Genomic DNA, 57,671 nt, shown 5'->3' with positions numbered 1-57,671 from the left:
CATGCCAGCCTTCTCAAAATGTCCTGGTTCTCCCTCGTAGCGCACACACCACAGTCCCCGGTAATGCATCCGCTTGCAAAGACCGTATTCATACTCGTATTTTACTGTTTTTTCTCCCATATTCTATGTGTCTCCTTCTACTTTAGTCCGTCCCACAAAATGTTCTTTCCATTCTTATATTTGCAATTCATTGCCAGTCGTACCTGGGGTCTGTCAGTCATAGGATCTTCGATTCCTACAGACAGGCGGTAACCTTCCCTCAGAAGATTTGTCACCTTTTCTGTGGCGAACAAGATGGCTGTCTTCACCTGTTCTCCGGGCAAAATCTGTGACAGCGTAATGTCTGCCTGTGGATTCTCCACAATTTTGCCTTCTGGATTTTCCAGATACAGATACACCTTCCAGTCTCCATAAAAAGGAGCCACCCCGTCATTTTCCCAGGTCAGTTCCAGAAGGTTTCTTTTCCATCTGGCTTTCGAAATCCAGAGCCGGTATCCCATGTTTCCCAGAAGCTGGTCGTAACCCTCTTTATAAGTCTTATCTGCAATATTCGGTCCCAGAAATGTAGTGTGGGACGAACGAATCAGCTCCATTGTCTCCTCAAGATCTATCTGCAGCATTTTTTCCATAGACAGGGCACTGGTCAGTTCCCCTCCGGAAGGTGCCTTTTTCCAGAAATCCAGCATAGCACACAGAGCGTTTTCCTCCATGGTCTGGCTGTAGGTGCCGCCCTCCCGGATCCACTGAAGCCACTCCTCGGTATCCTCTTTTTTCCCGGCAACGTCATTGTACAGGCCCATACTGCACGCTTCTGCAATGGCAAAGGGCCTTCTCATAAGGAAAAATGCTTCTGGAAAAGCTTCCAGCCAGGGCGTTACATACTGGTTTCTCACCGACTCCTTTGGCATCCGTCTGATGCCCTGTCCATAGTTCACATGCCACTCACCCCAGTGTCCCAGGCTTCCAAGCTCAACAAAGGCAATGAGTCCGTCTTTGCCCAGATGCTCTCCCATCGCCTGTACCGCAAGGCTGTGATACCGAATCAGAAGTTCATTGTTATAGTCCGGGGCAAAGCCTTTTCCGTAAGCACCCTCATACCAGGTTCCGTCTCCCCCGGTCTTTTCGTACAGCCACTTGGGAATGTCCATATGAGGCTTGTCCCCTGGAAGATCACAGACAAAGCGCAGCACCAGATGCCTGCCCTCGCTTCGCCATCTTGCCAGCTGGTTTTCCCTCTCGATGGTTTCCCAATCAAAAACGCCTTCCTCTGGCTCAAGCTTTGCCCAGGTAATGTCCATATAGAGAAGGGAAATATCCTGGCTGATTTCCAGGTTCCACGCACCGGGCGCATATCCCATAAGAGGATTGCCGAACGCTTCCTCTGATTTTTTAAATTGTTTTATGTTTTCCCTTCCAAACTGCCACATAGTTTCTCCTGCTGCCAGAGCGTTTCTGCACTTTTTTTCCTGTCAGAATGTGCAGTCACTGCTTCAAGCTTACCTGGGTTCTCATGTCCATTGTGATCCTTTGCATCATTGCCATGCTCCTCTACGGCATCCTGGCTTTCATTGAAAAATACTATCAGAAAAAGCTGTAAAACGTACTGCTTTTCCTTTCTGAATGCTCAAAGGCAGGGAATGCGTTTTTATGGAACATTCTCTGCCTTCTATACAACTTAGATTATAGTTTCTGCTGCATCCAAACTCGCCATGGATGCAAAACCGTTAACTTTCCTTCCTGACGATGCCACACATATTCCTTTCCTCAATCCGCCATCTCAGCCAGTGCGCTGATCCAGGTTACTGCGTTTTCTGTGTGTTCGGAGTTTACCAGGATGCTGATCTTGATTGGTTCGTATGCTACCTCAAGCTCAGATGCCAGTTCCTGGGAGGTAATGGAAATGCTGTAGGGATCTTCCGGGTCACCTAACTTCTCGAAAACATCTTCCGGAAGAAGATCTCTTAAATTGGCGAAATACTCTTCCTTGTTCTCAAAGCTGTCGATATAGATCTCGGAACCTACCAGCACATCTATGGCCCTTGCCGCCACCTTGGTGGTAAAGGACATCTGGCTGTAGGATTCCAGGGCTGCCCCGTCTCCTTCTGTGCGAAGGCTCTCATCTACTGTAACGATCTGGTAAGGGTCATCCTGGATTCCCAGAATATTTTCAACCGCTTCCTCTGCACCGGCCTGTTTCATGCCATAGGAATCAATGACCATCATCGTAAGGGCAGTTTCAATCTGGGCATTGTCATAAATATCCTTCGCCGCAAAAATAAGTACGATCACGCCTACGATGGCTGCCATCTGCGGCTTATAATAAGCCCAGATATAGCCAAGCTTGGCGCCAAGGCCCATGCCTGCCAGCTTCTCTTTTTCTAACTGGCGCTTCTCCTTTTTCGTCAGATCAGATTCGTGTTTGTTGTGGATATCATTCTCATCGATCTGCTTTGGTTCTTCCTGATTCTCATCCTTTAATTCGATTCTCATTTGTTCTCCTGCGTTCTGTGATCTTAATGTTACTATTCTAACACCATTTTAAAGTTTTGAACAGTCTCACATGAGAAATCACAGTTCTTTCACACTTTTTCACAAAACGGGCATGTCGCCTGCCGGCATCACTTCTCATGCCCGCAGCCAGCTTGTATCCAGTCTTGCCAGCAGCCTTGCGTTGTGGTACGCCATGCGAAGGGTCAGGCATGTCCTGCCAAGATATTTGGTACCGTCCGGAGTTTTCATGCAGGCGAGGGCAAGGTCCGGGACGCCGGGATTTTGCAGGCAGATGGGAATCAGGAGCTGGATGGAATGATTATAATACTGAGGGATTGCCGCCTTGTAGTCCGACTCCAAGATTCGCCTTGTCTGCTGCAGCGCCCCGTCAAAAAGCTGCACCCGCATGCCGCTTTCCCGCACAGCCGCAGGCAGGCGCTGCACATTTTCCTCATCATCAAAAATATGCTCATACTGGGGCACCACAGGCAGCTTGGTGTCGAACACCAGATCCGAAGGATTTTCCACGTAGCTGGCACGCGGAGGCAGGTCCTTTATTTTGATTTTCAAAAGCGAATAGTCCGTGTAGAATCCTTCCAGAAACCATTTCTGTCTGTCCGGCACAACATTGGGAACAAAGTAAGCATAAATAGGCTGATAATACTGATTAAAGAGTCCTGTATGAAAAAGGGCGTATTCTTTTTCCTCTGTCACCTTGCCCTCCTCATACAGTCTGCGAAAGGTGTTTTCCAGATACCCTTTCAGGATCCCGTTGTCCCCGGAGTCTCCGAAACTCCACTTTTCCGGGGCGATCCTGGCCAGGTTCTGAATCTGACGGTTATAATTTCCGCAGTAGGTGAAATCGAATAGATTCATATTGACCTCCTGTCCGTTTTTCTTCTCTTCTTTACATTTTATTGTGGAAAATAGCTGGCAGAACTGCCAGTTTCAGGAAAAGGTCCCGCGTTTGCGGCCTTGGATAAAGGGTAGCATATTCGGTGGAAAAGCTCAAGAAAAAACGTTCGACTCATTGTGACAACATAAGCCGACAACACTCATAATCGTGCAAAATCAGCGAAAAAGACGGCATTAGACTGCATACGGTTGTCTGCAGCTATCCTTCCCCCTTGCGCATCGAACTTATATTTCTTATAATACTGCTATAGAAAAAGGGTCGGGCAGCTTTCCCGGCCCGGGAGGTATCCTTTGAAAAAAGACGGCTACTATTCTTCCGGTCAGTTCGCGCGGATGGCAGGGGTGACCCTTCGCACCATCCGGTACTATGACCAGCACGACATTCTCAAACCATCCCTTGTCACAGAGGCAGGGGCAAGATTTTATACAGACGGGGATTTTGCAAGGCTGCAGCAGATCCTGCTTCTGAAGTACCTTGGCTTTTCCCTGGAGGATATCCAGGAAATGACCATCGAAGACCCGGACAGCCATTTTATGCTGAATGCCTTAAATATCCAGCTGAAACTGGTCCAGGACCGGATCGAGCAGATGCAGCTGGTGGAAAAAACCTTAAAGGACACGGCACAGGCCATTTCCGAGGAACACACCGTGGACTGGAGCCGCATGCTGGACCTGATCCACCTGACCGTTATGGAAAAAAGCCTGAAAAACCAGTATCAGAATGCATCCAACATCTCCTCCAGAATCAACCTGCACAGCCTTTATTCCGTAAATAAGGAAGGCTGGTTTCCCTGGATCTTTACCCGTTGCCAGATTCAGCCGGGCATGCGCATTCTGGAGCTTGGCTGTGGAGACGGCGCCCTTTGGACCCAGAATCTTTCCCGGCTTCCAAAGGATGTGCACATTACTTTGTCGGATATTTCAGAAGGCATGCTCCGTGATGCCAGACGTGCCATCGGAGGAAAAGATCCCCGCTTTTCCTTCAAGGCATTTGACTGCCACAATATTCCATCCAAGCTTGGCACCTTTGATCTGGTGATCGCCAACCATGTGCTTTTCTACTGTGAGGATGTGGGAAAAGTGTGCCAAGGCGTCAGCAAAATCCTAAATCCAGGGGGAAGGTTCCTTTGCAGCACCTACGGCTCCGGCCACATGCGGGAAGTCAGCCTGCTGGTCCAGTCCTTTGACGAGCGCATTGTCCTTTCCGCGGACAGCTTGTACGAGCGCTTCGGCCGGGAAAACGGCGCAGATATCCTTTCCCCGTATTTCGGAAAAATCACCTGGCAGTCCTATGAGGATGAGCTGATCGTCACAGATGCGGAGCCTTTGATTTCCTATATTCTGTCCTGCCACGGCAACCAGAACCAGTATCTGCCCGACCGCTACAAGGATTTTCGCGCCCATGTGAAGAAAAAAACCGAGCATGGCTTCCACATTACCAAAGACGCAGGGGTGTTTCTTTGTGAAAAAGTAACAAATTTGAAATAATTGTAAAAAAGCCCTTGAAGGTAACGTAAGGTCACCTTTTATAATGTAGTTACACAGCAAGGGTCAGGATCTGCGTAAATTTTGTCCTGACTGTAGAAATCATGCAAAGGAGAATGTTTTATGAAGGGAATTATTTTAGCCGGAGGATCCGGTACCAGACTTTACCCGTTAACCATGGTTACTTCCAAGCAGCTTCTTCCAATTTATGATAAACCAATGATCTACTATCCAATGTCCGTTCTCATGAACGCAGGGATCCGTGACATCCTGATCATTTCCACACCGCAGGATACCCCTCGTTTTGAGGAGCTTCTTGGCGATGGTCACCAGTTCGGCGTTCAACTTACCTATGCGGTACAGCCAAGCCCGGACGGACTTGCGCAGGCATTTATCATCGGCGAAGATTTCATCGGGGATGACTCTGTTGCCATGGTTCTTGGCGACAATATTTTCGCAGGACACGGCCTGAAAAAACGTCTGAAAGCAGCGGTTGAGAATGCAAGCACAGGCAGAGGCGCTACTGTATTTGGCTACTATGTAGACGATCCGGAGCGTTTCGGTATTGTGGAATTCGACCAGAACGGCAAGGCCGTTTCCATTGAAGAGAAACCGGCTCATCCAAAGAGCAACTACTGCGTAACCGGACTTTACTTCTACGACAACAAGGTAGTAGAATATGCAAAGAACTTAAAGCCAAGCGCAAGAGGCGAGCTTGAGATCACAGACCTGAACCGCATTTACCTGGAAAAAGGCCAGTTAAATGTAGAACTTCTTGGTCAGGGCTTCACCTGGCTGGATACTGGTACACACGAGAGCCTTGTAGATGCTACCAACTTTGTAAAAACCGTAGAGACTCACCAGCATCGTAAAATCGCATGCCTGGAGGAAATCGCTTACTTAAACGGATGGATTTCCAAAGAAGAGGTTATGGAAGTTTACAATATTCTCAAGAAAAACCAGTACGGCCAGTACTTAAAGGACGTTCTTGACGGCAAGTACATGGATGTACTTCACTAAGCACCTCAAATTAGGGGCAAAATATCTTTTGCTCCTAACTTTATAATGACACGAAAAGGAGAATTCACAATGAACATTATCGTTACCGGCGGCGCCGGATTCATCGGAAGCAACTTTATTTTCCACATGTTAAAAAAATACCCGGACTACCGCATCATCTGCCTGGACTGCCTGACCTATGCAGGCAACCTTTCCACTTTAGCTCCGGTTATGGACAACCCCAATTTCCGTTTTGTAAAAGAGAGCATCACAGACCGTGAGGCCGTTTACAAGCTTTTTGAGGAAGAGCATCCGGATATGGTTGTAAACTTCGCAGCAGAAAGCCATGTTGACCGTTCCATCGAAAACCCGGAGGTTTTCCTGAACACCAACATTATCGGTACCGCAGTGCTGATGGACGCATGCCGCAAATACGGCATCAAACGTTATCATCAGGTTTCCACTGACGAGGTTTACGGTGACCTGCCTCTTGACAGACCGGACCTGTTCTTCACAGAGGAGACCCCGATCCATACAAGCAGCCCGTACAGCTCCTCCAAGGCATCCGCTGACCTTCTGGTACTTGCTTACCACAGAACCTACGGCCTGCCGGTTTCCATCAGCCGCTGCTCCAACAACTACGGACCATATCATTTCCCGGAAAAACTGATTCCGCTTATGATCGCAAACGCATTAAATGACAAGCCTCTTCCAGTTTACGGAAAAGGTGAGAATGTCCGCGACTGGCTGTATGTTGAGGACCACTGCCGTGCCATCGACCTGATCATCCACAAGGGCCGTGTCGGTGAGGTTTACAACGTAGGCGGACACAACGAGATGAAAAACATCGACATTGTCAAGATCATCTGCAAGGAGCTTGGCAAACCGGAAAGCCTGATCACTTACGTAACAGACCGTAAAGGACATGACATGCGCTACGCCATCGACCCGACCAAGATCCACAACGAGCTTGGCTGGCTGCCGGAGACCAAATTCGCTGACGGCATCAAAAAGACCATCCAGTGGTACCTGGACAACAAGGAGTGGTGGGAGACCATTATTTCCGGCGAATATCAGAATTACTACGAAAAAATGTACGGCAACCGCTAAGGAGGGCTGACAGATATGAAACTGTTTGTAACAGGTGTGGCAGGTCAGCTTGGCCACGATGTAATGAACGAGCTTGATAAGCGCGGATACGAAGGGGTAGGCTCTGACCTTGCCCCCCAGTACAGCGGAATCCAGGACGGATCTTCTGTTACCAGAATGCCTTACGTTTCCGTGGATATTACAGATGCAGCTGCTGTAGAAAAAGCCATCACAGAGGCTGGCGTGGACGGCGTGGTCCACTGCGCGGCATGGACAGCTGTAGATGCAGCTGAGGATGAGGACAAGCAGGAAATCGTCCGCCGCGTCAACGTTCTTGGCACAGAGAACATTGCAAAGGTCTGCAAAAAGCTTGGCATCAAAATGATGTATCTTTCCACAGACTATGTGTTTGACGGTCAGGGCACCACTCCGTGGGAGCCGGACTGCAAGGCATACAAGCCGCTGAACGTTTATGGCCAGACCAAGCTGGACGGCGAGCTTGCCGTTTATCACAATGTTGACAAATTCTTCATCATCCGTATTGCATGGGTATTCGGCAAAAACGGCAAAAACTTTATCAAAACTATGTTAAACGTGGCAAAAACTCACGATACCTTAAAGGTTGTCAACGACCAGATCGGTACCCCTACTTATACCTATGATCTCGCCCGTCTCATGGTGGACATGATCCAGACAGACAAATACGGCTATTATCACGCAACTAACGAGGGCGGTTACATCAGCTGGTATGATTTCACAAAAGAAATCTTCCGTCAGGCTGTAGAGCTTGGACATACAGAGTATGCAGAAGACAAAGTTACAGTTCTTCCGGTAACCACTGCAGAGTACGGCATTTCCAAGGCTGCACGCCCATTTAACAGCCGCCTGGATAAGAAAAAGCTGGTGGAAAACGGATTCACTCCTCTTCCCACCTGGCAGGATGCACTTTCCAGATATCTGAAAGAGATTGAGTTCTAAAGCACAGCGGAGCCGCGACAGTTCACACTTGCTTGATATACGAAATTCAACATAATAAAGAAAGCAGCCAGTTCTTTCAGGTTCTGAACACAGAACTTATATATTAAAAGAATTGGCTGCTTTTTTATCTGCATTTTCGCCAGCATCAGAAGCTGCGAAACCGCCTTTTATTTTCTTGTTTTTCTCTGGTACGGACTGGCGCTGTTTTTCTTCTTTTTCTTTTTGTTTTCGCCGTAGTAGTCCTCTAAGTACTCTTCAATTACCTCGTCCTCATCCACCGAATATTCATCCAGAATCTCTTCCATAGCATCCGGGTCATCCTCCGGAAGCTCATCATTTTCCAGATCAAAACCGTTCACTCCATAGTCCAGATCATCCTCCTGGTCATATTCCTCGTAGGTGTCCCGGCGCTTTCTTCCTGACTGGCGAACTTTCCTTGGTGCTTCGTCCTCTTCCTGGAAATCGGTGTCCGGTTCTTCTTCGTATACTGCAGGTCTTCTCTTTTGGAAAGTTCTTCTGGAATTCTCAGCTTCTCCCTCGTCCTCATCCTCGTATTTCAGCCTGTTGATTGCAAACTGAATCAGCATTCCCACCAGGGCAAAGCCGATGGAAAAGATGATTCCAAAAGGAATTTCCTCCATATTTGTCAGCTTGGCAGTGGCAAAGCCGCTTAAAATTCCGCCGAGGATACTGGTTCCCACAATGATCACTTCCCGCTCATAGCGAAGGGCAAGAAAACCAAGCCCCACACCGGTCAGCAGGCACAGGAAAAAGGTAAAGGATGTGGTAGGATGGATCAGGTAAATGGTTACTGTCAGCCCAATTCCGGCACCGATGATAAAAATACCAGCCTTAAAGATGGCAAAGGATATTACCGCAAGGACTACGCCTGCGATCAGCATAACCACCACATAAATGGTTTTGTCGCTGGCTCCCGCCTCATATACGCCGAAGAAGCCAGCCCCGGCGCCCATCAGAAAGCCAAAGATCATCATCCAGAACCGAAGAAGCCGGTAGCCCAGAATACAGTTGACCAGACCAAATACAAGCACGATTCCAAAGAACGCCATTGCCAGCGTCCCGGCTGCCTGCATGTCATGGATTCTGGCGGCAATATTTAAAACATTTTTCAGAATATCTGTCATAAGTAACGCCTCCTCCCACAATTGATTCTATGATGTTAGGGGCAAAAGGTCTTTTGCCCCTAACTTGATATCCACGAATTGCTCCACTGCAAAGCAGCTTCCGCAATCCTCATTATATACTATTTTTTTCAAAACACTGTAATCAGAACATATAATAAATAGTTTTCATATTTTCCAGAATGCCATAGTGATATTCCACCTGATTCATTCCATATAGGGTCATATAATATCTGGCAGTTTCCTGAATGGAGTCCCCGTTGATCCACTCTGCCTTGGCCGCATCAAAAGCTTCCTGAGTGGAAAACTTAAATCTCACTACCGCCGCCCCGTTATTCAGCCGCATCTGACAGTACGCCAGGATCTCCTGGTAATCATAGGTGTCAAAGCACCCCTGGTTCAGCACATAGAAATTCTTAGCAGTAGCCGTACATTCCGGTAAAGTAAATTCACTGGACGGCGTGTAAGTCATCTCATATTCCTTTGGGAAGGGACACAGATAATCATACAGGATCGTCTTGTGTTCTGCAAGCTGAACCGCATCTCCTTCCAGAAATTCCGGCTGATCCCCGTTGGTGGCATCAAAATAATAGTAATCCCCATCCAGCAAGATGATGTTCCAGGCATGCCCCTCTGTGCTTCCCGCCGTGCTGCCCTCCACATAGATGCAGGGAACTCCCAAATATTCCAGAAGATACTGGGCAGCGCCTGCGTACCCGGCACACACCGCCTGTTTTTTCCAGAAGATGCCTGCCATGCTCTGGTCATCCTCAGACTCCTGGTACTCTGCGGTATTGATCAGATAGGTATACACTGTTTTGGCTTTTTCGTAGTCATCTGCCCCCTCTGGAAGCAGCGCACTTACCTCCTGACAGGCATTTTCCGCCGCCTTTTGGATTTCTTCGATCTCTTCCTCTGTGTAGCTGTATCCCGGGGAAAAGGTACAGTAATTGCCGTCTGAGAATGTGGTTTTGTAAACCGACTTCCGGTTATGGACCCAGAACAGTTCCGGGTGATCCATAAGAACCGCATGATAGACCCGGTTTACCGTGTCATCTTCATAGACCGTAAGGTAAAATTCCTTCTCCCGGTTCTGGATCCCGGTAAGCATTTCCCGGTATCCCCGCTGCTCCTCCTCTGTCAAAAGCCCGAAATAATATTCCTGGCGGCCGGACTGTTCATCCGTCCCGGCAATCTTCTGCTTTCTTAGCTCCCGCACTTCTTTGGGCTCTCCCGAAAAAATCTCAGGAGCATTTTCAAAAAGCTTTTCTCCCGCCTTTTCCAGAAGGCTTCCAGGCTCATACTGCTGCTGATACATATAAATTCCCACCAGAACCGCCGCTGCAAACAGAATGATAAAAATAAGCTTCCAGGGATTTCTTTTTCGCATTTGGCCTCCTTATCCCAGCTGCCGGATCCGCTCCAGAATGTCTCTGGTATTTTCCCGGAACAAAAGTTCCTTGTTGTAACGGTAATATCTCTCGCAGGAGTACTCCTGAAGGAAGGAAACTGCCGGGCTGCTGGTATTCAGCTCTGTGATAAACACCACCAGCTCCTGTCCTCCTGCAAAAGCGCTTTCCATAAAATCAAAGGCATATTCCAGCTGTCTGGCTGCCTGGTCAAAATCTTCGTCATACTTTTCCTTAGACTCATTAAACCACTGGCGAAGAAAAGCGAAGGCTGCTTCCCCGTCCTGGACATTTTCTTTTTTCAGGTTCATCACGTAGCGCTCCAAAGTGTCCAGCACCTGCTGGTCGTGATGAATGTCTTCCCTGGACAAAAGCCCTGCCTTCTTTCGGGCGGCGGACTCTGCCTGATAACGGTTCTTCACATCCTCAAGATAAACCACAGGCTGCTCCCTCTGGCCTTCCATAAGAGGCTCCTTGCTTTCCTTTAAAATATCAAAAACAGCGGCAAGCACATCTTCTTCCTCGCGGACCATTTCAAACCCCTTGTTCAGCCTGGAAAGAAGAAGCCCGGTGACGCTCAGCTTCTCGTCAAAGGATGCGTGAGCTGCCTTTTTCACCAGAATATCGTCGATGCGGCCATTTAATACCTCATCGATCTGATAATCTGTGCGGTACTTATAAAACAGCTCCAGATAATTGGCAAAATCCCTGGCGATCTGAGGATGCTGGATGTACTGGCCAGCCACCTCCCGATCCACCGTTTTATCCAGCTTCTCATAAACCTGGATCAGACGGGAAAGATCCTCCCAGCCTCTTGGTGTGGCGAAATTTTTGCCGTCCACAGTACTTTCCATCTTGTAGAAATTGGCAGGCCTTGTGTTCAGATAGGAAATCACGGCAGGGTGCACACCAGCTGTATAGGCATACTCTCTCCACGCATCAAAATCCGGCTCCACCTGGATCTTTTTCACACGGTCCATGGTCACCACATCAAATTCCCGGACGGATTTGTTGTATTCCGGCGGATTTCCTGCAGCCACAATCAGCCAGCCCTCCGGAATCTTATGGCTTCCGAAGGTTTTGCACTGGAGAAACTGCAGCATGGCAGGGGCCAGCGTCTCGGAAACGCAGTTGATCTCATCAATAAAAAGGATTCCTTCCCTTAGTCCGGATTCCTGGATTTTTTCATAAATGGAAGCCACGATCTCACTCATGGTATACTCTGTAACCGCCATTTCCCTGCCGTCAAATTCCTTTTTGGAAATAAAGGGCAGGCCGATGGCGCTCTGTCTGGTGTGATGGGTGATGGTGTAGGATACCAGGCCCACCTTGCATTCCCTGGAAATCTGCTCCATGATCTGGGTCTTGCCGATTCCAGGTGCCCCGATGAGAAAAATGGGACGCTGTGCCATCACCGGGATCTCGTACTCCCTGTACTCATTTTTCAGAAGGTAAGCTTCTATTGTATTTCGAATCTCTTCTTTCGCTCGCTTAATATTCATAATCTCTCTCCTCGTATTGCCAAAATCCACATCCACGTCTGGATCATCTTACTTCTCCAGATCCTCACTGTCCAGAATCAGTTTAATAGCCCAGGGCGGCACATCAATGTCCTGGTAATCCTCCTTCATGAAAACGAAAGCCGTCTCGTAAGGAGGCATTTTGGCAGGATAGATTCCACAGCCGTCTGTAAAATAGATCAGTCCCCGAAGCTTTGTAAATTTCTTCGCCCGCATCAGCTGCTCCACATAGGCAAAGGCCGGTCTAAAATCCGTACCCCCTCCCCCTTTCACAGTAAAATGGGACATATATTCCTTTAACTGCATGGCATTCTCAATGACCACATCGGACTGGATCTTCTCATCGCACTGGAGAATATGCACATGGATCCGCCTGAAATAGCTCTCCGATTCACTGAGCACGCTGTAGGTCTCCTCCAGAAACTTCTGTACCAGTTCACCCTTACAGGACATGGAAGTGTCGATGACGATGACGAAATCCTCCACCTTCCGTTCTTCCTTGGTCTCCAACGGCTCGATCAGGGGCATGTTGCCATACAGATTCATTCCATAATTGTAAAATATATAATCGAAAGTGTCCATATCCACTTTCATTTCTTCTTTCAAAACAGAGAACTTCCGCAGAAATTCCCTGTAATCATAGCGGTTCCGGTTCTGCGCCCGAAGCTGGTCCGCAAGGGTCTCCCCGCCCTGTCCAGCTTCTTTGGAAAAGGTCTCCATCTCGGTCTGCATGCGATTCCTGATGTCATCCCAGTTCTTTTTCCTCTGGGACATCTGAGGGCTGTTTGGATGGTTCTCGTACCATTTACTATGGTCATCCTGGGAAAATTCCCTTCGCAGCTCCTGCATTTTGTTCTCCGGCAGATGCAGGGTCTGAAGCCGTCTGTAAATCCGCTGAGCGGTAGGCACTTTGCCCTCTTCTAAGATCAGGGAAAGTGCCTGGCGCTTCACCATGGAGGCTGGCTGATGGACGCATTTCAGATAAAGGCCGTCAATCATGTTCTCCACCGCAATGTCGCAGGCAAGATTCCAGTACTGGACATCCACTGCCGGATTCCCCTCACTGTCCCGCTCTGGAAACACATGGAGAAAAATACAGTGCAGCAGGCTGTGCAGATAAACACGGTTCACCTTCTCCGTCCCTTTTTTGAACAGCTCCATCAATTCTTCCGGCTGATAATACAGCACGTTTCCATCCGTTCCCACAGGATGTATGCCCATCTCCCCTACAAAAGGAAGGGCCGCCAGCGCACTGTCCAGAAACCGCATGTTCAGATACAGCTGGTTCCTTGCTCCGGTCAGGATATCCTGGCAAATGGCCTCTGCCGCAAGGGCCCGCTGCTGGGCATCGTGAATGGGATTTACCTTAAATGTTCCTGAATCACTCATAAGTCAAAGCTTCTCCTTCTGGATGGAAAATGGACTCTCTGGTATTCCATCAGCATACTGAGGATTTCTGAGGCGTGGGAAGCATTTGCCTGATCCATAAGACCGGCAAACAGCTCTCTTTGGTCCGGCGTTAAAGGGTAAGTATGAAGAAGCCATTCCAGCTCTTTGCCCCGCTTCTGCCGGATAAACGCTGAAGCGATCTGTGCCATATGCTCCTGCAGATACTGTTCATACTGGGCTTTGGCCTTGGCGGTAAGCCCTACTGGCCAGTACAGCCTTCCGTACACCATTTCCCGGAGAAAATCCGGAGATTCCTGGGCCCTGGCAAGCTCAAAGCGCTTGTCGTATTCCAGGAAGTGGAACACTTTTCCCTGAAAACAGTTCCGGTAATAAAGGCCGCTTCCGTGTACCTCAGTCATTAAAATCCTGGCGGGGGTATTCTCCACGCCCTCCTCGTAATATTCCGGGAACCAGAGCATGGCCTCCACCTCCCCGTAAAGGTGCACCTGCAGTTCTTCTCCCACCTCGGAAAGAATCTCCTTCAGACCGGATTCCTGGCTGTTCATCTGCACTTCCATCCTGCGGATCTTGTGACAGCCTGTGAAGGCTCCGCTTCCAAGATCTGTGAAATCACTGGAAAACCACAGTTCTTCCAGCTCCCGGCAATTGTAAAAGCCGTATCTGCCGATCTTCCATACGCCGGAAGGAATGCGGATCACCTGGCAGCTTTTGCCGGAAAACAGATATTCCGCCAGCTCGGTAACCGGAACTCCATCAATTTCACCGGGAATTTCCACGATCTGCGGATTCCCGTCTATTTCCATGACCACAGCGTGATCCCCCTGAATGTCAAAGGTAAATCCGCTGTCTGTATGCTTTTTCATGTTGGATAAGCTCCTTTAATATGGTAATGTAAAAAAGACGTAACTGTTCAGTACCTTCACAGTTACACGCTTCGCGATGCACAGAAAGCATGCTTTGCATGATTTCGCGCCGCAATTCTCGGGTTTTCTGTGAACTACGTTCACAAAAAACACCTCGCGGAATGCTACCTTCTGAATAGTTACAAAAATACTTGCTATTTTTTCTCATTAAGATTAAACTCTATAACATGATGTTAGGGTCAAAAGGTCTTTTGCCCCTAACTTGATATCCACGAATTGCTCCGCTGCAAAGCAGCTCCCGCAATTCTCATCATAACATATAACGATTTCAGTGAATCAAAAAACGTCACTTCGGAGGAATTTTTCATGAGTACCAAAATCCCTATTGAAACTTCAGCCAGGCATATCCATGTCTCCCAGGAGGATTTCCGTTTCCTTTTCGGGGAGGATGCCCAGCTTCATTATACGAAGGAACTAAGCCAGCCCGGACAATACCTCTGCCAGGAACGCCTTACCGTAAAAGGTCCCAAAGGCGAATACCAGAATATGGCTCTTCTTGGTCCTTTCCGTAAAGAGACCCAGGTGGAGCTTTCCCTTACCGATACCCGGAAGATCGGGCTTCCCGGCGTGATCCGCCAGTCTGGCGACACTACTGGCTCCCCAGGCTGCACTCTGATCGGCCCCAAGGGTGAACTGACCATCGACCACGGCGTGATCGTTGCCAAGCGGCACATCCACATGACCCCGGCCGATGCCGTCACTCTTAAGGTAAAAGACAATGACGAGGTCTTCGTCCTTACCAAAAGCTACGGCCGCGCCTTGATCTATGCAGATGTGGTAGTCCGTGTGGACTGGAGCTACCGCCTTGCCATGCATGTGGATACCGACGAGGCAAATGCTTTCTCCAACCAGACGGAGCCTTACGGCGTGATTGTAAAGTTCTTCGACGGTAATTATAATACGGACAAATGGATCGAGGATGTATTATCCGGTATCAACCGATAAGGGAACCTCCCCGATTGCTATTGTTCTTTGCCTGCACAGTAACTTTTCAAACGCACATTCCTACGATAGCAAAAGTGCTTCCTGCCCGCCATCGGGTATGGAAGCACTTTTTTCATCACTGAACAATTGTCGCTAAAAGCATCTCCTGGAGACGGTTGGCAACCATAATGCCTGTAAAGTCTCCCTCCTGCAGCATCTCCGCTGATACGCTGCCATCGGAGCCGACACTCTGGACTTCCATCTCTGCCGCATCTCCATATGTCACCTGATTGAATACGCTTACCTGCTTGCCGGCGTCAAACAGCTCCTGAAGGCTGTTGGCCACATACAGACTGCTAGGTGAAATCGTTCCGTTTCCGGAAGGATCTATGGTAACGGTATCCAGGTCTCCTGTATTGGACAGATTTGCATTGATCAGACTCTGAAGGTTATTGGATACGTCAATTCCTGTAATATACTGTGCACTGGTGATTGCCTGGCCGCTCTTTCTCATCTCCTCTACCTGCTGTGCATTCGGATAGAAGGAGGGCTGACGAATATAACGGAAGCTTGCACTGTATGCCTCTCCTACAGTAACGCCATTCTTACCGGAAGAACAGTGGACTACGATCCAGTCTCCCGCATCTGTCTTGCCGCAGATAATACCCACGTGGTTGGAGCTGCCGGCTTCCGGACCTCTCTGGAAAACCAGGTCTCCAGGCTGGGCGTCTGCCTCGCTTACCACATTGGCTCTCTCCCACTGGTCTGAGGTTCCGTTTCCCACCGCTGCGATCATGGCCTGGTCCCTGTAACCGTTGATCACAGACCAGGTAACAAAGCCGCTGCAGTCAAGTCCGTAGGCACGAAGAGATCCGGTACTCTGACTTCCCTCTGCAGTCACCTGCTCCACACTTCCCCAGTATGGGTCCATGCCGATGGTGGTGGATTTGCCGCCCCAGAAATAGCCAACCTTGCCCACCAGGGAATAGGCAGCTGTGATTACATTCACACGCTCCTCTGAAACGTCATCTCCCACGCTCTGTCTTACAAACCCCCTGGCAGCTGTGACAGTGGCGCAAAGAAGCTTGCAGTCTGTCTCCAGGTACTTCTTGAGCACACCTCGCTCTTCCTTGGGAATCTTGTTCTTCTTGATGTAATCATTAATATGGTAGCAGCCATATGTAACCCTACGGGAATCATTCTCATCCCGCACAACCGGATTCATCTCTTCAAAAATCCGGGCAAGAGCTTCCTTACAAGACCCATCCAGTGTGTAGGAGGTAACGCCCTGAAGGCTCTGCTCATAGATATACACGGCAAGAATGTCCTGCCAGTTGCGTACCAGAAGAGAATCTGCGGAGGTGGTCACACCCCCTGTGGTATCGGATACATCTGTAAGCAGTTTCTTCACCTTGTATTCAGACTCGATCTGATCCATGATATCTGCAAAATCATCGGAAAAGGTCAGCTGATAATTATCCTTAAGACTGTTCAGATAAAACTCCTTGCCGGCATGAAGATTGGTGGCATAATAAACAGGGGTTCCCTGGATTGCCTGGACATCTTCCGGAGTCACGGTAGGCGTAGGTGTGGGCGTAAGATTGATGGTCGCCTCCATCTCGGTCAGCAGCTGGTAATTGGTAACCGCTGCCTTCTCCTGATCTGTAAAGCTGTCGTAGGTCGCCCGAAGCTGCTTTACCTCTTCGATCTTCCCTTCGCTGAGTTCTTCCTGGAAGGTCTTATCAATGGATTCGATAAGGGCCTTTACTTTCTTCTGGCTCTCCTCAGATAATTCCGGGAGAATGGTGGGGGTTACACTGGGTTCCGGGGTCACGCTTGGTTCTGGTGTTATGCTAGGTTCCGGAGTAACCGTAGGTGTCACATCCGGGTCTTCCCCGGGTTCCGGCGTCACGGTAGGTGTTATATCCGGAGTCTCGCTGGGCTCTGGTGTCACGGTAGGCGTCACATCCGGCTCCTCCCCCGGCTCTGGTGTCACGGTAGGCGTCACATCCGGGGTCTCCCCTGGCTCTGGTGTCACGGTTGGTGTGTCATCCGGGGTCTCACTGGGCTCTGCTGATTCAGAAGGCTGCGGCGTCTGAGTAGGATCTGCCGGTACCTGGGCAGATGCTTCTGCTGCTTCTGCGGGCTGCGCTGCAGGCATCTGAGTAGGTGCCGCTGTAGGAGTCTGGGTAGGTGCTGCTGTCGGCACCTGTGTAGGCACCGTAGCCTTAGCTGCAGCTGTTTCCTGTGCTGTCTCATCTGATTGTATCGCTGCTTCTGTTACTGACAAGGATGTCCCGTCTGCTGCCAGGACACCAGCCGGACCTGCCAGAGACAGGGCTGCTGCCATGGTGACACATAAACATTTTGTCAGGTATTTATTCTTCATATTTAAAAGATGCTCCCTTCTATCTATGAACATCCCTTTACTCCCCTAATATAAAGGTATGCATTTTTACTGCAAAAACAGTTCGTCTTAAATATTAACACGAATTATTGTAGCATACTAGCCCTTCTAAATCAACCGTCCTCAAAATATCCGGCTGGATTTTCGTAAATTTTCATTTTTTGTTCACAGAATAAGGACAGAGCAAAAAGGTATTTCCCCCATCCCTTCTTTCCATAGAACAGACCTGTACGCAGGCAAAAAGAGCCGTCAGGATCGGTCTTCCGCAGAACAGATTCTGTGGATTCCCGGTACCTGACGGCTCAAAATGACTTCGATGCGATCAGCACGCAACCGGAAACAGAATATTCTCGCTGCCCAGCCGGACTGCTGCCAGCTGCAGGATTCCATGAATGACCTGTGAACAGATTCTGAGAATATACTGAATATCTTCTACAATATTTCTTTCCTTGAGAAGATACCCTTCATGCGCTTTCTTAATGTATGCCACAAGCTCCTGGAAACTTCCGAAGTAAACCGGAATGATGGTCAGCTGTGCTGCCGCTCCGCTGTTTATGTAGCGCTTCAGATAGTTCTTAAGGTGCTTCTCGTATTTATTATGTTCATACAGATTGCCAGTGAAGTTCTTATTATGGGGAAAAGTGAAATAATCCGCCATATAATGCATGACTTCTCCGGCTCTGCGCCAGTAAACGCGTTCCTTGCACTCCTGGGGACTACTGTTGACAAGAGCCTCCATCTTCCTCTGCACCTCATCAAAGGTACCGAAATACTCATGCTTCTTCGTCAGAAAAGACGGCTTGATGTCTGGAAGGATACTTCCCAGGCAGAACGCCTTTCTGTGGGACTGCAGGCTCTTTGTAGCAGGCATCTGGTCTGCCAGATATCTGGCTACCAGTATATGGGATTTCTTACGCAATCGTTTCCTCTTCTTTCCTGTTCTTATCCATTGTACCAGATAAGAATCATCAAACTGTAAAAAGCGTTTGTATGTGCTTTTTCGGTTAACGTCATCAATATCTAATATAGCAGAAACTTATGTAAATTTCAAAATAAATTTTCATGATTTTCTGTGAATTTTTTTCCTTCTGCACGAACAGGTTGCACAAGAATTAGTCTTGGCTTACCACCTGAACGATAACCGGAATTTTGCAGCTGCAACCTGCTCTTGTTTTTTCATGTCATATATTGTATGATTAGAAAGAATGATGCCAGGCGGCAGACACTTCTGGCATCCTACTATAATGAGTTTCATAAAGGAGGAATTTTATGTCAGGCCATAAACCGCATACGAACAAGGGGCTGGCAGTTGCAGCTGTTCTTATGTGTCTTGGCTGCGGAATTGCCTTTACACAGTCTTCCGCAGCGCCCTCTCCCATTGAGGACACCAAGGCGCCGGATATGTTCGTAGCAGGGAATGCGGATGATTCCGCACTCCAGTCTGGTGGCGGGACAGCTTTGGATACCGATCATACAGAAGGGGAACAGCAGACAGAAGAGCCATCTTCGGCACCTGCCGATACCCCCACCCCGGAGCCATCTCCTACAGAACAGCCGGAAGCCGTGATCACAGCTTCACCGGAAGCTTCTGAAGGAACCTGGACCCCAGTTGGAAGCAGCTGGTACTTCATGGTAAACGGCGCAGGATACACCGGATGGCTGACCGATACCGACAGCCGCCGCTATTATTTTGACGCAAACGGCGTGATGCAGACCGGATGGCTGGAGCTGGATGACAGCCGCTACTATCTGAACGCCGACGGAGTTCTGCAGACAGGTGATGTCACCATAGACGGACAGGTTTATCATTTTGATGCCAACGGGGTACAGCAGGGTGATCCTACAGACGGCAGTTCTGATACCGGACTGGTATTTTATATGAACACAGCTTCCGGGGAACAGGCTTCTTCCGCAGAAGGCACCGCAGATCCTACAGCTTCTGCAGCAGGTGATTCCTCATCTGCAGCGGAAGCTTCTGTTTCATCTGAAGGGGACGGTGAGCAGCCGCCAGAACCAACACCTACGCCAGAACCAAAGGGAATGATCGCCCTTACCTTTGACGACGGGCCAAGTGATTTCACCGACCGTCTGCTTGACTGTCTGGAAGCCAATAATGCAAAGGCTACTTTTTTCCTGGTAGGCCAGGAGATCGAATACTTCCAGGAGCCTCTGTCCAGAATGGAGGAACTTGGCTGTGAGATTGGCAACCATTCCTTTGATCACGCAGATCTTGCCACCCTTTCCGCAGAGGACGTGACCAGCCAGCTTTCCCGCACAGATGAAGAGATTCAAAATCTGGTGGGACATAGCGCTACTGTGGTGCGCCCGCCCTATGGTTCTTTTAATGATACTGTAGCAGGGATTGCTGCAAGACCTCTGATCATGTGGTCTGTGGATACCCTGGACTGGGAGACGCAGAATGCGGATTCTACTGTCCAGAATGTGATGGATAATGCCCAGGATGGCGCGATCATCCTGATGCACGATATTTTTAAGGAATCTGTAGATGCTGCGGAGGTCTTTATTCCACAGCTGATCCAGGAGGGATATCAGCTGGTTACAGTCAGTGAGCTGGCTGCGGCCAAGGGTATCACACTGGAAGCCGGAACTTCCTATGGAGCTTTCTGATTTTTAACCTGTTTAAAATACTTCAGGAAAAAACCTGTTTCTCTGCAAAAAAAGAACTGTCCCAAATATACGGCAGTTCTTTTTATTTTGCATTATTCAGTTTTCTCTTGGAGAAGGCTGTTGTGAACGTAAGCTTCTGTACCATCGTAATCGATCTGTACCCACTCACCGTCCTCGCCTTTCTTCTCAACCTCAGTACCGGCGGATAAACCTCCCAGTATTTCCGCATCACTGCTGGCTGCTGCACGGACATTACAATCCTCTGTAACTACCAGAATCGTTCCCTCTGCTGTGTCCTCAGATCCGGTGTCATCTTCACCAAGTCCTTCAAGGAATGTGGTAAGTGCCGGGTCGGAAGCCTGTGCATCGTCATACAGCTTCTTCACCTTGTCCTTCAATTCCTTGACATCATCATCCTGTCGCAGAGAAACTTCATATTTCGTTATTTCGTCGCTGTCATCATGAACAGCGCCATCAATCTTCCAATTCCCGTCTGTGTCCTTCACTACGTAGAACTCAGCAAGCGCAGGTACCTTTGTATCAATCCCCTGACAGATGTAGTAAAAACAGGAATATACTACATAGGAATCGTCATCAAGCCCCTTTTTCGTGTAGATATCTCCAGCCTCATACCCTTCAATGTATTTCGCATTGGTAATCTTGGACTCATCTGATGGTGCAAGATTATCCACAAGAGTACGCAGCGTCGCAATATCTTTATCCCCCAGAGCTTTATAATAGCTCTTGATCAATGAAGTAATCTCTTCATTAGCCGTCTCCATGGGATTGGCGTCTTTCTTCCCGTCAGTCTCCCCATCATTTGCCGGAGAAGAAGGAACATTTCCCTGGTCGTTGTCTGCTGTCGTCTGATTCTCCACTGTGTCCTTACTGGAATCGCCCTTCCCGCTTCCCATAAATGCACGGACACCGAAGAACAGGACAACCACGATTAACAGAATCGCTCCGCCAAGCATAAAATAGCGAAGGTTATCTGATAACCATTCTCTGAAATTATCCAAGTTCTTGTCCTCCTTAATACAACGCACCGGAACGCCCGATCGTTCCAGGCAATACACCTGAAGGGAATCGAACCCCCGCACATGGTACCGGAAACCACTGCTCTATCCACTGAGCTACAGGTGCATAAAAAACTCGAGTTGTTGAATTATCAATGTACAACCACTTCGACTTTGAAAAGTATAGCACAATATCGGGCTGATGTAAAGTTTTTTCTTTTGGTTGAATATTTAGGTTTAATGGTGAAATAGGAAGAGAAATCCGGGTGAGGATTTCTCTTCGCCGATAATCCACTGTATTTCTTTCTCAGCCTGAAAAAACATCTGCTCCTGTCTTTACTTCCCGCTGAAATCCGGTGTTCCGTACAGGTTGTACGGGGTTGCCTGGTAAACGTAGTAATTCAGCCAGTTGGTGTACAGGTTGTTGGCGTGGGCGCGCCAGAGGAGCTGGGGGCCGTTATCCGGATTGTTATCCCTGTAATAGTTCTTTGGCATTTCAATGGGAAGGCCTTTAGAAAGGTCGCGCTTGTACTCGCCATCCAGGGTGACTCGGTCGTATTCCGGATGGCCCATGACGAAGATCTTGCGGCCATCTTCTGCCATGGCAAGGAACAGGCCTGCCTCGTCGGATTCTGCCAGAACAGTAAGGTCCTTGCAGGCGTGTACGTCCGCAATGGGAACCTCTGTGTGTCTGGAGTGCGGTGCCAGGAACACATCATCAAAGCCTCTTACCAGCGGGATCTTGCGGTTCATTACCTTGTGCCAGAAAAGGCCGAACATTTTCTTGTCCAGCATACGCTTTTTCAAGCCATAGAAATGGTAGAGCGCTGCCTGGGCTGCCCAACACAGGAAAATGGTGGAGGTCACATGGGTCTCGGACCAGTCCATGATCCTGGTCACCTCTTCCCAGTAATCTACCTCTTCAAATTCCATCTGCTCAACAGGTGCGCCGGTGATGATCATTCCGTCGAATTTCTTGTCCTTCAGCTCTGTGAAGGTCTGATAGAATTTGTTCAGATGGCTTCGGGATGTGTTCTTTGCCTGATGGGACTCTACGGCCATGAAGCTTACATCTACCTGCAGAGGGGTGTTGGAAAGGGAACGAAGCAGCTGAAGCTCGGTCTCTTCCTTCAAAGGCATCAGGTTCAGGATCAGGATGTAGATCGGACGGATGTCCTGGTGCATGGCACGGTTCTCATCCATGACGAATAAGTTTTCTTTTTCCAGTATTTCCTTGACCGGAAGGTCACTTTGTATTTTAATTGGCATTTTATTTCCTCCTGTATGTGAATTCTTACTCTCCCGCTAATTCCAGGAAATCCTCTTCTGACAGAATAGGAATTCCAAGCTCCTGTGCTTTCTTATTTTTGGAAGAGCCGGAAGTTTTATCGTTGTTAATTAAATAGTCGGTTTTCTTGGTCACGGAGCCGGTCACCTTGCCGCCTCTTGCCTCAATAAAGGCTTTCGCCTCAGAGCGGTTGGCAAAATGCTCCACGCTTCCCGTGATGACAAAGGTTTTGCCCGCAAATACCTGCTCCCCAGCGGTCTCCTCACGGATCAGGTGAAGATGGCCAAGCAGATGGTCAAGCTTCTTATTATTCTCTTCACTGGAAAAATAATCTGCCAGGCTGCCTGCCAGCACCGGGCCAATCCCCTCAATGGAGTTGATCTCTTCTGCATCCGCATGGCGGATTTTCTCAATGTCATCGTCAAAATATCTGCAGATCACTCTGGCATTGGCAAGACCGATTCCTGCGATTCCAAGGCTGTAGATCACCTTGGCAAGAGTGGTCTCTTTGGCTTTCTCAAGGCTTGCCATCAGGTTGTCAAAGGACTTTTGTCCGAAGCCTTCCATCTCTACGATCTGATCCTTATATTTTCCGATTTCAAAAATATCTCCCAGATTGTGGATAAAGCCCATGGCAATAAATTTCTCCAGGGTTGCCTCGGAAAGGCCGTCAATGTTCATGGCATCCCGGCTGGTAAATAGGCTGAAGGACTTGATCTTCTTTGCCACACAGTCCGGGTTCATGCAGTAAAGGGTCTCCACATCGTTCTCCTTGCGGATTCTGGCCTCGTGACCGCATACGGGACATTTGTCCGGAATTACCAGGTTGCCGCTTCTGGTAAGGTTCTCCGCGATCTGGGGAATGATCATATTCGCCTTATAGACCTTGATGGTATCCCCGATTCCAAGCTGCAGTTCCTTTACAATGCTGATGTTGTGCACGCTGGCACGGCTCACTGTGGTGCCTTCCAGCTCCACAGGCTCAAAAATCGCCACCGGGTTGATCAGTCCGGTTCTGGACGGGCTCCATTCCATATCCACCAGCTTGGTCTCCCGCATTTCATCCGCCCATTTGAAAGCGAAGGAATTCCTTGGAAATTTGGCAGTGCTTCCAAGAGATTCGCCGTAGGCAATGTCATCATAGGTAACCACCAGCCCGTCTGATGGAAAATCATTGTTCACGATTGCGGTGGAAAAATAATTCATTGCCTCATCAAGGCTTGTGGAAGTTACCACCTTGTATTCCACCACCTCAAAGCCCTGCTCCTTCAGCCAGATAAACTGCTGTTCCCGGGAATTATGGAAATCCACATCCTGGACGCTTACCAGGGCAAAAGCATAGAACCGCACATTTCGTCTGGCTGTGATCTCGTTGTTCAGCTGGCGCACGGAACCGCTGCACAGATTTCTGGGGTTTTTATATTTGGCATCTGCATCTCCGATGGTCTCATTGATGCGCTCAAATTCTGAGTAAGTAATAATGGCCTCTCCCCGGAGCACAAGCTGTCCTTTGTAGGGAATGCGAAGAGGAATGTTCTTAAACACTTTTGCGTTGTTGGTGATGACCTCGCCTACGATTCCATTGCCTCTTGTGACGGCTTTCACAAGCTCTCCGTTTTCATAGGTAAGAACAATGGTCAGGCCGTCCAGCTTCCAGGACAGAAGGCATCTATGCTCTCCGATAAAGCTTCTTAATACCTCACGGTCCTTTGTTTTGTCAAGGGACAGCATGGGGCTTGGATGCTCTTCCTTGGGAAGCTCGTTTACTGCCTCATATCCTACGCGGACAGTGGGGCTATTTGTGAGAACGGTGCCTGTTTCTTTTTCCAGCTGCTCCAGCTGGTCGTACAGGCTGTCGTACTCCTGATTGCTCATGATTTCCCTGTCTTCCTGGTAGTACGCCTTCGCGGCGCCATTCAGGGTTTCTACCAGTTCTTTCATTCGCTGTAGAGAATTTTCCATGATGTCCTCCTGTTTTTTGATGATTGCTGCTGGGAAGCTGTGAAGAATTTGCAATTCCTTTCTCCAGCTTCGCCCACTCTTCCCGGGAAGCCTGCCGGTACTCGCCTTCCTTCAGCCCGTCCAGGGTCAGTTCCATGATCCGCACACGCTTCAGGGTCTGCACCTGATAGCCAAGGTACTCGCACATTCGGCGGATCTGGCGGTTCAGGCCCTGGGTGAGAATAATGCGAAAAGAAGTCTTCCCTGTTTTTTCTACAAAGCAGCGGCGGGTTATGGTGTCCAGAATAGGAATTCCAGACGCCATTTTTTTCACAAAAGCGCTGTCTATGGGCTTATCTACGGTCACCAGGTATTCCTTCTCGTGATAGTTGCCCGCGCGCATGATCTTATTTACCAGATCCCCCTGGTTGGTCAGAAGCAGAAGCCCCTCGGAGTCCTTGTCAAGACGTCCAATGGGGTAAACCCGCAGGGGATAGTTCAGATATTCCGTCACGGTGGTCTCCTGGCGCTGCTTCTTGGTGCTGCACACAACGCCGCGGGGCTTGTAAAATAGAAGAAGAACCTTCTCTTCTACTTTTTTCACAGCCTTCCCGTCTACGTAAACCACTGTGTCTGATGTAATTTTCTCTCCTGGCTCTGCCCTGCGGCCGTCCACGGTAACCCGTCCCTCCTGGATCAGGCTGTCCGCTTCCCGCCTGGAACAAAAGCCGGCTTCACTTAAATATTTGTTGATTCTGATTTTTTCGTCCATTGCTCCATTATATATTTTTTCCCGGACATATGCAAGGCAAACATCATCTGGAAATCGGAAAGCCAAAAAACAGACCCGCTCTTTGCAGTCAAAAATACCAGACATATATTTTGAGTATTTTTGCACTCACGCAAAGAACTGGCCTGTATTTTATTTTCTACGAAACTTATGGCAATCCTCTGTTATCAGATACCTTCGTAATCTCTGCGGCCGCCCCGTCAGGCGTTTTTCAGATCGCTGAATTTAAACTTGATCACAAACATTGCACCCATCATCAGCGCCACGCCAATGATCAGGCACAGCGGACTCTGGATGAAGCCGGCGAAAATGTAGGTGATAAAAGATACCACTGCTGCCACAATGGCATAAGGCAGCTGGGTGGATACATGGTTTACATGATCGCACTGGGCGCCTGCGGACGCCATGATGGTAGTATCGGAAATCGGAGAGCAGTGGTCACCGCATACAGCACCTGCCATGCAGGCAGAGATGGAAATAATCATCAGATTTCCAGGTGTGTTTTCAAATACATGTACTACAATGGGGATCAGAATACCAAAGGTTCCCCAGGAAGTACCGGTTGCAAAAGCCAGGAAGCATGCCACAATGAAAATAATTGCCGGAAGCATATTTACCAGTCCGTCTGCAGAAGATTTTACCAGCTCTGCTACAAACTCTGCTGCCCCAAGACTGTCTGTCATACTCTTTAAGGTCCATGCAAAGGTCAGGATCAGTATTGCTGGAACCATGGATTTGAAGCCCTCCGGGATACATGCCATGCAGTCGCGGAACGGCAGCACCTTGCGTACCATATAAAGAAGAATGGTGATCACCAGTCCGAAAAAACTTCCCAGCACAAGGCCTACAGACGCATCACTCTGGGAAAAAGCAGTTACAAAATCAGTACCACTGAAAAATCCGCCTGTGTAGATCATTCCAATGACACAGCAGATTACCAGGGAAATAATGGGAATCAGAAGATCCATTACTTTTCCCCGTGGATTCACAGGGTCTTCTCCCTCACCGGAAGCATAGGGGCGGGCTGCAGTTGTAAACAGGTCTCCTTTTAACGCGTTGGACTCATGAACGCCCATAGAGCCAAACTCTTCTTTCATCAGAACCATGGACACCATCATCACAATGGTAAGGATTGCATAATAGTTGTAAGGAATAGCTCTCACAAAAACGGACATTCCGTCTTCTCCCGGTACAAATCCGCTGACTGCTGCCGCCCAGGATGAGATCGGCGCAATAATGCAGATAGGCGCTGCTGTGGCATCGATCAGATATGCCAGCTTGGCACGGGAAACATTGTGCTGGTCTGTGATGGGACGCATAACGCTTCCCACAGTCAGACAGTTGAAATAGTCGTCAATAAAAATCAGAACGCCAAGTAAAATCGTAGCAAGCTCGGCGCCCACTCTTGTTTTGATGTGCTTGCTTGCCCAGCGTCCGAATGCGGCAGATCCGCCAGCACGGTTCATCAGGCACACCATGGTTCCAAGAATTACCAGGAACACCAGGATACCTACGTTGCTGGATGAGGACAGCACGCTGATCATTCCGCCGGAAAAAATCTGGTTTACGGTAACTTCGAAATTGCCGCCGGAATACAAGATTGCTCCTACCAGGATTCCCACAAACAGGGAACTGTAAACCTCCTTTGTGATCAGTGCCAGAACGATTGCCACAACAGGCGGTACCAAAGACCAGAATGTGGCGTAAACAGCCGGACTGCTTACTTCCTCCTCTGCAGCTGCAAGTACGGTCGCCGGACATGCCAGAACGAATACTAAAACGGCTGCAAACAGAGCATAAATTTTGCTGCGTTTGTACTTCATTATCGATTTCCTCCCTCTTTTACTATGAAAGTCCCAGACGGCAACCAAGAATGAACCATGCCCCGCATGAGCGAATTCTTGGATATCGGATGGGCTAGACCGTATGAGTAAGTAGGGCGATAGCCCGGATTACGAATGCGGTCGGCAGCTGTGGGAGCGTCCATAGGCGCGGAACAGCTGGCTTTCATACATGGTGATGTCGCCATAGGCGACATATCCTTTTTGCGAATACGACAAAAAAGCCATGAACGCCGCCCCGCTATGGGACACATTCATGGCATTTATTCTTCACAGGATCCATACCTTCGATAGCGCTCCACAACAGTGACAGTCTGCCGCATATTCTGCGTCAGCCCAGAGCTCTCTTCTCATGGCGAAAACAAACCCTTCGGCGGTATTCCCTTTCTTCCCGGCCAGCCTGCCAGACAGCCTGGATTCTGATGCTTCACAAATCTACAGAATCTCACAGCCGGAATTACTGATGAAGCCCGCGCCTCTATCATAACTTCCCGTATTCAGTTTCCTTCATCATGCCAGGGGAAAAGTACCTGACCTGGCATCTTGTAACTACTGTAACAGCTTTCCCGGATAATTGCAAGTCTTATTTTCTATCTATCCCACAAATCGAAAAATATTATAAGAGGCTGTTTCTCCAATCCGTTCACAGTCATTTTCTTCCAGAACCTTCTGGAGTTCCTCGTTCTTTGAGACTACCACAAATTCTGTTCTTGTCTCCTGCAATGCTTTCTTAAATGCTTCCATATCGTCATACAGCTGATAATCCACCACATCCAGAAGCGCCTTCTGCCGTTTGTATCCATCGCTGTTTTCATCATATACGCCTGTCACAGTGCTTCCTGCACGGTAAATACTGGAATTTCTGCTGATGATCAGACGCATGCTGGCATCATACTGCCGCACTTTATTGTTCAGGGTGCCGTCAAATACTACCCTTGCCATCTGCTCCGGATTGTTCTGGTTTTCATGGATGATCCCGCAGACCTGTATCAGTTCATCCGGGACTTTATAGATATTTTCTGCAAACGCGAAGTTGTTCACCACCCTGTCCAGCGGATTGCCAAAGAGCACAAAAATTCCAAGAAGCACAGCCGCAGCTGCAGCTTTCATCCACCTTTTTGGGAAAAGACACACCGCCTTAACTCCGTAATACGCCACCCCCGGTATTACCGGAAGCAGCCAGATAAAGCGGTAATATTCCTTGTCAAAGCCCAGCTTTGCTATGATATATTTCACAACAACCGGGTTATACACCGTCAGGAACAGAACAGCCGAGCAGCCAATAAAAATCATGGAGCTTTTTTTCCGTCCCCAGATCAGCGTGGCAATCAGTCCAATGGCAAAAAGGACCGGATACCAGCAGGGACCCCAGTACAATTTCATACAGGCATCCACAAATTTCATTCCCAGCTCTTCAATTGTTATTCCACCCATTCTTCCGCTCCTTTCTACGATGCAGCCAGACTGAGCAGTCCAAGCTTACACGCAAAATACACACCTGCATAGAGAACAGAAGGAACCATGCACAAAATACAGTAAGGCAGGCCGGAAAGCTTGCGCTTCATCCGCATAACCGGTACCATCCCAGCCAGAACTGCAGCTGGAAGGATAATGGCAGAGCCGGAAAATCCCAGAGCGCTTACCGCCGTAATAAACAGCACCGCCCACACCCTACGGTCCTCTTTTTCTTCGTAAAGCCACAGGGCGCACATAAGAACAACCGGAAATACAATATTTGCAAGAATGGCTTTTCCCTCGTAGCTTCTGGTAAAGAAAAAGGTTCCTGCCGTGTAGATCGTGCCGCAGAACAACTGAAGGACGCACACAAACAGCACCATCAGATCCGCTTTCTTGCGGTTTTTCCCGAACAATCTTTTTCCAATCTGATAGATGACCAGGTTTGCAATGATCACATTTTCACAGGACATTACAATTTTGGCCTGTACAATGGGATGGATTCCCAAAAGCCTGCACCACACTGCATTATTCATAGGATAAGCGGACAGAACATATCTGGCCTGAAAATTCTGCAGGATGCCGCCTCTGAACGGATCAAATCTGCCAAGGGTGTTCGTGTATACAGAGGTACTGACCGTTCCTACATAGTAGGCAGCATCCACAGTGATATCTTCATAAAAAATAACGATCAGGCACTGAAGAAAAATCACCGCTGCCAGGAGCAGAAGCATCACGGAGTGCTGTTTCCATACTGCTTCTGCTTTCACTCTCACAGTCTGTCCCGGAGTGCCATCCATATGCCTGTGCCGTCTTATGCAAAGAAAAGCCCCAAGCACAGCTACAGCCATGATCACGGCCCATATGCCTGCTGCAGTACTTAAAGGAACCCACAAAAGCGTCATGGGGGTAAACAAGATTTCAAATACCGCAAAGTACGCCAGATATCCCAGGATCAGCTGCAGGGAAATATCTTCCTTTAATTTCAGAACCCGAAACACAAGTCTGCCTGCCGCCAAAAATATCATCGTCTGAAGAATAAAACCTATGCATGCCAGACACACATCTTTCATCATTTATGATTCTCTCCCTCTAACTGCGCCTTCAAAATCCCCATGGCAACCTTCTCCGGTGTAATAGGAAGCTCTCTTACGCGCACGCCAGAGGCATTGTAGACTGCATCTGCAATGGCCGGACATGGAGTGTCAATGACCAGCTCGCCGATGGATTTGGCACCGAAAGGACCGCTCTTTTCGTAGCTGCTCTCAAACTCCACACGGATATTTCCGATGTCCACGCGGCTTGGGATCTTGTACTGCATGAAAGAGTTCTCGCGGATCTTACCCTCTTTGGAATATTGTACATTCTCCATAAGAGCCATTCCGATTCCCTGGGAAACTCCTCCCTCTGTCTGCACACGGGCAAGATTAGGGTTAATAGGAGTTCCGCAGTCTACCACTGCCACATAATCGATCAGCTCAATATTTCCGGTCTCTTTATCCACTTCCACCTCAGCTGCACCGATCATATACGGCGGCGGAGAAATCTTGGAAGAAAAGGCGGTGGTTACCTGAAGCTCCTGCGTATTGCCGCAGGTTCCCTTATAGGCAACCTCCTGAAGACTAACCTCTTTATCCCCTGCATAAACTCTTTTTCCGTCAAATTCAGCTTCTTCTGCATCTACCCCAAGCATTCCTGCGCCTACCTTGATGATCCGCTTCTTCAATTCACTGCAGGCATTGATTACCGCATTTCCTGTGGCATAGGTGGTAGCAGAGGCATAAGAGCCGGAATCATATGGGGAAACATCCGTATCCACTCCAAATGCGACCACATTGTCAAATTCCGTTTCCAGGCAGTCTGCTGCCATCTGAGAAAGAATCGTATCACATCCGGTACCCATATCCGCACATCCAAGGGATAATGTATAGGAAGCGTCCTCATTCAGCTTCAGGGTTGCACCTCCAACGTCTACATTAGAAATAGAGGAACCCTGCATTGCCATGGCAAGACCTACGCCTCTTACTTTTCCATTTCCCATGTCTCTGCATGGATATTTCTCATTCCAGCCAATCATCTCCTTGGCACGGGCAAGACAACGATCCATGGTACAGCTTGCCGTGTGGGTCAGATTGCCGTCATAATCGTACATTCTTTCCCCTTCAACAGGCATATTCAATTCGCGGATTCTGGCAGGATCCATGTTCATTTTGTGCGCCAGCTCATTTACAGCAGACTCTACTGCATATATACCCTGTGTAGCGCCATAGCCGCGGTATGCACCTGCAGCCTGAACATTGGTATATACAACTTCATAATCAAAGTTGTAGGCCTCAAGATTCCGATACAGTGCAATGGCCTTATGCCCTGTCAGGCCCACAGTTGTAGGGCTGTGATCGCCATATGCACCTGCATTGGAAAGGGCTTCCACCTTAATTCCCTTTACAATACCATTCTCATCCGCTCCAACCTGTACATGGACCTCCATCTCATGACGGGGAGATGCACAGATCAGGGCCTCGTGGCGGCTGTAAACGATCTTGGAGGGACGGCCGGTCAGCCAGGTAACAATTGCCGGGTAAATCTCGCAAACCTCTGTCTGCTTGGCGCCAAAGCCGCCTCCGATACGGGGCTTAATCACACGAATCTTAGAGGATGGAATTCCAAGGGCATTTCCAAGGATTCTTCGAAGATGGAAAGGAACCTGTGTAGAGGCTACCACATTCAGTCTTCCAAAATGATCCTTGGTACAGTAAGCACGGAAGGTTTCCATCATACACTGCTGGTCTGCCTTTGTATGGTAAACCTCATCTACCGTATATTTGCAGCTGGCAAGAACAGCGTCAATGTCACCCATTTCCTCATGGCCTTTGGCAGCAAGGTTTCGCTTGTTGTCAGCACCTACGGGGAACTTGGATTCCCAATTCTCTTCAGGATGAACAAGAACCGGATTGTCTTTGGCTGTATGCATATCCAGAACCGGTGTTTCCACACGGTATTTCACTTTAATACGTTTCAGGGCAAGGTCAACTGCCGCCTCTGTCTCACCTGCCACAATTGCTACTGCATCTCCTACAAAACGCAGATGCTGATCCAGAATCAATCTGTCATAGGGGCTGAATTCCGGATAAGTCTGCCCTGCAGAAGCAAACCTTTTCTTCGGAACATCTTCCCAGGTAAGAACGCAGGCAATACCATCTGTTTTCTTCGCATTCTCAGTTTTGATCTCCTCTATCCAGGCATTGGCATAAGGACTTCTTAATATCTTAATGATCAGGCATTCCTTAGGTGCCAGGTCATCGGTATATACAGGCTGTCCTGTAACCAGTGCCATGGCATCTTTTTTCTGCAGAGACTGATTCACATAGCTCATGCCTGCACCTCCTTCTCCTGATTCTTCTTATATTCCAGATATTTCAGAATGCTTCTGGTCTGTCCAACAAAACCGGAGCAGCGGCATAAATTTCCGGCCAGATACTCCTTGATCTCATCCTCTGTAGGATCTGCCAATTCCTTTGTCATGGCGATCACATTCATAATAAAGCCCGGATTGCAGAAGCCGCACTGCTCTGCGCCTTCATTGGCAAGAAATGTACCAAATTCTTTGGCTTCTTCCTGAAGACCTTCCATAGTCATAACCCTTTTGCCGTCAATACGTGCTGCCAGAACGGAACAGGAAAGCATAGGTCTTCCCTCCACCAGAACGGTGCAAAGACCACAGTTAGCAGTCTCACAGCCTCTTTTTACACTGTAGCAGCCAAGGCTTCGAAGGAAATCCAGAAGCAGGGTATCCGGACGGATTTCTTCTTCTTTTTTAACTCCGTTCAGCCAAAAATTAATTCTCATCACTCATACCTCCCACTGCTTCCAATGCTCTTCTTGTAAGGACCTTCACAAGAAGGGTTCTGTACTTAGCACTTCCTCTCATATTTCCTGAGGTTGGAACCTTTCTGGCCGCATAGTCTGCAAATTTCTCATAAGCTTCCTTCTTCTCTTCCTCAGAAAGTGTCTGCACATCCTTCAAAATGTTCTCCTCATCCTCCAGAAGAAATGCCTTAGACGGACGGGCACCGTAAACAGCCTTCATGCCATCTTCAGACATGCTTACACAGCAGGCAAGCACAGGAAAATCAGTCTTTGTGTTACGCTGGCTTAGGTATGCAGTCTTAATCGGAGTTTTCTTCACAATAATATGTACCAGAATGTCTCTGTCCTTCGGCATTTTTACAAAGTCCCAAAGACAGACTCTTCCTCCCTTAAAAAGCTCAACCTCTGTATCCAGGGCTAAAAACATAGTCAGAACATCTGAGAAACCAAAACGCCCCCAGATACTTCCGCCCACTGTAGCACAGTTGCGGAACTGCACGCCTACAATGTGGCGCAGACTCTCCTTCATAGCTCCATGGGTATAGGCATGAAGTCCTTCGTGAAGCTCCAGATCACGTAAGGGAGTCATGCAGCCGATTACAAATTCTTCCTCCGTCTCTGTAATGGTGTCCAATCCAAGGCCTGAAAGGTCAATAGCTGTAGTTACATTGCGATTGCCCATTTTCAGCCATACCATTCCGCCCAGTACACAGGCGGTACGCTTCTGGTTCAGCTCATAGGCTTCTTCCAGGGATTCCGCTTTCACATAATTTTTTATTTTAAGCATGGTGATTTCCTTTCTTTTATTATCAACTTTAAGTATAACAAGAAAAAATCCAAATTTCCAGCGAAATGACAGATTCAGAATATTTTTTTATTTTGATTTTATGCAAATTATATAGAAATTTTCAAATAATTATGTTATAATGCAAAAGAGAACAGATAATATACCTTTTGCACTGTTTTTATCAAAAAGGAGGCGGCGTTTATGAGTAAATGCATCATAACAATCAATCGTATGTTTGGAAGCGGCGGACGTATTATCGGAAAGGCTCTTGCTGAGGAACTGGGCTTTAAATTCTATGACAAGGAATTGATTGAAATGGCAAGCAAAGAGAAAAATATCCCCTTTGATGAGTTTGCCAGAGTAGACGAGAAGAAAGCCAGCCAGTGGCTTTATCCGGTTGATTATGAGCTTCAGATGAATCCGGAGTATCATTTTGTTCCTATGAACGATGTGCTTTATGATCTGCAGAAGAAGAGCATTCTGGAAGCTGCTGACAAAGAGAACTGCGTAATTGTCGGACGCTGCGGCAACTATATATTAAAAGATTATAAGGATAAGCATATCAGCCTGTTCATCTATGCACCTTTTGAGGAACGAGTGAAAACGGTAATGGCCCGTACCGGTCGTGAGGAGAAGAGTGTACGCAAGATGGTGAAGCGCACCGACAAGGACCGCCGTGCTTATTATGAATATTTCACAGACACCAACTGGTTGGATATGCTGCAGTATGATCTGTGCATCAACAGCAGCACTGTTTCCAAAGAACAGATTATCCAGATGGTGAAGAAGCTTCTGTAAAGGGATTATTTCTCTGGGACAGCAAAAACAAAAAGCATAGAAACAGCCCCGCAAACCTGCGGGGCTGAAATTATGTTTCCGTAATATAGCTTTTTAAAAACTCATAGATTTCCTCTTCTGTAGGGGGACAGCCCTTGAGGTGACAGGTAAAGCTTCTGGTACAGTGACCGATGCCAAGAAGACCCTTTTGATTTCGGTAGCCTTGACCGATGGAGATTCGGGTGGTCAGGTTTGAAAGGAGACCTTCTTGCTTCAGGCGGTCAAGAGCGGGGATCAGGTTGCCGTAGCAGGCGCTGCAGGATTCTACTTCTTCTACAGCGTCGGCAAGCTCTACCACTTTCCGGGACTTGGGAATGGGAGCGCCGGGGTTGCCATCGAGGGCACGGATTTCTGCCTGGCGGATGTCGGCGCAGCCAACACCAAGGGCGGCAGCCTTTGTGATGTAGGGGACTTCTTCTGGCTGATAGTACATCATGTTGCAGACGTAAGCATCCATAAGAACCGGATCCACTGCTGCCAGAACGCGGTTCATCTCTACGGGGTTGCCGCCGTCTTCGAAATCCAGATCGCCGCAAATATTATCTACCATGATGAAATCCTGGTGGATAGCAAGGCCTAGGTGAGCGATAGGATCATGAAGGCCAAGTGCGTGGAAGCGGCGCTTCTCAGAGTTGGGCAAAAGACCTTTCATGTTCTTCAATGCACAGGTGATTTTGGTCTGACAGTGACCTTTTAGTACCGGAACATTAATAAGGAAGTCCAGATCAAGGACACTTTTGCAGATGTTTAAGGTCATATCGCCACATTGTACAGGCGCACCCTTTTCCTTTTGCATGTCAAGGAACGGAACGTTATATTTTTCACAGAGGGACTTGAAACCACAGACTTCGTAGGATTCGGAGGTCTTATCTCCTACCCAGGAACCTTCCATGATCACCAGATTGGAAAAACCTTTTTCCTGAAGATATTCTACGATTCCGACGACTACCTCCGGGTGAGTGGTGCCGCCCCAGTAGGCTTCCATGGGGGCGACCAGGTTTGGCTTGATGCCGATCCGCATATTGTACAAACCAAATTCTGAATTCTGTTTTTCCACAGAATCTGAAGAATAAAAACAGTCCACTTCTGCTTTAGAGCTGTCAATAAGACTGCTCTTTGTTTCAAACTTCGCTTCTGTTATAACCTTCTCACTATTCTGCTGTAAACCTGCCTCGAAATTTTCTGAAAGCGCCTTCAATCCGTATTTCACAAACTTCTTCTCTATCTCTCCTGCCAGATCACACGCCTCCAGCAGTTCTTTCGTCATCTCCTTATATTCAGTTCCGCATTTTATAAAAATCTGATTCTTCTTCATTTCCGGATCAGTACTCCTTTTTCTCCATAATCTTTATGGATATTGTACAGGAAATCAGAACCATTAGCAACATAAGAACAAACAGCATCGCCAGACAGACTGGGATTCCAAGGTTCCAAATGCGCAGGCCCAGATTTTTCAGACCTGAAAAATCCACTTTCATTTTCTGGCATAGTTCTACGCCAATCCATCCTACAGCCATGATGCCAAATACAAGAACAAGCAGCACCAGCCTTCCTGTAGAGCTTCCATATTTCAACTGTATCGGAAACACAACCGCATTTGCGAAAACAGCAAGAAAAAGACCGACAGCTGCAGAAGCGATCAGTTCTTCCCAGGACACCATACGATATCCGGAAGCATTTACGCCAATTGCAATTGCAACAGCAACAGCCCACAATACCGTGACCATCCCTGCACCCAGCAGATACTTCTCCTTCACATATTCTTTCCTGCTGATAGGAAAAGTAAAAATATAAGGCATACCATTATCCATATCATCACTTGCTATGGTATTCAGTGCCATAACGGCAGCCAGAACAGACACATAACTGATTAGAAAAGAAGGACCTGCGGAAGTACTAAGGAAACAGAAAATGGCTATAATATATACGCCAATGAACGTTTTCATGTTTCCCCTCATAATTTCCATGTCTTTTACAAACATACCTTTCATAATACTTCCCCCTTGATCATCATGGTAATAACATTGTCCACAGACCCACGTTCTATTGCAAGCTGCGGGTAGTTCTCCGCATAAAATGCACGCTCATCTGTGAGACAGCTGTAGCCGTATTGCTCCTTCTTCACCTTGAGAATATGCTGCTTATCAAGCAATTCATATTGCTTCTCGTCAGCCTTGATAAGACCATATTCATCCAGCAGCACATCTGTATTCTCATGAAGCACGATCCGTCCCTTATCAATCATATAAATATCATCACACAGGCTCTCCAGATCTGAGGAAATGTGGGAGCTGATCAGAATACTTCTTCCTTCCGTCTCCATATATTCCCGAAGGAGTTCCAGAATGCTATCCCTGGCAATCACGTCCAGACCGGCTGTAGGCTCATCCAGAACAAGAAGCCTGGCATCAAAGCTGGTGGCTGTCAGCACTTTTAACTTTGCTTTCATTCCTGTGGAAAACTCTTTCAGTTTCTTATCCATGGGGATGGAAAACAGGCTGCACCGCTTCTCAAACATCTCCCGATCAAATTTCTCATAAGTCTCTGTCAGAATATGCACAATCTGTTTCACGGTCAAACAATTGGAAAAACCGCTGTCAGAAAGTGTCGCGCCTATATCCGCTTTCTCTTTTTGGGAAATCTGCTCCATATCCTTATTAAACAGACGAATTTCTCCTGCATCAGGATGAACCAGCCCCAGAATAACCTTAAAGGTAGTAGACTTCCCTGCTCCATTGGCTCCGATCAGACCGGTGATCTGTCCTTCTTCTACTTCCATACTTACATCCAGGGAAAATCCAGGATAATTCTTCTGCAAATTCTTCAAACTCAACAGCATATCTACTCCTCCATAATAAGCTCAAACAGTTCCCGGATCTCTTCCTCAGACAATCCGCTGATCCGCGCTTTCCGGATCACTTCCTCCAGTTCTGTCTCAATCTCCCGCTTCCGCTCTTCCATAAGAAGTCCCTGGTTATTCTTGGCAATAAAGCTGCCTTTCCCATGCACCGTAACCACGAACCCCTCTTCCTCCAGAAAGTCATACGCCTTCTTCACCGTAAGAGCACTAATCTTCAGCTCCTTCGCCAAAGTTCTCACAGAGGGAAGCATTTCCTCTTCCTTTAACGTCCCGTCAATGATCATCGCCTTAATCTGATCTGTGATCTGCTCATAAATTGGCTGCATCGACGAGTGATTAATTATGATCTTCATGTGACCCCTCCTTATGCAAACAGCATATAACAGTATTATACTGTTGTCAAGTGTTATATGCTGTTTATTTTCAATTAATTCATAGTTACTTTGAACACACTGCCCCTCCCAGGCGTCCGCCTTCGCCACACAAAAAAAGACGTGCATACCTGAGTCTAAACTCACATACACACGCCAATATTTTTATTCAGCTTTATTAAACACTTCTTTATCCACAGCCCCATTCTGGCAAGCCACAATGGTCGTGCAAACTGCATCACCTGTAATATTAACGGCTGTTCTGGCCATATCCAGAATACGGTCAATACCCATAATAATACCGATTGCTTCCACCGGAAGACCAACAGAGTTAAATACCATGGTCAAGGTCACAAGACCAACACTTGGAATACCTGCTGTACCAATAGAAGCCAGAGTCGCCGTACCGATAACGGTTACATAATCCATAGGTGTCAGATGAATTCCAAATGCCTGCGCTGCAAACATAACCGCAACACCCTGCATGATAGAAGTACCATCCATGTTAATGGTAGCTCCCAGCGGGATCGTAAAGGAAGAAATCTTTTTGGAAACACCCATTTTCTTATTCAGCGTATCGATGGAAAGAGGTATTGTTGCATTGGATGTTGCCGTGGAAAAAGCAAAAGCCATAACCGGGAAAAATTTCTTGATAAATCTGATCGGATTCAGGCCGGTAAATACCTTGAGCAAAATCTGATACACTCCAAAGCACTGGATTGCCAGCGCGATCAGTACCGCAATCATATACTTTGCCAGCGGAATAAACGCACTGAAGCCAATATTGGCAAAGGTTCTTGCAATAAGACTGAATACACCGATTGGTGCCAGACTCATAACCATCATGGTCATTTCCATCATAATGTCATTAAACTGGCTGATAAAGTTGGCAACCACCTCTGCGCGCTCTCCAAGCTTGGCAAGGATCACACCAACGACCAGGGCAAATACGATTACCTGAAGCATCTCGCCATTTGCCAGAGCTTTAAAAGGATTGTCCGGAATAATATTCAAAATGGTCTGTGCCAGTGAAGCAGACTCCATAGTTTCAATGTCAGAAGCATTCACCTGAATCTTACTCATGTCAAGACCGATACCAGGTCTTAAAAGGGTTCCGATTCCAAGGGCAACTGCAACGGCCACCGCAGTAGTAACCAGATAAAATGCAAGAGTCTTGCCGCCTACATTTCCCAGCTTCTTGGTATCTCCGATTGCCATACTTCCGCAAACCAGAGAACAAAATACCAATGGAACAACCAGCATTTTCATGAGGCGGATAAATCCCTGACCCAATACATAAAGAACGCCTTCCACGATCACATCATTTTTAATATTACCATCCGGAACCAGATAATGAAGAACCATTCCGGTGACAGCACCAACGATCAGTGCAATAAAAATCTTACTGGTCAGACTGATTTTCTTTTTCTCTTTTGCATTTTCTTTCTTTGCTCCCATCTTAGCCTTCCATCCTCTCTTTCATAAATTCTGCCAGAGATTCTTTCCAATCCGGCATGTCGTATACATCAATAATGCGAAGAATGAAATTATCAAGAACTGCATATGCAGGTCTTGCAGAGGACAGATCTGACTGCGGCGTGGGAACCGGATTCAGCTGTTCTTTTTTTCCGGAAAGCCGAAGTACTTCCTTTGCAAATTCGTAACGGCTGCAAACGCCCTTGCAGGTAGCATGATAAGTTCCGTATTCATTAGTGCGGATCAAATAAAGAATGATTCTTGCCAGATCCCTGGCACTTGTAGGAGAACCATACTGATCTTCTGCAACGGATAAGGCCTGCCCTTCATCTGCTGAGGCAAGCACGCGGTTTACAAAATTATTTCCGGTTCCGTATACCCAGTTGCTTCGGATAATAAAGTGCTTGTGGGTGAATTCCTTCACATATTTTTCTCCTGCAAGCTTTGATTTTCCGTAAACGGTGATAGGATTGGTATCATCAAATTCTGTATAAGGCTTTTTTCCCAAGCCGTCAAAAACGTCATCTGTAGACAGCTGTACCATCTTTGCCCCGGTTTTTCTTGCCACAATACTTAAGTTACGGGCACCCAGGGCATTTACGCGGAATGCATGCTCCGGCTCTTTTTCGCAAAGCTCTACATCGGTAAGTGCCGCACAGTTGATGATCACGTCCGGACGGTTGATCTCACCGAAACGGAGCACTTCATCGGTCTGGGTGATGTCAAGCTCATTCTTATCTGTATTCAGAGCTTCAATTTCCAGAGGGTTTAGCATTTCATTAATTGCTTCGCCAATCTGGCCTTCTGATCCTACGATCCATACTTTCAGCATTTCTCTTCCTCCTTTATCTCTGTCAAATGCATCGATTTCATCGCACAATTAATATTATTTTAGCAATGTTCAATAGTATCTGTCAAGGAAAAAGATTGCCCGGCCAGCCTTGTATTTCCATGCGGCAGGCTGTATAATCTTAGAGCGTGTTTGAAAAAGGCTTTCTGCAAGATGTGCGTCACAGATTGCAGGAATGATTTTTCAAACACGCTCTAGCATCTCTTAAAAGTTTTTTTCAGCTTTAATGAAATGGAAGGATTTACAGTATGAAACGAAAAATAGGGAAACGAAAGCGGCAGCTTAAAAGAAAGTACCTAATGAAAAAGCAGCTTCTCACAGGCGGGATTCTGGGCGCTGCAGCCCTTACCGTTTTTGGTGCCGCCCGGCTTGTGGGGAAAATCAAAGAATCTGCCAACACCGTCTCCATGGTTGCAGCCACTTCCGGGGACAGCGGGCTTAATATGGAACAAACCGACTCCCTTGCAGAGGTAAAGGCAGCTATGGCAAAGCCTGCCAGCTTTTCCCCCGCCTGTGTGGAATCCACAAAGCCCTCCCTTTACATAGATTCCACAGCCATCGAGGTAAATGGGCAGACCCTGGCAAATCTTTCTGATTACCAGTCTGCTGACACCCATTCCTTTGATGCAGGGATCAGCTACACAGATGTGGACGGAATTGTCACCTTCCGGGGCAATAATTTCCGCGACACCGCCTCCTATGGAAACACCCAGATCAAGGAGGGCAAAATAACAGATCTCTGGACCGCCAGCACAGGTTCCATCACGGTAGGCGATGCTACCTGGTCGGGAAGCGGCTGGACCGGACAGCCTCTTATGGAAAAATGGTCCAAAGAAGCCAAACAGTCCATGAACATGTACGACTGGGCCAAAGAAAAAGACGACCTTGTGGAAGTGATCTACGCCTGCATGGACGGATATGTGTATTTCCTGGATCTGGAAACAGGCGAGCCGACAAGAGAGGCCCTTTTCCTGGGCTACACCTTCAAGGGCTCCGGTGCACTGGACCCAAGAGGCTATCCAATCTTATATGTAGGTGCCGGCTACGACAGCAATGAAGGAACCGCCAGGGTTTTCGTGGTCAACCTTCTGGACTGCAGCGTCATGTACACCTTCGGAAATAACGATTCTTTTTCCCTTCGCGGAAACTTAAGCTATTTTGACTCCTCCGCACTTGTGGATGCGAATACCGATACTCTGATCTATCCTGGGGAAAACGGCATTCTCTACCTGATCAAATTAAATACCAGCTATGATCCAGCGGCAGGCACCCTGTCCATCGCCCCGGACCCGGTTGTGAAATGGCATTATTACGGAACCAGAACCAGTGTTGCTTCCTACTGGCTTGGCATGGAGGACAGTGCAGCCATCTACGACGGCTATATTTTCATGTCCGACAATGGCGGCAATCTGATGTGCCTGGATCTGAACACCCTGCAGCTGGTGTGGGTACAGGACATTCTGGATGACTCCAACTCCTCCCCGGTGCTTTCCGTGGAGGACGGACATCTTTACCTGTACATCAGCACCTCCTTCCGTCTTGGATGGCGAAGCAATTCCACAGCGGAAGTTCCGGTATGGAAAATTGACGCCGAGACCGGAGAGATCATCTGGCAGAAATCCTACGAGTGTTCTTCTGAGGACGGGGTCTCCGGCGGCGTCCAGTCCACCATCGCAGTGGGTAAAGAGGAATTGTCCGACTACATTTATGTGACCGTAGCCAGAACTGGAGGCCAGGCCGAGGGCGTCCTTGCCTGCATTGACAAAAATACAGGGGAAGCCGTCTGGGAGCATGCTGCTGCCTATGCCTGGTCCTCTCCTGTATGTGTGTACAATCCCGACGGCAGCGGCAAAGTGCTCTACTGCAACAGCACCGGACACATTTATCTTCTGGACGGAAAAACAGGAGAGGTTCTTGACTGCCACCAGATCAGTGAGGGAGTCATCGAAGCATCTCCTGCTGTCTATCAAAGTTATATGGTCGTGGGAACCCGCGACTGCAAAATATGGGGAATGGAACTGCAGTAATGCGGTTTCTCCCCCATTTTTCAAACAGGCTCTAGAGCATGTTTAAAAAAGGCTTTCTGCAAGATGTGCGTCACAATTTGTGGGAGATTTTGCCCGAATGAGGGCGTCGTAGCGGGCTACGACAACCGAATTCAGGTGAAATATACCGCAAAGTGGGGCGTGCAGATTGCAGGAATGATTTTCAAACAGGCTCTAGGCTTTAATCGCCCATCTCATTTTTGTAGACCGTGCGCGGCCATTCTGTGCACATTCCTGTGCGGACGGACGAATTACATCTTTGGCGTAATCGGAATAAATTCCTGCCTTATATCCTGCCTTTAACGCTTTTTTTACCAGCTTGTCTTCCCCAGAATGGAAGGTCAGGATAGCGGCTCTTCCGCCTGGCTTTAAAGCATCCGGCAGCTTTTCCATAAATTCATAGAGGACCTCAAATTCCCGGTTCACATCAATTCGAAGAGCCTGGAAGGTACGCTGGCAGGTCTTCTTGATGGTCTCCTTCTTCTCTTTCTCCGGAAGGAAATCAAGGGTCTTCTCAATCACCTGGCGAAGCTTGGTGGTGGTATCCATGTGGTTTCCTCTGCGGATCTCATCAGTGATGGCCTTTGCCAGTTCTTCACAGTAGGGCTCGTCAGAATTCTCATAAAGCATTCCGGCAAGCTCGTCTCTTGTGATGGTCTCAAGACGCTCTGCGGCACTGATCCCGGCCTCCTGGTTCAGACGCAGATCCAGAGGTCCGTCCACCTTAAAGGAAAATCCTCTTTTCGGGTTGTCGATCTGCATGGAAGAAACGCCAAGGTCTGCCAGCAGGAAATCAAAGCCTCCCACTTCCTTTGCAATCTCATCAATGGTGCAGAAGTTCTGAAGCTTAATAGTGAGAATGTCCTCCCCAAATCCCAGCTCTTCCAGGCGCTTCTTGGTCTTGGCGGCTTCCTCATGATCCACATCTGTGGCATACACATGGCCTTTTCCCTGAAGACACTGAAGCATTGCCTTCGTATGGCCTCCGTAGCCTAAAGTAGCGTCAAAGCCTACCTGTCCCGGCTTGATTTCCAGGAAATCAAGGATTTCCTTTACCATAATGGAAATGTGCATGCCAGCAGGAGTGTTGCCTTTTTGCATCACATGCTGGATGGTATCCTGGTATTTCTCCGGCTGAAGCTCCTTATATTTCTCTTCGAATTTCTTCGGGTATTTGCCCTTGTAGCGCACACGTCTTTTGTGAGACTGCTGTGCGTCCTGTGAAGCAGCTTCCTGCCCCTCGTTGGAAGTTTTTATTTTCTCAGTCATTTCTGTCTCCTGTAGCTTTTCATCATTCTGTGACATCTGCATCTCCTGTAAAAGGTTCTAAGTCATGCTTTTTTCTTATCAGCCCTGTTTTCTTTTCTCCAGCTCCATGCTGATCTTGGAAACAAACAGGTCAAATGCCACATCATTTTTACCGCTGTTGATCACAATGTCTGCCTTGGAACGGGTAGGCTCTACATAAAGGTAATGCATGGGCTTCACCGTATTCAGATACTGGTTGATGATTCCGTTTAAATCCCTTCCGCGCTCTTCCACGTCCCGGGAGATCCGGCGAAGGATACGCTCGTCTGCATCCGCTTCCACATACACCTTGATGTCAAGAAGCTCCCTCACCCTTGGATCTGCCAGAAGAAGGATTCCTTCCACAAGGATCACCGGACTTGGGGTAATGTGAAGAATCTTATCGGAACGGTTGTGCTGGGAATAATCATAAACCGGGCATTCTATGGATTTTCCTGCCTTCAGAAGCTTCAGATGCTCTACCAGAAGCTCGGTCTCCAGGGAATCGGGATGATCGTAATTGACAGTTACCCTCTGTTCAAAGGGAATTCCATCCTGTCTGCGGTAGTAATTGTCGTGATAAAGCACCACCACATCATCCCCGAAATGCTCTTTAATCCTGTTTGTAAATGTTGATTTACCAGAGCCGGAACCTCCGGCAATTCCTATAATCAGACTTTCCATTTTTTCGCTCCTACCTGTCAAGGCCGAATTCTTCCGGCATAAATCTTGGGCAAATGTTATCAGAGGTACAAATAACTGTAGAGGAAAGGCGGGTGCCGATGGCGCATGCCTCTCTTAAGGTCTTGCCGTATGTCAGTCCTACGCAAACACCTGCGAAAAAGGCATCTCCTGCGCCTGTGGTGTCTACCACATCCACCTTCTTGGCCGGGTAAACACCGTGATTTCCTTCCTGGTCTGCGTAGGCTGCGCCCTCACTTCCCATGGTAACCACCATCTTGGGAATGTGCGCTGACTGGATGCGCTTTGTCAGGCACTCTGCCATTTCCTCCGGGGAAAGGCCGTCATAATCTTCAGAAAACAAAATTCCGGCCTCCTGCTGGTTGCAGACGAAGCAGGCTGTTTTCCGAAGAAAATCCCTGCGCTCCATGGCAATGGTCATGTTGGAAACCAGTGCGTAAACTTTTTTGCCGTATTTCTCCGCATAGTGGAAGGTTTTCTTCACGATTTCCTTGTCAATGTCAATCTCGATCACCACGCTGTCCGCATTCTGGAAGATCTCGTCTCCGCATTCCTCCAGAATCCGCTCAATGGGGCGGTGATCCGGTCTCTTGGAAATGGATGCCACCACATCCCCGTCCTGGTCAAAAACAGCCAGCCAGGTTCCCATGCCGTTTGGCACCTTGCGCATAAACCTGGTGTCTACCTTGTGGCGATCCAGCTTGCGGATCACTTCCTCGCCCATGGCATCGTCATCCACCAGACTGACAAATGTGGGCTTCAGCTCTATATTGGCAATATCCTCTACCACATTTCTTCCCACTCCGCCGTGGATCTGCTGGATCTCTCCCGCATTTCTTCCGCCTGGAATAAAAGGTGCTGTAGAATACCCTTTCACATCGATAAAAACATCACCGATTACAACAATTCCCATACTTTCTCTTTCTCCTTTGTTACCTGTTACATATTCACAATAATTTCTGTTACCAGTTCCTTGAAGGATTTGGCAACCCGATCTGCAGTCTCCTGGACTTCCTTGTGGTTTAACTCTTCCTTTGAAATTCCGGCTGCCATGTTGGTGATGCAGGAAATCCCGCAGATCTCAAGGCCCATGTGACGGGCTGCCATCGCCTCGCAGGCAGTGCTCATGCCAACAGCGTCCCCGCCCCAGATGGCTGCCATTTTCACCTCAGCAGGAGTCTCGTAGTTTGGTCCTGTAAACTGCACGTAAACACCCTCCTGAATGGAAATGCCGCATTTTTTCGCTGAGGTGCGGATCACATCCTGAAGCCGTCTGCTGTACACCTCACTCATATCCGGAAATCTGCAGCCAAGCTCCTCTATATTAGGTCCGATAAGAGGGCTTGGAATCCCGGTTGCAATGTGGTCTGTGATCATCATGAAATCCCCCGGATGAAAGGATGGATTCACGCCGCCTGCTGCATTGGTGAGAAACAGCTTCTTCGCTCCCATCATGCCCATCAGTCTTGCAGGAAGCACCACATCGGTCATAGGATAGCCTTCATAATAATGCACTCTTCCCTGCATGATCACAACCGGCACCTGTTTCACATAGCCGAATACAAACCTTCCCTTGTGTCCTGCAACTGTGGAGGTTGGAAAACCTTCAATTTCTGTATAATCAATTGTGGTCTCAATCTGGATCTCATCTGCATAATCACCAAGCCCGGAGCCCAGGATCAGCGCCACCTCCGGTTTAAAATCTGTTTTTTTTCTGACACTTGCAAGGCAAGTTTCAAGCTTCTGATATAAATCGTTCATGTACACCTTCTCCTTTTATACGCTGCCTATTTTCTCATCTACAGTTCTTTTCAGGCCTCTGTATTGTTTCTCGTTAATCCAGATCTGATTGCCTTTTTTGGTGATCAGATCATCCGCCTGAAATTTTTTGATGGCACGGCTAATGCTTTTCAGGCAGAGACCTGTCTCATCTGCCAGATTCTGACGGCTCTCATTGATGCAAAGCTGCTCATTTTTACTGTATTTTTCAAACCAGTCCGCAAACAGCACAGCCAGCCGGTCTGCACCTTCCAGAAACAGGTACAGCCGGTTCCGTCTCTCCTCCTCCAGAAGGGAAGCGCAGGTAATCCTTGCTTCCGTGCGAAAGGCTTCCGTATCTGAATAGATCCATTTCTCATACTGGGCTCTTGGAAGCTTGGTCACAATGCATTCTGTCTCTGTCTGCAGGGTAGTCTGGTAGGTGTCCTGCCCCAGGATCACTTCCATTCCACCAAGTGCGATCAGATTCATGGGCTTCATAAAATCGTAGGCAATGCCAGACACCCTGTAGTCTGTGGCTTTGACCCTTCCCCTTGCCACAAAGAAAATAGTGTCTGCAGGCTCATTTTCCCGGATAAAGGTGATGCCAGCTTCCATCACCTCGCTCTGGAACAGATCCATCAGCCACAAGGGTGCTGTGCGGAAATAAGTTTCAAACTGTTTCTGTTTCTCTCTTTCCAGTTCCCGAAGAAACGGAAGTACATCATGCAAGTATGTGTGTTTCATATAGTTTCCTCATATTCTGCTGTCTGGAAGCATATCTGAAAAATGCTCTCTTAAACCAGCTTCTCCAAAATAGAGTGTCCGATGGTTCCCTCCGGCATTTTAACCTGGAAATTATCTGCAACAGAAGCGCCGATCACAGCAAAAGTATCTTCGTTTTCGATGGCTCCGCCCTCTTTCATCTGCGGGGAATAAGCAAGGAATGGAACGTATTCTCTTGTATGGTCTGTACCTGTGTAGGTGGGATCATTTCCGTGATCTGCCGTCAGGATCAGAAGGTCATCCTCCCGAAGCGCTTCAAGAAGAACGCCCAGGTTTTTATCAAATTTCTCAATCTCTTTGCCGTAACCTTCCACATTTCGTCTGTGTCCCCACAGGGCATCGAAATCAACCAGATTGACAAAGCAAAGTCCCTTAAAGTCTTCTTTGCTGATGGCAATGGTCTGCTCCATGCCGTGTACCGAACTGTTGGAATGATAGGTCTTTGTGATTCCCTCGCCGCAGAAAATATCGTTGATCTTGCCTACGCCGATCACATCCAGTCCTGCATCCTTAAGTGCATTCAAGGTGGTTAAGCCAGTTGGCTTCAGGGCATAGTCGTGACGGTTGCTGGTGCGCTTAAACTCGCCTTTCTTTTTACCCACATAGGGTCTTGCAATGACGCGGCTTACCCGCCACTCATCCTTCATAGTGATCTCACGGGCAATCTCACAGCAGCGATACAGGTTCTGAAGGTCAAAGGTCTCCTCATTTCCGCATATCTGAAGGACAGAGTCTGCGGAGGTGTAGACGATCATGGCGCCTGTGTTGATTTCTTCTTCGCCCAGCTCTTCAATAATCTCCGTGCCGCTTGCGCTTTTGTTTCCAATTACGCGCTTGCCGCAGCGCTTCTCAAGCTCTGCGATCAATTCCGCCGGAAATCCGTGATCTGTAAAGGTGATAAAGGGTTTGGTTGTTCTGATTCCCATCATTTCCCAGTGCCCGGTCATAGTGTCCTTGCCGTTGCTGGCTTCTGTAATGCGCATGTAGCGGCCCATAGGATGCTCCACGCCTGTCATATTTCCGGCAGGATGCAGATTTAACATTCCCAGTTTTCTTAAATTTGGTATTTCCAGGGAACCCATTTTATCCAGAATATGTCCGAAGGTATCCACTCCCACATCACCAAACTTTTCGGAATCCGGCATAGCGCCGATTCCCAGAGAATCCAGGACGATCACAAAGATCCTTTCATATTTTTTCAAAATAAAATCCCCCATTTCTGCTGCTTTTTTTTTATTTAACAGAATTGCCTCTGCCATGTTTTATTCAACAGGTCATTTATCGGCCTATATACAGTTTTCTGTGTAGTTTCTCTTTGACTTCTTCGCCTGCAAATGCAGTGTCTGCCGCATTTTTCATAAGGATCAGAATCTCCTCATCTGTAATTCCATAGGTCTTCTGAATGAACTGCAGTTCCTTGGTCAGCGTGGTATTGCTGACGGTGCGGTTGTCCGTGTTGATGGAAACCTTCAGGTCTGCATTTAAAAATTCACAGATGGGATACTGGGCAGTGCTCTGTACTGCCTTTGTCTGCAGGTTGCTGATGGGGCACATCTCAATTCCGATGCCCATCTGTGCAAGCTCCTTTTGCAGATCAGCGTAACCTCTCATGGCAATTCCATGACCGATTCTGCCAGCTCCTGCTTTTACAGAATCCACAATGTTCTGCACGCTTCCGCACTCTCCTGCATGGAGAGTAAAGGGCATTTCCAATTTGCAGGTGTCTGTAAACAGCTCCATGAACTGTGACATTGGGTAGGAGGCTTCCGCGCCTGCCAGGTCCGCGGCGCACACTCCATATCCCAGATACTCCCGGGCGGTTTTGATCATGCGGCTGTTGTCCTCCTGGCTATGATGGCGCATGGCACAGGTGATCACGCCGAAGTCCACGCCGAAATCCTTTTTGCCGCGCTCAAGACCTTTTAAAAGTGCTTCGATCACTGACCGGCAGTTCATGCTCTCTGTCTCGGATAAAAGAGGGGCAAAGCGGATTTCCGCATAGCACACATTCTCCTGGCTCATGCTTTTCAGCACGTCATAGCCAGCCCCTTCTAATCCCTTCTCATCCATAATGCACTGTCCGGGAAGGGAAAATTTCTCAAGGTATTCGGCCAGGGAGGTGCAGTCATCTGATACGCTAAGTTCTTCTGGCTGTACTGCCCGTCCAAGTCTTGATTCTATAAATTCCCGGCTGAGGGAGCCGTCCAGGTGGCAGTGAAGCTCCACCTTGGGGAGGGCCTTTAATTCTTCTGTTGTCATAATTTATTCTCCTACGGTCAGGCCAGATTAGTGGGGCCAAAGCCCAGAGGAAGCAGTTCCTTTAATGTGTAAATGTCGTAGTGCTCCTTGTCCACTGCCAGAATGATCTGGAAGGTTTCGGGATTGCAGAACTCCATCATCACCTGTCTGCATACTCCGCAGGGAGCTGCATATTCTGTAAGAACGCCCTCTTTTCCGCCTACTACGCAGATTGCCTGGAATTCCTTAACGCCTTCGCTTACAGCCTTGAAAAAGGCGGTTCGCTCCGCGCAGTTGGTGGCGGTGTAGCCTGCGTTTTCAATGTTGCAGCCGGTGTAGGTCTGACCATTTTTTGCCAGCAGGGCTGCGCCTACTTTAAAATTGGAATATGGTGTATAAGAATATTGCAGCTGCGCTATGGCAGTATCGATTAATTTATTTCTGATTTCTTTTTCCATTCTCACACCCCTTGTTTCTTTTTCATATCGCAACGGTTTCGTGTTTTCACCATTACGTGCCAAAATGCATTCCAAATTACCTTCGGTAATTGCATCTTGTAATCAATAGCCGGTAGCTTTCTCGTTCTTTACAATCTTGATAATACGGCTGGTTCCCAGTCTGTCGGCGCCAAGAGATAAGAATTTCTCAGCATCCTCAAGGGAGGAAATTCCGCCTGCTGCTTTCATCTTCACATTTGGTCCGATGTGTTTGGAGAACAGCTCAATGTCTGCGAAGGTAGCGCCTGCGCCGCCAAAGCCTGTGGAGGTTTTGATATAGTCTGCGCCTGCTGCGGTTACGATCTCGCACATTTTGATTTTTTCCTCGTCTGTGAGGAAGCAGGTCTCAATGATCACCTTCAGGATTTTTTCTCCGCATGCTGCTTTCAGGGTGCGGATCTCTTTCTCGATCAGGTCGTATTTCTTGTCCTTGAGCCATCCAATGTTGATGACCATATCGATCTCAGATGCGCCGTTTGCAACGGCATCCTTTGTCTCAAATTCCTTGGCTGCTGTGGTCATGTAGCCATTTGGGAAACCGATGACTGTGCATACTGCCATTTTTCCGTCTACATATTCTGCTGCCTGTTTTACGTAGCTTGGGGGAATGCATACAGATGCTGTTCCATATTCCATAGCATCGTCACAGATCTGCTTGATTTCTTCCCAGGTAGATGGCTGGAGAAGAAGGGTATGATCTACATGTTTTAAAATTTCTTTTACGTCCATTCTGGTTCCTCGTTTCTTATATTCTCTCTATTTTCAATCTGCCTGGAGCATGTTTGAAAAAGGCTTTCTGCAAGATGTGCGTCACAATTTGTGGGAAATTTTGTCCGGATGAGGGCGCCGTAGCGGGCTACGGCAACTGAATTCGGGCAAAATATACCGCAAAGTGGGGCGTGCAGATTGCGGGAATGATTTTTTAAACAGGCTCTAGTCTTCTTTAATCAGCTTGCGGACAGCTTCTACTGCCACGCGGATTGCCATATCTGTATCGTGCACAACCGGGTTATCCAGTCCAAGCTTCTCTCTTTCCTGGTTTGCAAGTACCAGGAAGCAGGAGCCGGCTCTTGCGCGAAGCTTGCCTGCAGCAATGAAAAGGGCTGCGGATTCCATCTCGGAAGCCAGACATCCCATCCGCTTCCAGGCTTCCCATTTATTGATCAGCTCGTAGCCAACAGGCATGGCCTCCGGCTCGTGCTGTCCGTAAAAGGCATCCTTGCACTGTACCACGCCTGTGTGGTAGGAAAGTCCTTTTTCTTTTGCGGCTGCTACAAGGGCGTTTGTTACGTCCAAATTAGCTACTGCCGGATATTCGATAGGCGCATATTCCCGGCTGGTGCCTTCCATGCGGACGGCTCCTGTGGCAATGACGATATCGCCGCTTTTTACCTCCGGCTGCATTCCGCCGCAGGTTCCAATGCGGACAAAGGTGTCAGCGCCGCAGCGGGACAGCTCTTCCATTGCAATGGAGGCGGACGGGCCGCCGATTCCGGTGGAGGTTACACTGACCTTCACACCGTCTAAGGTTCCTGTATAGGTGATATATTCCCGGTTGTCCGCAATGAGAACCGGATCATCAAAATACTGGGCGATCTTCACGCATCTTTTGGGGTCGCCTGGCATAATCACATAGCGGCCAACCTCCCCTTTCGCCACCTGAATATGATACTGCCTGCTGGCATCCTCTGAGTAATTTTTCATAGTGTCACCTTCTCCTAATAATTTACTCCAATTTTACTCCGATACTACGGATTGCTCCGCTGCTGCGCAGCTCCCGCAATCCTCCAGCCATTCGGAGGTTTACCTCTGTCCCTTATCGTACGGAATACCTTCCGCCTTTGGTGCCCTGGAGTTCTTAGATACGAATACAAGGACGATCAGGGAAATGATGTATGGGAACATGTTGTACAGAGTACTTGGAAGCTTCAGTGCAACCAGTGCATCAAAGCCTGTGTATACGTTGGACAGGGCACGGAACAGACCGAACAGAAGGGCTGCCAGTCCGATGTTCACCGGTTTCCACTGTCCGAAGATCATAACCGCAAGTGCAAGGAAGCCAAAACCTGCAACTCCGTTCTCGAATTTCCACTCGCTGACGCCGGCTGTGATATAAACCAGTCCGCCAAGTCCGCCAAGAGCACCGGAGATCAGAACGCCTGCATAACGCATTTTGAACACATTGATACCTACAGAGTCAGCTGCCTGGGGATGCTCGCCGCATGCCATAAGACGAAGTCCGAATCTGGTTTTGTATAATACAATATAAGAAGCGATCAGGATCAAAAGAGCAAACAGCATGAACCAGCTGAACTCAAATTTGCCGATTCTTACCAGGAATGCTTTCTTTGCCACCTTGTAAGCAACTGTGGAAGAAACGTTGTCCGGGTTCTCTGCCATGTTGATGGCACGCACGATAACAACTGCTGCCGCAGGTCCAAGAAGGTTCAGGGCAGTTCCAACCAGAGTCTGGTCTGCATTAAAGTTGATGGCAGCTACGCCAAGAAGCAGGGAAAAGACCATTCCCACCAGTACGCTTGCCAGAACAACCAGAAGGATCACAACCGCTGCCGGAGCAGATTCCGGAAGATATTTCATCATCAGGGCACCGCCAAGTGCTCCCATAACCATAATTCCCTCAAGACCGATATTGATTACACCGCTGTGCTCAGAAAAACAGCCGCCAAGTGCTACGAGAATCAATACAGAAGCAAATATTAATGTATACTGAATCAATAATAACATTATTTTTCTCCTCCTTTTGCAGCTTTTTTCTCATCTCTCTTATCGAGATAACGGTTTAACCAAAGTTTGAAGAAGAATACAAATCCGCACAGATAAATAATAAATGCGGAGATCAGATCAGAGATCTGTGCACAGTACATGGTTTTGTCTACGTAGCTTCCGCCGCTTGTAATGTGCTGGATAAAATAAGAGGAGAAAATCGCTCCGATTGGGTTCAGACCTCCAAGGAATGCTGCCGCGATTCCGTTAAAGCCCATTCCCGGAACAGTTGTCTGCTGTACCATCCAAGTCTCAATTCCGCTGAGATAGAATACAGCTGCGCCAAGTCCTGCAAGGCCGCCAGCGATCATCATGGTTACGATGGTGTTTCTCTTCTCTTTCATACCGCAGTATTTTGCGGCATTTTTATTCATACCGGTTGCGCGAAGCTCAAAGCCGAATTTGGTTTTCTCCAGAAGTACCCATACGACGATTGCCATAACCACAGAAATAATAAGACCTATGGAAACGAACTTGTTTCCGGAAAAGATCTGATCCAGTCCGCAGTTTGGAAGAAGTGCGCTTTTGTTTCCGCTGGAAAGATCCACGGTATATGGGGTGGACTCGGATTTTACCTGGGTCAGAAGCATATTGACCACATACAGGGAAATCCAGTTCAGCATAATACAGGAAATAACCTCATTTACATTAAAGTAAGCCTTTAATGCTCCGGAAATTCCACCAAGCAGTGCTGCGATCACAACGGCTGCGATCATGCACACATACCAGGGCATACCAAGCTTCAATGCGAAATAAAGGGATGCTCCTGCTCCGACTACATACTGTCCTGCAGCACCGATATTAAAAAGACCAACCTTGTAGGCAAACAGAACAGAAAGGGAACACATCAGAAGTGCAGACGCCTTTACCAGCGTAGTTCCCATGTATTTCATCATGGCCTTCTGGCTTGGATAATAAAAATAGTTTTTCAGAATAGCAGTAATTGCTCCTGCAGCACCTTTGGGGTTAATAATAAGAAGTACCACATATCCGATCAAAAGACCGATTACAATGCAAAGCAAAGAAGCAATGATGGTCTGAAATGCATTGTTTCTCAGAATGCCTGCTTTCTTTTTGGAATCATTATTCATTGCTCTTTGTCTCCTTTCTCTTTGATCCTGCCATGTAAAGACCAAGCTCCTCTACAGTTACCTTCTTCGGATCAAATTCTCCTACGATTTCTCCCTCATACATAACCAGAATGCGGTCAGATACATTCATAACCTCATCCAGCTCCAGGCTTACAAGAAGAACTCCCTTGCCTGCATCTCTTGCCTGTACCAGCTGCTTATGCACATGCTCAATGGCACCTACATCCAGGCCTCTTGTAGGCTGTACAGCAATAAGAAGCTCCGGATTTTTGTCTATTTCACGGGCAATGATGGCTTTCTGCTGATTTCCTCCGGACATGGATCTGGCCTTTGTAACAGCGCCCTGACCGGAACGGATGTCATACTGTTCAATCAGGCGGTTGGCATATTTGCGAATTTCCTTTCTTTTAAGGAATCCCAATTTGTTGGTAAACTGTGGCTCAAAATATCTCTGAAGAACAATATTATCTTCCAGAGAATAATCCAGTACAAGACCATGCTTATGGCGATCCTCCGGAATATGGCTCATTCCTGATGTAAGACGCTCACGGATAGGCATATGTGTAATATCTTTTCCATTCATGGTGATCGTACCGCTTTTCAGTGGTTCCAGACCGGAAAGTCCATATACAAATTCTGTTTGTCCGTTTCCATCGATTCCGGCAATACATACGATCTCTCCTCTGTGAACCTGAAGAGAAACACCGTTTACTGCATTGTTTTTGTGGCGCTTGGATGCCACTGTCATATCTTTAATATCAAGGACTACTTCTCCTGGCTTTGCTTCTTTCTTTTCTACAACAAAGCTTACATCTCGTCCGACCATCATTGCTGAAAGCTTTTCCGGATTGGTGTCCTCAATATTTACGGTGCCAATGTATTTGCCCTTGCGAAGAACGGTACAGCGGTCTGCAACCTGCATGATCTCGCCCAGCTTATGAGTGATAAACAGAATGCTCTTGCCCTCTGCTGCCAGGTTCTTCATGATCTGCATCAGTTCCTGGATCTCCTGGGGAGTGAGCACTGCGGTAGGCTCATCAAAGATCAGGATCTCATTGTCACGGTAAAGCATCTTGAGGATTTCTGTTCTCTGCTGCATACCAACTGTGGTGTCTTCAATGATGGCGTCAGGATCTACAGACAGACCGTATTTCTGGGAAAGCTCCATCACTTTTTTACGTGCGCCGTCTTTTTGAAGAAAACCATTCTTTGTGGTCTCCACGCCAAGAATGATGTTGTCAAGAACGCTGAAGCATTCTACCAGCTTGAAGTGCTGGTGCACCATACCAATTCCAAGGTCGTTGGCATCATTAGGGTCCTTGATCTCTACCTTTTTGCCGTCCTTGCGGATTTCTCCCTCTTCTGGCTGGTACAGACCGAACAGAACGCTCATCAGGGTGGATTTGCCTGCTCCGTTCTCACCAAGCAGTGCGTGGATCTCACCTTTTTTTAACTGAAGCGTGATATTGTCATTTGCGATGATTCCGGGAAAGCGCTTGGTGATTCCCAGCATTTCAATTGCATATTCACTCATCTTCGTTTTTCTCCTTCTTATTCATGGCAGAGTCACTGCCAGAAAGCATGGAACAGGCATCTTGCAAACATGCCTGTTCCGATAAAAAAGGGAAGTGGCCACTGCTCACTCCCCTTTCTATCACTTGCATGCCCCTTCTTTCATAGGACCATTAAGCCTTCCTGCCGGAACACTACCCGTGATTTATAACTGCATTTATCTATGCGGAGTAGTTGTCTTATTTGATGCTGCCGTAATCGTTTACTGCGATCTCAGTTTCCGGTAATGCAGTAATGTCGTTGCTTACTGTGATCTCGCCATTATATAATTTGCTTACAAGATCCTTGTAATCATCTACAGTAAAGTTGTCATCCCACTGTGTGGTATCCATTGGAAGCTGTACGTAGTTGTCTTCTGGATTCTCGGATACAAGACCAAGGTTGTCGATTTTTCCAGCATAGTCAGATTCCCAGTTACCGTCCTTGATTGCGTCAAGTGCAGTCTTAACAGTCGGTGCAAGACCTTTCATAGCGGATGTAACTGTGATGTCCTCGCCAATGATTCCGGACTGGTCGGAGTCAACACCGATTACCTTGCCGTCAACCTTAGCTGCTGCTTCTGCTGCAGATGTGTAGATTCCGCCGCCGCATGCGAATACAACTTCAACGCCCTTGCTGCCGTACCAGGTATCCATGTAAGCTGTGATGTCTGCGTCGCCGTAGAACTGTCCGCCGCATACATACTCAAGTTCAACCTCGTCTGTGATTCCAAGCTCTTTTGCTGCTTCATCAGCACCCTGGATGTAGCCATATCCGAAACGGGTAACGGCCGGTACAGACATTCCGCCAAGGAATCCAAGATGTTTGTATCCAAACTTCACTGCTGCGTATCCTGCCATGTATCCGGAAACCTCTTCCTGATAAGTACAGCAGTATACATTGTCTGCATTGTAGTAATCCGTTACTTCATAATCGTCCGGATTGTAGGTGTATCCTTCGCCAACACCTTTCTCGCAGATATCGCCTGCACTTACGTCTGGTGCGATGAACTTCACATCCGGGTACATCTCGGATTGCTCTACGATGGTAGCTGCGAACATGTAGCCAGGAAGAACGATTACGTTCGCGCCGTCTGCTACAGCCTGGTCAACACTTGCGTTACGTGCCTCATCGGAGTCACTCTCTGGTTTGTAATAGTTGAAGTCGCTTCCATTGTCAGCTGCCCATTCCTTACATGCCTCGTAAGTAGTCTGATTAAAGCTCTGGTCTGTGATATCACCGGAGTCAGTAACCATGGCGATCTTCATGTCGGATGCCTCTGCCTTTACCTCTGTTGCTCCATAAGCTGGTGCAAGGGAAAGTGCCATTGCTCCTGCAAGCACCATAGCTGCAATTCTTTTCTTCATTTTATATTTTCCTCCTTTTTATAATATCGATCCTGATAGTCTTACAATGACATATGTCTCACTTTTAAGACAGGACTCATGTCCCTTTTTCATTGTTTATTTTAATTTTTGTATAATTCGGCCAGTTTTTTTAAAGTTTTTTCATGCAATATTTTTGTTTTTCAAAATTCTAAAAGAACTTATGTCCCTTTTAGTTTATTTCAGTTTTCTTCCCGAAGCAGGCTATTGCCGCTCTCCTTCATTCGCTTCTTCAAGAGAAATCTTTTCCGGCAGCTGTGTGTCTGTATACTCAAGCCGAATAACTGCCTGAGGCCAGTTTATGCTGACTCTTGCAGTTTTATTTCGTTCTGCTCCTGCCTTTCGTATCAGCTCCAGAAGCTCGTCTAACACTTCACGGGTAAGATAACCGCCTCTCCAGTGAAAAATCAGGACCTTTCCCTTCTTAGCTGCCTGAAGGGAGCGCTTGTATACGTCTTCCTTTTTGGTAAAGGAAAGCTTTTTTTCTTTATAATAAAAATGATCATGATCCGTGCAGGAAGGCGCCGGTGCGATCAACGGTTCATGATCCCGAAAAATCTGCTGATCATCCAGATTAAAATAGTCATAACGGATTTCTGAATTATGGTGATCTGTCCCAAGACTATTATCGAAGGTGGCATCCAGATGATAATATGTCCCCTCTGTTTTTACAATATTCCAGGTATGACGGTACTTGATTCCTTTTTCCGGATTATTCCCGCAAATAGCAATCATACACCACACTCCCAATGCATCCAGAAGAACCTTTACTGCTTTTGCAATGCCTTCACAGACTCCTACGCCCTGACCCAGAGGACCGATAATTTCGTGGGAATAAGGTTTTTTCAGCTTATCATAACGAACATTCTCACAAATAAAATCATGTACATACTTTTCTTTTTCCCACTGGGAAAGCTTCATAGCAGGGCGGACAAGCTTTTCCACACGGGCTTCCATGGCTTTCTGATGCTCCCGGATCTTATTTTTGTCAAATAAATACTCAGGGATAAAAATCAGATTAGGGGAATCTTTATAATAACGGTACTTGAAGCTGATGACCCAGAAGATTTCCGGATGATCCAGCCGCATCTGGAAAAACACGTTGTAAAGCTCCTCCCCTGCAAGCGCCGGGATCTGAATTTCATCTGCAAGGTTCTTCACCCCGGCAAGGATGCTGTGATAAGCCGCCTGCTGGGGTTTGGTCATATGATTGTAGTAGTATGGTTCCATTTTGTTCTCTTTCTTCGTATAACTTTTTTCTAATTGTAGTATAACATTATTTTATTCTACTGTCATGCCGGGAGTCAAGCGGATATTCCAAGTCCGCTTCGCTGCTTGCTTGATTTGGTTAAATGTTTTATTTCCGGTACAACACCAGTTTTTCATTTTGCAGGTCGTTGCACAATTCACAGGAAGCTTTGCTGGTATCATATACATGAGCAACTCCCTTTAGATCCGGATCATCTGTATAGAAATCTATAATATCCGGAAAATCAGCCAGCTTTTCGGGTGCAAACCGAAGTGTCTTTTCATTTGAAAATACTGCTGTATACAATATTTCCGCTTCAACCAGATCCTGGAAAATATGGCTTCCATAGGAAAGCTCCGGGTTATATCCAACAGATTTCTCCTCTACCTCACAAATTGCTTCAAACTCACTGATATCTGCAAAGGTTGTGGGAACACCAAGCTCTGGGGAAGAGGTTCCGATGCGGCCCGGCACGATCAGAAGCATATGCTTGTTCTTCCCCTTATTTTTCCAGTTTACTGCACCGATCAGCTTCGCTGCTTTTACTTTTTTTGCATACGGCATATTATAATAAGCTACGGGATCTATCAGAACAATAGT

General features: G+C 47.8%; 52 protein-coding genes, 1 tRNA gene, 4 pseudogenes and 1 riboswitch (2 of these 58 only partly in view). Of the genes and pseudogenes, 11 read left to right on the top strand and 46 right to left on the bottom strand.

What is annotated here, in order from left to right; genetic code table 11:
* The 4 genes from OCV70_RS09845 to OCV70_RS09825 all read right to left on the bottom strand — a co-directional run.
* A protein-coding gene (locus OCV70_RS09845) for a hypothetical protein (RefSeq protein ID WP_021926787.1) crosses the window boundary here: on the bottom strand, positions 1–120 show its 5' portion. The gene continues 117 nt to the left of window position 1, outside the view; the window shows 120 of its 237 coding nt (coding positions 1–120); the start codon lies at positions 118–120; its stop codon lies off the left edge, out of view.
* 17 nt (positions 121–137) lie between these two features.
* Positions 138–1,427 (bottom strand): DUF4832 domain-containing protein, encoded by a 1,290-nt coding sequence (locus OCV70_RS09840; RefSeq protein ID WP_021926786.1) that lies wholly within the window; start codon positions 1,425–1,427, stop codon positions 138–140.
* A 337-nt stretch (positions 1,428–1,764) separates the two neighbouring features.
* Positions 1,765–2,490, bottom strand: coding sequence for a hypothetical protein (locus OCV70_RS09830; protein ID WP_021926785.1), 726 nt, complete (start codon positions 2,488–2,490; stop codon positions 1,765–1,767).
* A 135-nt stretch (positions 2,491–2,625) separates the two neighbouring features.
* Positions 2,626–3,366: a DUF3825 domain-containing protein gene (locus OCV70_RS09825; RefSeq protein ID WP_021926784.1), complete on the bottom strand. Its 741-nt coding sequence runs from the start codon at positions 3,364–3,366 to the stop codon at positions 2,626–2,628.
* A gap of 330 nt (positions 3,367–3,696) precedes the next feature.
* Between OCV70_RS09825 and OCV70_RS09820 the strand changes: the two genes are divergently transcribed.
* From OCV70_RS09820 to rfbD (OCV70_RS09805), 4 genes are all read left to right on the top strand, one after another.
* A complete protein-coding gene (locus tag OCV70_RS09820) occupies positions 3,697–4,893 on the top strand; it encodes a MerR family transcriptional regulator (RefSeq protein WP_021926783.1) in 1,197 nt (398 codons plus the stop codon).
* A gap of 120 nt (positions 4,894–5,013) precedes the next feature.
* A complete protein-coding gene (rfbA, locus tag OCV70_RS09815; protein WP_021926782.1) occupies positions 5,014–5,910 on the top strand; it encodes a glucose-1-phosphate thymidylyltransferase RfbA in 897 nt (298 codons plus the stop codon).
* 69 nt (positions 5,911–5,979) lie between these two features.
* The gene (gene rfbB / locus OCV70_RS09810; RefSeq protein ID WP_021926781.1) at positions 5,980–6,999 is read left to right on the top strand and encodes a dTDP-glucose 4,6-dehydratase; all 1,020 of its coding nucleotides are present in this window, start codon (positions 5,980–5,982) and stop codon (positions 6,997–6,999) included.
* 15 nt (positions 7,000–7,014) lie between these two features.
* Complete coding sequence (rfbD, locus tag OCV70_RS09805) at positions 7,015–7,956, top strand: dTDP-4-dehydrorhamnose reductase (RefSeq protein WP_021926780.1); 942 nt, start codon at positions 7,015–7,017, stop codon at positions 7,954–7,956.
* 167 nt (positions 7,957–8,123) lie between these two features.
* On the opposite strand, the gene OCV70_RS09800 is transcribed toward rfbD (OCV70_RS09805), so the two are convergent.
* The 5 genes from OCV70_RS09800 to OCV70_RS09780 form a co-directional block, all read right to left on the bottom strand.
* Positions 8,124–9,101, bottom strand: a complete 978-nt coding sequence (locus OCV70_RS09800; RefSeq protein WP_021926779.1) for a TM7S3/TM198-like domain-containing protein — start codon at positions 9,099–9,101, stop codon at positions 8,124–8,126.
* A gap of 142 nt (positions 9,102–9,243) precedes the next feature.
* Positions 9,244–10,488: a transglutaminase domain-containing protein gene (locus OCV70_RS09795; protein ID WP_243280814.1), complete on the bottom strand. Its 1,245-nt coding sequence runs from the start codon at positions 10,486–10,488 to the stop codon at positions 9,244–9,246.
* Positions 10,489–10,497: 9 nt separating this feature from the next.
* Positions 10,498–12,009 carry an AAA family ATPase gene (locus tag OCV70_RS09790; RefSeq protein ID WP_021926777.1) on the bottom strand — a complete coding sequence of 504 codons (1,512 nt, stop codon included), beginning with the start codon at positions 12,007–12,009 and terminating at the stop codon, positions 10,498–10,500.
* A 48-nt stretch (positions 12,010–12,057) separates the two neighbouring features.
* A complete protein-coding gene (locus OCV70_RS09785) occupies positions 12,058–13,416 on the bottom strand; it encodes a vWA domain-containing protein (protein ID WP_021926776.1) in 1,359 nt (452 codons plus the stop codon).
* Positions 13,413–14,300: a leucine-rich repeat protein gene (locus OCV70_RS09780; protein ID WP_021926775.1), complete on the bottom strand. Its 888-nt coding sequence runs from the start codon at positions 14,298–14,300 to the stop codon at positions 13,413–13,415. Before OCV70_RS09780 ends, OCV70_RS09785 begins: the two co-directional genes overlap by 4 nt.
* 366 nt (positions 14,301–14,666) lie before the next feature.
* Here OCV70_RS09780 and OCV70_RS09775 point away from each other — a divergent pair, with 366 nt between their 5' ends.
* A complete protein-coding gene (locus OCV70_RS09775; protein WP_021926774.1) occupies positions 14,667–15,305 on the top strand; it encodes a PduL/EutD family phosphate acyltransferase in 639 nt (212 codons plus the stop codon).
* Between the two features lie 115 nt (positions 15,306–15,420).
* On the opposite strand, the gene OCV70_RS09770 is transcribed toward OCV70_RS09775, so the two are convergent.
* Entirely contained in the window at positions 15,421–17,673 is a 2,253-nt protein-coding gene (locus OCV70_RS09770) for an NlpC/P60 family protein (protein ID WP_243280813.1), read from the bottom strand.
* Positions 17,674–18,013: 340 nt separating this feature from the next.
* Positions 18,014–18,610, bottom strand: coding sequence for a zinc dependent phospholipase C family protein (locus OCV70_RS09765; protein ID WP_021926772.1), 597 nt, complete (start codon positions 18,608–18,610; stop codon positions 18,014–18,016).
* Positions 18,611–18,960: 350 nt separating this feature from the next.
* Between OCV70_RS09765 and OCV70_RS09760 the strand changes: the two genes are divergently transcribed.
* Positions 18,961–20,319: a polysaccharide deacetylase family protein gene (locus OCV70_RS09760; protein WP_186901655.1), complete on the top strand. Its 1,359-nt coding sequence runs from the start codon at positions 18,961–18,963 to the stop codon at positions 20,317–20,319.
* Positions 20,320–20,411: 92 nt separating this feature from the next.
* On the opposite strand, the gene OCV70_RS09755 is transcribed toward OCV70_RS09760, so the two are convergent.
* The 11 genes and pseudogenes from OCV70_RS09755 to OCV70_RS09705 form a co-directional block, all read right to left on the bottom strand.
* Positions 20,412–21,338: an SH3 domain-containing protein gene (locus OCV70_RS09755; RefSeq protein ID WP_243000263.1), complete on the bottom strand. Its 927-nt coding sequence runs from the start codon at positions 21,336–21,338 to the stop codon at positions 20,412–20,414.
* 52 nt (positions 21,339–21,390) lie between these two features.
* A tRNA-Arg gene (locus tag OCV70_RS09750) sits at positions 21,391–21,462 on the bottom strand.
* A gap of 209 nt (positions 21,463–21,671) precedes the next feature.
* Positions 21,672–22,604, bottom strand: a complete 933-nt coding sequence (gene metA / locus OCV70_RS09745; RefSeq protein ID WP_021925548.1) for a homoserine O-acetyltransferase MetA — start codon at positions 22,602–22,604, stop codon at positions 21,672–21,674.
* Between the two features lie 25 nt (positions 22,605–22,629).
* On the bottom strand, positions 22,630–24,585 hold the full coding sequence (ligA, locus tag OCV70_RS09740; protein WP_021925547.1) for an NAD-dependent DNA ligase LigA: 1,956 nt from the start codon (positions 24,583–24,585) through the stop codon (positions 22,630–22,632).
* Between the two features lie 103 nt (positions 24,586–24,688).
* Positions 24,689–25,336 (bottom strand): annotated as a pseudogene (locus OCV70_RS09735) (pseudouridine synthase); the annotation flags it as partial.
* Between the two features lie 218 nt (positions 25,337–25,554).
* The gene (locus OCV70_RS09730; protein WP_021925546.1) at positions 25,555–27,177 is read right to left on the bottom strand and encodes a Na+/H+ antiporter NhaC family protein; all 1,623 of its coding nucleotides are present in this window, start codon (positions 27,175–27,177) and stop codon (positions 25,555–25,557) included.
* A 301-nt stretch (positions 27,178–27,478) separates the two neighbouring features.
* A riboswitch (Lysine riboswitch) is annotated at positions 27,479–27,684 on the bottom strand.
* A gap of 105 nt (positions 27,685–27,789) precedes the next feature.
* Positions 27,790–28,629 carry a hypothetical protein gene (locus tag OCV70_RS09725; protein ID WP_021925545.1) on the bottom strand — a complete coding sequence of 280 codons (840 nt, stop codon included), beginning with the start codon at positions 28,627–28,629 and terminating at the stop codon, positions 27,790–27,792.
* A gap of 14 nt (positions 28,630–28,643) precedes the next feature.
* A complete protein-coding gene (locus OCV70_RS09720) occupies positions 28,644–29,726 on the bottom strand; it encodes a DUF6077 domain-containing protein (protein ID WP_021925544.1) in 1,083 nt (360 codons plus the stop codon).
* Positions 29,723–32,023 (bottom strand): xanthine dehydrogenase family protein molybdopterin-binding subunit, encoded by a 2,301-nt coding sequence (locus OCV70_RS09715; protein ID WP_021925543.1) that lies wholly within the window; start codon positions 32,021–32,023, stop codon positions 29,723–29,725. The genes OCV70_RS09720 and OCV70_RS09715 overlap by 4 nt, the downstream gene beginning before the upstream one ends.
* Entirely contained in the window at positions 32,020–32,496 is a 477-nt protein-coding gene (locus OCV70_RS09710; protein ID WP_021925542.1) for a (2Fe-2S)-binding protein, read from the bottom strand. The genes OCV70_RS09715 and OCV70_RS09710 overlap by 4 nt, the downstream gene beginning before the upstream one ends.
* Positions 32,486–33,304, bottom strand: coding sequence for an FAD binding domain-containing protein (locus tag OCV70_RS09705; protein ID WP_021925541.1), 819 nt, complete (start codon positions 33,302–33,304; stop codon positions 32,486–32,488). Before OCV70_RS09705 ends, OCV70_RS09710 begins: the two co-directional genes overlap by 11 nt.
* A 201-nt stretch (positions 33,305–33,505) precedes the next feature.
* On the opposite strand from OCV70_RS09705, the gene OCV70_RS09700 reads away from it, so the two are divergent.
* On the top strand, positions 33,506–34,102 hold the full coding sequence (locus OCV70_RS09700; RefSeq protein ID WP_021925540.1) for a cytidylate kinase-like family protein: 597 nt from the start codon (positions 33,506–33,508) through the stop codon (positions 34,100–34,102).
* A 70-nt stretch (positions 34,103–34,172) separates the two neighbouring features.
* Here the strand turns inward: OCV70_RS09700 and OCV70_RS09695 are convergent, their stop codons facing one another.
* The 7 genes from OCV70_RS09695 to OCV70_RS20160 form a co-directional block, all read right to left on the bottom strand.
* Positions 34,173–35,456, bottom strand: a complete 1,284-nt coding sequence (locus tag OCV70_RS09695; RefSeq protein WP_243280812.1) for a DUF362 domain-containing protein — start codon at positions 35,454–35,456, stop codon at positions 34,173–34,175.
* 7 nt (positions 35,457–35,463) lie between these two features.
* Complete coding sequence (locus OCV70_RS09690; RefSeq protein WP_262579670.1) at positions 35,464–36,123, bottom strand: ABC-2 transporter permease; 660 nt, start codon at positions 36,121–36,123, stop codon at positions 35,464–35,466.
* Positions 36,124–36,128: 5 nt separating this feature from the next.
* The gene (locus OCV70_RS09685; protein WP_117853548.1) at positions 36,129–36,977 is read right to left on the bottom strand and encodes an ATP-binding cassette domain-containing protein; all 849 of its coding nucleotides are present in this window, start codon (positions 36,975–36,977) and stop codon (positions 36,129–36,131) included.
* Positions 36,978–36,982: 5 nt separating this feature from the next.
* Positions 36,983–37,354: a GntR family transcriptional regulator gene (locus OCV70_RS09680; protein ID WP_117853413.1), complete on the bottom strand. Its 372-nt coding sequence runs from the start codon at positions 37,352–37,354 to the stop codon at positions 36,983–36,985.
* A 183-nt stretch (positions 37,355–37,537) separates the two neighbouring features.
* Positions 37,538–38,830 carry a dicarboxylate/amino acid:cation symporter gene (locus OCV70_RS09675; RefSeq protein ID WP_195587907.1) on the bottom strand — a complete coding sequence of 431 codons (1,293 nt, stop codon included), beginning with the start codon at positions 38,828–38,830 and terminating at the stop codon, positions 37,538–37,540.
* A 1-nt stretch (position 38,831) separates the two neighbouring features.
* The gene (rfbD, locus tag OCV70_RS09670; RefSeq protein ID WP_021924642.1) at positions 38,832–39,680 is read right to left on the bottom strand and encodes a dTDP-4-dehydrorhamnose reductase; all 849 of its coding nucleotides are present in this window, start codon (positions 39,678–39,680) and stop codon (positions 38,832–38,834) included.
* Between the two features lie 69 nt (positions 39,681–39,749).
* On the bottom strand, positions 39,750–39,866 hold the full coding sequence (locus OCV70_RS20160; protein ID WP_408610285.1) for a DUF6783 domain-containing protein: 117 nt from the start codon (positions 39,864–39,866) through the stop codon (positions 39,750–39,752).
* Between OCV70_RS20160 and OCV70_RS20155 the strand changes: the two are divergent.
* From OCV70_RS20155 to OCV70_RS19740, 3 genes and pseudogenes are all read left to right on the top strand, one after another.
* Positions 39,844–39,906 (top strand): annotated as a pseudogene (locus OCV70_RS20155) (DUF6783 domain-containing protein); the annotation flags it as partial. The gene OCV70_RS20160 and the pseudogene OCV70_RS20155 overlap by 23 nt on opposite strands.
* 40 nt (positions 39,907–39,946) lie before the next feature.
* The gene (locus OCV70_RS09665; RefSeq protein WP_021924641.1) at positions 39,947–41,725 is read left to right on the top strand and encodes an outer membrane protein assembly factor BamB family protein; all 1,779 of its coding nucleotides are present in this window, start codon (positions 39,947–39,949) and stop codon (positions 41,723–41,725) included.
* A gap of 63 nt (positions 41,726–41,788) precedes the next feature.
* A pseudogene (locus tag OCV70_RS19740) lies at positions 41,789–41,851 on the top strand (DUF6783 domain-containing protein); the annotation flags it as partial.
* On the opposite strand, the pseudogene OCV70_RS19735 reads toward OCV70_RS19740, so the two are convergent.
* The 10 genes and pseudogenes from OCV70_RS19735 to deoC form a co-directional block, all read right to left on the bottom strand.
* Positions 41,831–41,890: pseudogene (locus OCV70_RS19735) on the bottom strand (DUF6783 domain-containing protein); the annotation flags it as partial. The pseudogenes OCV70_RS19740 and OCV70_RS19735 sit on opposite strands and share 21 nt — an antisense overlap.
* A gap of 27 nt (positions 41,891–41,917) precedes the next feature.
* Positions 41,918–43,012, bottom strand: a complete 1,095-nt coding sequence (rsmH, locus tag OCV70_RS09660) for a 16S rRNA (cytosine(1402)-N(4))-methyltransferase RsmH (RefSeq protein ID WP_202031032.1) — start codon at positions 43,010–43,012, stop codon at positions 41,918–41,920.
* Positions 43,013–43,090: 78 nt separating this feature from the next.
* Positions 43,091–43,714 (bottom strand): uridine kinase, encoded by a 624-nt coding sequence (gene udk, locus OCV70_RS09655; RefSeq protein ID WP_021924638.1) that lies wholly within the window; start codon positions 43,712–43,714, stop codon positions 43,091–43,093.
* 10 nt (positions 43,715–43,724) lie between these two features.
* A complete protein-coding gene (locus OCV70_RS09650; protein ID WP_021924637.1) occupies positions 43,725–44,645 on the bottom strand; it encodes a carbohydrate kinase family protein in 921 nt (306 codons plus the stop codon).
* Positions 44,646–44,671: 26 nt separating this feature from the next.
* Positions 44,672–45,493, bottom strand: coding sequence for a purine-nucleoside phosphorylase (locus OCV70_RS09645; RefSeq protein WP_021924636.1), 822 nt, complete (start codon positions 45,491–45,493; stop codon positions 44,672–44,674).
* Positions 45,494–45,508: 15 nt separating this feature from the next.
* Positions 45,509–46,237: a Crp/Fnr family transcriptional regulator gene (locus tag OCV70_RS09640; RefSeq protein WP_262579667.1), complete on the bottom strand. Its 729-nt coding sequence runs from the start codon at positions 46,235–46,237 to the stop codon at positions 45,509–45,511.
* 50 nt (positions 46,238–46,287) lie between these two features.
* Complete coding sequence (locus OCV70_RS09635; protein ID WP_262579665.1) at positions 46,288–47,478, bottom strand: phosphopentomutase; 1,191 nt, start codon at positions 47,476–47,478, stop codon at positions 46,288–46,290.
* 76 nt (positions 47,479–47,554) lie between these two features.
* Positions 47,555–48,535 carry an adenosine deaminase gene (add, locus tag OCV70_RS09630; RefSeq protein ID WP_021924633.1) on the bottom strand — a complete coding sequence of 327 codons (981 nt, stop codon included), beginning with the start codon at positions 48,533–48,535 and terminating at the stop codon, positions 47,555–47,557.
* A gap of 17 nt (positions 48,536–48,552) precedes the next feature.
* The gene (gene cdd / locus OCV70_RS09625) at positions 48,553–49,005 is read right to left on the bottom strand and encodes a cytidine deaminase (RefSeq protein ID WP_416795309.1); all 453 of its coding nucleotides are present in this window, start codon (positions 49,003–49,005) and stop codon (positions 48,553–48,555) included.
* A 69-nt stretch (positions 49,006–49,074) separates the two neighbouring features.
* Positions 49,075–49,740 carry a deoxyribose-phosphate aldolase gene (gene deoC / locus OCV70_RS09620; RefSeq protein WP_021924631.1) on the bottom strand — a complete coding sequence of 222 codons (666 nt, stop codon included), beginning with the start codon at positions 49,738–49,740 and terminating at the stop codon, positions 49,075–49,077.
* On the opposite strand from deoC, the gene OCV70_RS19730 reads away from it, so the two are divergent.
* Positions 49,686–49,880, top strand: a complete 195-nt coding sequence (locus OCV70_RS19730) for a DUF6783 domain-containing protein (RefSeq protein ID WP_317259460.1) — start codon at positions 49,686–49,688, stop codon at positions 49,878–49,880. The genes deoC and OCV70_RS19730 overlap by 55 nt on opposite strands.
* A 64-nt stretch (positions 49,881–49,944) precedes the next feature.
* Here OCV70_RS19730 and udp read toward each other — a convergent pair whose 3' ends face one another.
* From udp to OCV70_RS09585, 7 genes are all read right to left on the bottom strand, one after another.
* Entirely contained in the window at positions 49,945–50,715 is a 771-nt protein-coding gene (gene udp, locus OCV70_RS09615; RefSeq protein WP_021924630.1) for a uridine phosphorylase, read from the bottom strand.
* A gap of 99 nt (positions 50,716–50,814) precedes the next feature.
* Positions 50,815–51,756, bottom strand: coding sequence for an ABC transporter permease (locus OCV70_RS09610; RefSeq protein ID WP_021924629.1), 942 nt, complete (start codon positions 51,754–51,756; stop codon positions 50,815–50,817).
* Positions 51,756–52,886, bottom strand: coding sequence for an ABC transporter permease (locus OCV70_RS09605; RefSeq protein WP_117853424.1), 1,131 nt, complete (start codon positions 52,884–52,886; stop codon positions 51,756–51,758). Before OCV70_RS09605 ends, OCV70_RS09610 begins: the two co-directional genes overlap by 1 nt.
* Positions 52,879–54,420 carry an ABC transporter ATP-binding protein gene (locus OCV70_RS09600; RefSeq protein WP_021924627.1) on the bottom strand — a complete coding sequence of 514 codons (1,542 nt, stop codon included), beginning with the start codon at positions 54,418–54,420 and terminating at the stop codon, positions 52,879–52,881. The genes OCV70_RS09605 and OCV70_RS09600 overlap by 8 nt, the downstream gene beginning before the upstream one ends.
* Positions 54,421–54,637: 217 nt before the next feature.
* Positions 54,638–55,804 carry a BMP family ABC transporter substrate-binding protein gene (locus OCV70_RS09595; RefSeq protein ID WP_021924626.1) on the bottom strand — a complete coding sequence of 389 codons (1,167 nt, stop codon included), beginning with the start codon at positions 55,802–55,804 and terminating at the stop codon, positions 54,638–54,640.
* 222 nt (positions 55,805–56,026) lie between these two features.
* Positions 56,027–57,052: a transglutaminase domain-containing protein gene (locus tag OCV70_RS09590; RefSeq protein WP_021924625.1), complete on the bottom strand. Its 1,026-nt coding sequence runs from the start codon at positions 57,050–57,052 to the stop codon at positions 56,027–56,029.
* Between the two features lie 127 nt (positions 57,053–57,179).
* Positions 57,180–57,671, bottom strand: partial view of a PEP/pyruvate-binding domain-containing protein gene (locus OCV70_RS09585; RefSeq protein ID WP_173765805.1) — the final stretch only. 2,082 nt of this gene lie beyond the right edge of the window; 492 of the gene's 2,574 nt are visible here — the last part of the coding sequence; its start codon lies off the right edge, out of view — the gene reads right to left on this strand; the stop codon is at positions 57,180–57,182.

It is taken from the genome of Blautia acetigignens (genome assembly GCF_025566865.1).
Lineage (GTDB): Bacteria > Bacillota > Clostridia > Lachnospirales > Lachnospiraceae > Blautia_A > Blautia_A acetigignens.
Note: the sequence above shows the minus strand (reverse complement) of the source record. Positions and strands in the feature narration are given on the sequence as shown.

Coding starts and splice junctions, on each gene's coding strand:
- add (WP_021924633.1), bottom strand. CDS start 48,535: ATGACAACAGAAGAATTAAAGGCCCTCCCCAAGGTGGAGCTTCACTGC.
- OCV70_RS09790 (WP_021926777.1), bottom strand. CDS start 12,009: ATGAATATTAAGCGAGCGAAAGAAGAGATTCGAAATACAATAGAAGCT.
- OCV70_RS09830 (WP_021926785.1), bottom strand. CDS start 2,490: ATGAGAATCGAATTAAAGGATGAGAATCAGGAAGAACCAAAGCAGATC.
- OCV70_RS09770 (WP_243280813.1), bottom strand. CDS start 17,673: ATGAAGAATAAATACCTGACAAAATGTTTATGTGTCACCATGGCAGCA.
- OCV70_RS09795 (WP_243280814.1), bottom strand. CDS start 10,488: ATGCGAAAAAGAAATCCCTGGAAGCTTATTTTTATCATTCTGTTTGCA.
- rfbD (WP_021926780.1), top strand. CDS start 7,015: ATGAAACTGTTTGTAACAGGTGTGGCAGGTCAGCTTGGCCACGATGTA.
- rfbA (WP_021926782.1), top strand. CDS start 5,014: ATGAAGGGAATTATTTTAGCCGGAGGATCCGGTACCAGACTTTACCCG.
- OCV70_RS09705 (WP_021925541.1), bottom strand. CDS start 33,304: ATGCTTAAAATAAAAAATTATGTGAAAGCGGAATCCCTGGAAGAAGCC.
- udp (WP_021924630.1), bottom strand. CDS start 50,715: ATGAAAAATTACTCAGAGGATGCCAGCAGGCAGTATCATATTCAGGTG.
- OCV70_RS09785 (WP_021926776.1), bottom strand. CDS start 13,416: ATGAGTGATTCAGGAACATTTAAGGTAAATCCCATTCACGATGCCCAG.
- OCV70_RS09800 (WP_021926779.1), bottom strand. CDS start 9,101: ATGACAGATATTCTGAAAAATGTTTTAAATATTGCCGCCAGAATCCAT.
- ligA (WP_021925547.1), bottom strand. CDS start 24,585: ATGGAAAATTCTCTACAGCGAATGAAAGAACTGGTAGAAACCCTGAAT.
- OCV70_RS09605 (WP_117853424.1), bottom strand. CDS start 52,886: ATGAATAATGATTCCAAAAAGAAAGCAGGCATTCTGAGAAACAATGCA.
- OCV70_RS09825 (WP_021926784.1), bottom strand. CDS start 3,366: ATGAATCTATTCGATTTCACCTACTGCGGAAATTATAACCGTCAGATT.
- OCV70_RS09665 (WP_021924641.1), top strand. CDS start 39,947: ATGAAACGAAAAATAGGGAAACGAAAGCGGCAGCTTAAAAGAAAGTAC.
- OCV70_RS09725 (WP_021925545.1), bottom strand. CDS start 28,629: ATGGGTGGAATAACAATTGAAGAGCTGGGAATGAAATTTGTGGATGCC.
- rfbD (WP_021924642.1), bottom strand. CDS start 39,680: ATGCTGAAAGTATGGATCGTAGGATCAGAAGGCCAGATTGGCGAAGCA.
- metA (WP_021925548.1), bottom strand. CDS start 22,604: ATGCCAATTAAAATACAAAGTGACCTTCCGGTCAAGGAAATACTGGAA.
- OCV70_RS09840 (WP_021926786.1), bottom strand. CDS start 1,427: ATGTGGCAGTTTGGAAGGGAAAACATAAAACAATTTAAAAAATCAGAG.
- rsmH (WP_202031032.1), bottom strand. CDS start 43,012: ATGACTGAGAAAATAAAAACTTCCAACGAGGGGCAGGAAGCTGCTTCA.
- OCV70_RS09760 (WP_186901655.1), top strand. CDS start 18,961: ATGTCAGGCCATAAACCGCATACGAACAAGGGGCTGGCAGTTGCAGCT.
- OCV70_RS09600 (WP_021924627.1), bottom strand. CDS start 54,420: ATGAGTGAATATGCAATTGAAATGCTGGGAATCACCAAGCGCTTTCCC.
- OCV70_RS09700 (WP_021925540.1), top strand. CDS start 33,506: ATGAGTAAATGCATCATAACAATCAATCGTATGTTTGGAAGCGGCGGA.
- OCV70_RS09675 (WP_195587907.1), bottom strand. CDS start 38,830: ATGGGAGCAAAGAAAGAAAATGCAAAAGAGAAAAAGAAAATCAGTCTG.
- OCV70_RS09595 (WP_021924626.1), bottom strand. CDS start 55,804: ATGAAGAAAAGAATTGCAGCTATGGTGCTTGCAGGAGCAATGGCACTT.
- OCV70_RS09610 (WP_021924629.1), bottom strand. CDS start 51,756: ATGTTATTATTGATTCAGTATACATTAATATTTGCTTCTGTATTGATT.
- deoC (WP_021924631.1), bottom strand. CDS start 49,740: ATGGACGTAAAAGAAATTTTAAAACATGTAGATCATACCCTTCTTCTC.
- OCV70_RS09775 (WP_021926774.1), top strand. CDS start 14,667: ATGAGTACCAAAATCCCTATTGAAACTTCAGCCAGGCATATCCATGTC.
- OCV70_RS09680 (WP_117853413.1), bottom strand. CDS start 37,354: ATGAAGATCATAATTAATCACTCGTCGATGCAGCCAATTTATGAGCAG.
- OCV70_RS09730 (WP_021925546.1), bottom strand. CDS start 27,177: ATGAAGTACAAACGCAGCAAAATTTATGCTCTGTTTGCAGCCGTTTTA.
- OCV70_RS09710 (WP_021925542.1), bottom strand. CDS start 32,496: ATGAGAATTAATTTTTGGCTGAACGGAGTTAAAAAAGAAGAAGAAATC.
- OCV70_RS09720 (WP_021925544.1), bottom strand. CDS start 29,726: ATGATGAAAGATGTGTGTCTGGCATGCATAGGTTTTATTCTTCAGACG.
- OCV70_RS09640 (WP_262579667.1), bottom strand. CDS start 46,237: ATGAAACACACATACTTGCATGATGTACTTCCGTTTCTTCGGGAACTG.
- OCV70_RS09590 (WP_021924625.1), bottom strand. CDS start 57,052: ATGGAACCATACTACTACAATCATATGACCAAACCCCAGCAGGCGGCT.
- rfbB (WP_021926781.1), top strand. CDS start 5,980: ATGAACATTATCGTTACCGGCGGCGCCGGATTCATCGGAAGCAACTTT.
- OCV70_RS09650 (WP_021924637.1), bottom strand. CDS start 44,645: ATGGGAATTGTTGTAATCGGTGATGTTTTTATCGATGTGAAAGGGTAT.
- OCV70_RS09780 (WP_021926775.1), bottom strand. CDS start 14,300: ATGAAAAAGCATACAGACAGCGGATTTACCTTTGACATTCAGGGGGAT.
- OCV70_RS09645 (WP_021924636.1), bottom strand. CDS start 45,493: ATGAACGATTTATATCAGAAGCTTGAAACTTGCCTTGCAAGTGTCAGA.
- udk (WP_021924638.1), bottom strand. CDS start 43,714: ATGGAAAGTCTGATTATAGGAATTGCCGGAGGTTCCGGCTCTGGTAAA.
- OCV70_RS19730 (WP_317259460.1), top strand. CDS start 49,686: ATGGCTGGAGAAGAAGGGTATGATCTACATGTTTTAAAATTTCTTTTA.
- OCV70_RS09715 (WP_021925543.1), bottom strand. CDS start 32,023: ATGAGCTATGTGAATCAGTCTCTGCAGAAAAAAGATGCCATGGCACTG.
- OCV70_RS09695 (WP_243280812.1), bottom strand. CDS start 35,456: ATGAAGAAGAATCAGATTTTTATAAAATGCGGAACTGAATATAAGGAG.
- OCV70_RS09690 (WP_262579670.1), bottom strand. CDS start 36,123: ATGTTTGTAAAAGACATGGAAATTATGAGGGGAAACATGAAAACGTTC.